This window comes from Bradyrhizobium sp., assembly GCF_035935975.1.
Taxonomy (GTDB): Bacteria; Pseudomonadota; Alphaproteobacteria; order Rhizobiales; family Xanthobacteraceae; genus Bradyrhizobium.
In genome coordinates this window covers 112575-169425 of the sequence record NZ_DASYWN010000015.1, presented here as the reverse complement: position 1 = coordinate 169425, position 56851 = coordinate 112575, and the positions used below count along the sequence as shown (strand labels likewise).

52 protein-coding genes and 1 tRNA gene (1 of these 53 running past the window's edge) are annotated in these 56851 nt (G+C 64.4%); 22 read left to right on the top strand and 31 right to left on the bottom strand.

The features are described from left to right. The 3 genes from pncB to VGR99_RS08555 form a co-directional block, all read left to right on the top strand. Positions 1-496, top strand: the 3' portion of a protein-coding gene (gene pncB / locus VGR99_RS08565) for a nicotinate phosphoribosyltransferase (RefSeq protein WP_326897907.1). 809 nt of this gene lie to the left of the window's left edge; only the last 496 of its 1305 coding nucleotides appear in the window; the start codon falls outside the window, past its left edge; its stop codon occupies positions 494-496. 235 nt (positions 497-731) lie between these two features. After that, positions 732-2048 carry a GGDEF domain-containing protein gene (locus tag VGR99_RS08560; protein ID WP_326897906.1) on the top strand — a complete coding sequence of 439 codons (1317 nt, stop codon included), beginning with the start codon at positions 732-734 and terminating at the stop codon, positions 2046-2048. A gap of 209 nt (positions 2049-2257) precedes the next feature. Then, positions 2258-4921: an autotransporter outer membrane beta-barrel domain-containing protein gene (locus tag VGR99_RS08555; RefSeq protein WP_326897905.1), complete on the top strand. Its 2664-nt coding sequence runs from the start codon at positions 2258-2260 to the stop codon at positions 4919-4921. A 10-nt stretch (positions 4922-4931) separates the two neighbouring features. On the opposite strand, the gene VGR99_RS08550 is transcribed toward VGR99_RS08555, so the two are convergent. Further along, positions 4932-5567, bottom strand: coding sequence for a TetR/AcrR family transcriptional regulator (locus VGR99_RS08550; protein ID WP_326897904.1), 636 nt, complete (start codon positions 5565-5567; stop codon positions 4932-4934). A 678-nt stretch (positions 5568-6245) separates the two neighbouring features. Between VGR99_RS08550 and VGR99_RS08540 the strand changes: the two genes are divergently transcribed. Continuing rightward, a complete protein-coding gene (locus VGR99_RS08540; protein WP_326897902.1) occupies positions 6246-9650 on the top strand; it encodes an acyl-[ACP]--phospholipid O-acyltransferase in 3405 nt (1134 codons plus the stop codon). Next, positions 9643-10332 (top strand): esterase/lipase family protein, encoded by a 690-nt coding sequence (locus VGR99_RS08535; protein ID WP_326897901.1) that lies wholly within the window; start codon positions 9643-9645, stop codon positions 10330-10332. The genes VGR99_RS08540 and VGR99_RS08535 overlap by 8 nt, the downstream gene beginning before the upstream one ends. Here VGR99_RS08535 and VGR99_RS08530 read toward each other — a convergent pair. From VGR99_RS08530 to tcuA, 4 genes are all read right to left on the bottom strand, one after another. Further along, positions 10325-10876 (bottom strand): disulfide bond formation protein B, encoded by a 552-nt coding sequence (locus tag VGR99_RS08530; RefSeq protein ID WP_326897900.1) that lies wholly within the window; start codon positions 10874-10876, stop codon positions 10325-10327. The two genes, VGR99_RS08535 and VGR99_RS08530, sit on opposite strands and share 8 nt — an antisense overlap. Before the next feature lie 25 nt (positions 10877-10901). Continuing rightward, complete coding sequence (locus VGR99_RS08525; RefSeq protein ID WP_326897899.1) at positions 10902-11060, bottom strand: DUF5993 family protein; 159 nt, start codon at positions 11058-11060, stop codon at positions 10902-10904. Between the two features lie 71 nt (positions 11061-11131). Next, positions 11132-12238: a tricarballylate utilization 4Fe-4S protein TcuB gene (gene tcuB, locus VGR99_RS08520; protein ID WP_326897898.1), complete on the bottom strand. Its 1107-nt coding sequence runs from the start codon at positions 12236-12238 to the stop codon at positions 11132-11134. Beyond that, positions 12225-13616, bottom strand: coding sequence for an FAD-dependent tricarballylate dehydrogenase TcuA (gene tcuA / locus VGR99_RS08515; protein ID WP_326897897.1), 1392 nt, complete (start codon positions 13614-13616; stop codon positions 12225-12227). The genes tcuB and tcuA overlap by 14 nt, the downstream gene beginning before the upstream one ends. A 156-nt stretch (positions 13617-13772) precedes the next feature. Here tcuA and VGR99_RS08510 point away from each other — a divergent pair, with 156 nt between their 5' ends. Continuing rightward, positions 13773-14456 (top strand): GntR family transcriptional regulator, encoded by a 684-nt coding sequence (locus tag VGR99_RS08510; protein ID WP_326897896.1) that lies wholly within the window; start codon positions 13773-13775, stop codon positions 14454-14456. 3 nt (positions 14457-14459) lie between these two features. On the opposite strand, the gene ybaK is transcribed toward VGR99_RS08510, so the two are convergent. The 8 genes from ybaK to mobB form a co-directional block, all read right to left on the bottom strand. Further along, the gene (gene ybaK / locus VGR99_RS08505; protein WP_326897895.1) at positions 14460-14933 is read right to left on the bottom strand and encodes a Cys-tRNA(Pro) deacylase; all 474 of its coding nucleotides are present in this window, start codon (positions 14931-14933) and stop codon (positions 14460-14462) included. 176 nt (positions 14934-15109) lie between these two features. Next, positions 15110-17878, bottom strand: a complete 2769-nt coding sequence (gene fdhF / locus VGR99_RS08500; protein ID WP_326897894.1) for a formate dehydrogenase subunit alpha — start codon at positions 17876-17878, stop codon at positions 15110-15112. Beyond that, on the bottom strand, positions 17875-19584 hold the full coding sequence (locus VGR99_RS08495; protein WP_326897892.1) for an NADH-ubiquinone oxidoreductase-F iron-sulfur binding region domain-containing protein: 1710 nt from the start codon (positions 19582-19584) through the stop codon (positions 17875-17877). Before VGR99_RS08495 ends, fdhF begins: the two co-directional genes overlap by 4 nt. Positions 19585-19832: 248 nt before the next feature. After that, positions 19833-20108 carry a hypothetical protein gene (locus VGR99_RS08490; RefSeq protein ID WP_326897891.1) on the bottom strand — a complete coding sequence of 92 codons (276 nt, stop codon included), beginning with the start codon at positions 20106-20108 and terminating at the stop codon, positions 19833-19835. A gap of 91 nt (positions 20109-20199) precedes the next feature. Next, entirely contained in the window at positions 20200-21855 is a 1656-nt protein-coding gene (locus tag VGR99_RS08485) for an OFA family MFS transporter (RefSeq protein ID WP_326897890.1), read from the bottom strand. A gap of 320 nt (positions 21856-22175) precedes the next feature. Next, entirely contained in the window at positions 22176-22451 is a 276-nt protein-coding gene (locus tag VGR99_RS08480) for a sulfurtransferase TusA family protein (RefSeq protein WP_326897889.1), read from the bottom strand. Positions 22452-22495: 44 nt separating this feature from the next. Next, complete coding sequence (gene glp, locus VGR99_RS08475; RefSeq protein ID WP_326897888.1) at positions 22496-23752, bottom strand: gephyrin-like molybdotransferase Glp; 1257 nt, start codon at positions 23750-23752, stop codon at positions 22496-22498. A gap of 9 nt (positions 23753-23761) precedes the next feature. Beyond that, the gene (gene mobB / locus VGR99_RS08470; RefSeq protein ID WP_326897887.1) at positions 23762-24289 is read right to left on the bottom strand and encodes a molybdopterin-guanine dinucleotide biosynthesis protein B; all 528 of its coding nucleotides are present in this window, start codon (positions 24287-24289) and stop codon (positions 23762-23764) included. Between the two features lie 208 nt (positions 24290-24497). Between mobB and fdhD the strand changes: the two genes are divergently transcribed. Further along, positions 24498-25388: a formate dehydrogenase accessory sulfurtransferase FdhD gene (gene fdhD / locus VGR99_RS08465; protein WP_326897886.1), complete on the top strand. Its 891-nt coding sequence runs from the start codon at positions 24498-24500 to the stop codon at positions 25386-25388. Continuing rightward, complete coding sequence (gene mobA / locus VGR99_RS08460) at positions 25369-26010, top strand: molybdenum cofactor guanylyltransferase MobA (protein ID WP_326897885.1); 642 nt, start codon at positions 25369-25371, stop codon at positions 26008-26010. Before fdhD ends, mobA begins: the two co-directional genes overlap by 20 nt. A gap of 6 nt (positions 26011-26016) precedes the next feature. Here mobA and VGR99_RS08455 read toward each other — a convergent pair whose 3' ends face one another. Beyond that, positions 26017-26316 carry a hypothetical protein gene (locus VGR99_RS08455; RefSeq protein ID WP_326897884.1) on the bottom strand — a complete coding sequence of 100 codons (300 nt, stop codon included), beginning with the start codon at positions 26314-26316 and terminating at the stop codon, positions 26017-26019. A gap of 108 nt (positions 26317-26424) precedes the next feature. On the opposite strand from VGR99_RS08455, the gene VGR99_RS08450 reads away from it, so the two are divergent. Further along, positions 26425-26643 (top strand): hypothetical protein, encoded by a 219-nt coding sequence (locus VGR99_RS08450; protein ID WP_326897883.1) that lies wholly within the window; start codon positions 26425-26427, stop codon positions 26641-26643. Here the strand turns inward: VGR99_RS08450 and VGR99_RS08445 are convergent. From VGR99_RS08445 to VGR99_RS08430, 4 genes are read right to left on the bottom strand one after another with little or no spacing between them, the layout of a single operon-like run. Further along, a complete protein-coding gene (locus tag VGR99_RS08445) occupies positions 26610-27740 on the bottom strand; it encodes an FAD-dependent monooxygenase (RefSeq protein ID WP_326897882.1) in 1131 nt (376 codons plus the stop codon). The two genes, VGR99_RS08450 and VGR99_RS08445, sit on opposite strands and share 34 nt — an antisense overlap. A 55-nt stretch (positions 27741-27795) precedes the next feature. Then, positions 27796-29745, bottom strand: coding sequence for a molybdopterin biosynthesis protein (locus tag VGR99_RS08440; protein WP_326897881.1), 1950 nt, complete (start codon positions 29743-29745; stop codon positions 27796-27798). 12 nt (positions 29746-29757) lie between these two features. Further along, positions 29758-30864, bottom strand: a complete 1107-nt coding sequence (locus tag VGR99_RS08435) for a molybdopterin-binding protein (RefSeq protein WP_326897880.1) — start codon at positions 30862-30864, stop codon at positions 29758-29760. Positions 30865-30918: 54 nt separating this feature from the next. Next, positions 30919-31752 (bottom strand): substrate-binding domain-containing protein, encoded by an 834-nt coding sequence (locus tag VGR99_RS08430; protein WP_326897879.1) that lies wholly within the window; start codon positions 31750-31752, stop codon positions 30919-30921. 381 nt (positions 31753-32133) lie between these two features. On the opposite strand from VGR99_RS08430, the gene VGR99_RS08425 reads away from it, so the two are divergent. Together VGR99_RS08425 and VGR99_RS08420 are read left to right on the top strand one after the other, a co-directional pair. Then, a complete protein-coding gene (locus VGR99_RS08425) occupies positions 32134-33027 on the top strand; it encodes a helix-turn-helix transcriptional regulator (RefSeq protein ID WP_326897878.1) in 894 nt (297 codons plus the stop codon). A 103-nt stretch (positions 33028-33130) separates the two neighbouring features. Then, positions 33131-34345 (top strand): ABC transporter substrate-binding protein, encoded by a 1215-nt coding sequence (locus VGR99_RS08420; RefSeq protein WP_326897877.1) that lies wholly within the window; start codon positions 33131-33133, stop codon positions 34343-34345. Positions 34346-34364: 19 nt separating this feature from the next. On the opposite strand, the gene VGR99_RS08415 is transcribed toward VGR99_RS08420, so the two are convergent. Continuing rightward, a complete protein-coding gene (locus tag VGR99_RS08415) occupies positions 34365-35342 on the bottom strand; it encodes a TAXI family TRAP transporter solute-binding subunit (RefSeq protein ID WP_326897876.1) in 978 nt (325 codons plus the stop codon). A gap of 107 nt (positions 35343-35449) precedes the next feature. On the opposite strand from VGR99_RS08415, the gene VGR99_RS08410 reads away from it, so the two are divergent. The 3 genes from VGR99_RS08410 to VGR99_RS08400 all read left to right on the top strand — a co-directional run bounded on the left by VGR99_RS08410 (position 35450) and on the right by VGR99_RS08400 (position 38779). Continuing rightward, positions 35450-36424 carry a tripartite tricarboxylate transporter substrate binding protein gene (locus VGR99_RS08410; RefSeq protein ID WP_326897875.1) on the top strand — a complete coding sequence of 325 codons (975 nt, stop codon included), beginning with the start codon at positions 35450-35452 and terminating at the stop codon, positions 36422-36424. A gap of 344 nt (positions 36425-36768) precedes the next feature. Then, positions 36769-36844: transfer RNA gene (locus tag VGR99_RS08405), tRNA-Ile, on the top strand. Between the two features lie 285 nt (positions 36845-37129). Next, on the top strand, positions 37130-38779 hold the full coding sequence (locus tag VGR99_RS08400; RefSeq protein WP_326897874.1) for an amidohydrolase: 1650 nt from the start codon (positions 37130-37132) through the stop codon (positions 38777-38779). Between the two features lie 126 nt (positions 38780-38905). On the opposite strand, the gene VGR99_RS08395 is transcribed toward VGR99_RS08400, so the two are convergent. Then, complete coding sequence (locus VGR99_RS08395; protein ID WP_326897873.1) at positions 38906-39376, bottom strand: metallophosphoesterase family protein; 471 nt, start codon at positions 39374-39376, stop codon at positions 38906-38908. 994 nt (positions 39377-40370) lie between these two features. Here VGR99_RS08395 and VGR99_RS08390 point away from each other — a divergent pair. Further along, positions 40371-40763 carry a hypothetical protein gene (locus VGR99_RS08390; RefSeq protein WP_326897872.1) on the top strand — a complete coding sequence of 131 codons (393 nt, stop codon included), beginning with the start codon at positions 40371-40373 and terminating at the stop codon, positions 40761-40763. 2112 nt (positions 40764-42875) lie between these two features. Here the strand turns inward: VGR99_RS08390 and VGR99_RS08385 are convergent. Further along, positions 42876-43073: a hypothetical protein gene (locus VGR99_RS08385; protein WP_326897871.1), complete on the bottom strand. Its 198-nt coding sequence runs from the start codon at positions 43071-43073 to the stop codon at positions 42876-42878. A 619-nt stretch (positions 43074-43692) separates the two neighbouring features. On the opposite strand from VGR99_RS08385, the gene VGR99_RS08380 reads away from it, so the two are divergent. Next, complete coding sequence (locus VGR99_RS08380) at positions 43693-43932, top strand: hypothetical protein (protein WP_326897870.1); 240 nt, start codon at positions 43693-43695, stop codon at positions 43930-43932. 112 nt (positions 43933-44044) lie between these two features. Here the strand turns inward: VGR99_RS08380 and VGR99_RS08375 are convergent, their stop codons facing one another. The 5 genes from VGR99_RS08375 to VGR99_RS08355 all read right to left on the bottom strand — a co-directional run bounded on the left by VGR99_RS08375 (position 44045) and on the right by VGR99_RS08355 (position 48064). Beyond that, entirely contained in the window at positions 44045-44563 is a 519-nt protein-coding gene (locus VGR99_RS08375) for an HXXEE domain-containing protein (RefSeq protein ID WP_326897869.1), read from the bottom strand. A gap of 32 nt (positions 44564-44595) precedes the next feature. Further along, positions 44596-46035 (bottom strand): DUF4403 family protein, encoded by a 1440-nt coding sequence (locus VGR99_RS08370; RefSeq protein ID WP_326897868.1) that lies wholly within the window; start codon positions 46033-46035, stop codon positions 44596-44598. A gap of 47 nt (positions 46036-46082) precedes the next feature. Continuing rightward, positions 46083-47297, bottom strand: a complete 1215-nt coding sequence (locus VGR99_RS08365) for an alpha/beta fold hydrolase (RefSeq protein WP_326897867.1) — start codon at positions 47295-47297, stop codon at positions 46083-46085. Positions 47298-47380: 83 nt separating this feature from the next. Further along, entirely contained in the window at positions 47381-47710 is a 330-nt protein-coding gene (locus tag VGR99_RS08360) for a hypothetical protein (RefSeq protein ID WP_326897866.1), read from the bottom strand. Positions 47711-47782: 72 nt separating this feature from the next. Then, the gene (locus tag VGR99_RS08355) at positions 47783-48064 is read right to left on the bottom strand and encodes a hypothetical protein (protein WP_326897865.1); all 282 of its coding nucleotides are present in this window, start codon (positions 48062-48064) and stop codon (positions 47783-47785) included. A 569-nt stretch (positions 48065-48633) separates the two neighbouring features. Here VGR99_RS08355 and VGR99_RS08350 point away from each other — a divergent pair. The 6 genes from VGR99_RS08350 to VGR99_RS08325 all read left to right on the top strand — a co-directional run bounded on the left by VGR99_RS08350 (position 48634) and on the right by VGR99_RS08325 (position 53755). After that, positions 48634-49557, top strand: a complete 924-nt coding sequence (locus VGR99_RS08350) for a LysR family transcriptional regulator (RefSeq protein ID WP_326897864.1) — start codon at positions 48634-48636, stop codon at positions 49555-49557. Then, a complete protein-coding gene (locus VGR99_RS08345; RefSeq protein ID WP_326897863.1) occupies positions 49554-50513 on the top strand; it encodes a LysR substrate-binding domain-containing protein in 960 nt (319 codons plus the stop codon). Before VGR99_RS08350 ends, VGR99_RS08345 begins: the two co-directional genes overlap by 4 nt. A gap of 182 nt (positions 50514-50695) precedes the next feature. After that, positions 50696-51061, top strand: coding sequence for a hypothetical protein (locus VGR99_RS08340; protein WP_326897862.1), 366 nt, complete (start codon positions 50696-50698; stop codon positions 51059-51061). 10 nt (positions 51062-51071) lie between these two features. After that, positions 51072-52421, top strand: a complete 1350-nt coding sequence (locus VGR99_RS08335; protein WP_326897861.1) for a S8 family peptidase — start codon at positions 51072-51074, stop codon at positions 52419-52421. Between the two features lie 24 nt (positions 52422-52445). After that, the gene (locus tag VGR99_RS08330) at positions 52446-52673 is read left to right on the top strand and encodes a hypothetical protein (protein WP_326897860.1); all 228 of its coding nucleotides are present in this window, start codon (positions 52446-52448) and stop codon (positions 52671-52673) included. A 188-nt stretch (positions 52674-52861) separates the two neighbouring features. Further along, positions 52862-53755 (top strand): SH3 domain-containing protein, encoded by an 894-nt coding sequence (locus tag VGR99_RS08325; RefSeq protein WP_326897859.1) that lies wholly within the window; start codon positions 52862-52864, stop codon positions 53753-53755. Between the two features lie 83 nt (positions 53756-53838). On the opposite strand, the gene VGR99_RS08320 is transcribed toward VGR99_RS08325, so the two are convergent. The 5 genes from VGR99_RS08320 to VGR99_RS08300 form a co-directional block, all read right to left on the bottom strand. Then, positions 53839-54477, bottom strand: a complete 639-nt coding sequence (locus tag VGR99_RS08320) for a hypothetical protein (protein ID WP_326897858.1) — start codon at positions 54475-54477, stop codon at positions 53839-53841. Between the two features lie 587 nt (positions 54478-55064). Then, on the bottom strand, positions 55065-55862 hold the full coding sequence (locus VGR99_RS08315; RefSeq protein ID WP_326897857.1) for an adenylate/guanylate cyclase domain-containing protein: 798 nt from the start codon (positions 55860-55862) through the stop codon (positions 55065-55067). Positions 55863-55963: 101 nt separating this feature from the next. Next, positions 55964-56176, bottom strand: a complete 213-nt coding sequence (locus VGR99_RS08310; protein WP_326897856.1) for a hypothetical protein — start codon at positions 56174-56176, stop codon at positions 55964-55966. Then, entirely contained in the window at positions 56173-56352 is a 180-nt protein-coding gene (locus VGR99_RS08305; RefSeq protein WP_326897855.1) for a hypothetical protein, read from the bottom strand. Before VGR99_RS08305 ends, VGR99_RS08310 begins: the two co-directional genes overlap by 4 nt. 79 nt (positions 56353-56431) lie before the next feature. Continuing rightward, positions 56432-56644 carry a hypothetical protein gene (locus VGR99_RS08300; protein WP_326897854.1) on the bottom strand — a complete coding sequence of 71 codons (213 nt, stop codon included), beginning with the start codon at positions 56642-56644 and terminating at the stop codon, positions 56432-56434. Between the last annotated feature and the right edge of the window lie 207 nt (positions 56645-56851).

Here is a 56851-nt window from a genome sequence, read left to right as displayed (position 1 = left end):
CCAGACTTATGGCGGCAACCTCCTGATCGCGCTGCCTGATGCCTTCGGCACGAAAGCCTTCCTGCGCGATGCGCCGGAATGGGTCGCCGATTGGACCGGCTTCCGCCCCGACAGCGCGCCGCCGATCCAGGCCGGCGAGGAGATCGTCGCCTGGTGGGAGAAGAAGGGCCGCAACCCTAAAGACAAGCTGCTCGTGTTCTCCGACGCGATGGACGTCGGCTCGATCGAGGAGACCTATCACCACTTCTCTGGCCGGGTGCGGCTCTCCTTCGGCTGGGGCACCAACCTCACCAACGATTTCGTCGGCTGCCCGCCCGACGGCTCGTTCAACCTCGATCCGATCTCGCTGGTCTGCAAGGTGTCGTCGGTGGACGGCCATCCTGCGGTCAAGCTCTCCGACAATCCGGAAAAGGCCACGGGCCTGCCCTCGGAGATCGAGCGTTATCTTCGCGTGTTCGGCGACGCCGGCCGCGTGCGCAAGCCGGTGCTGGTCTAGCGCCGGCGCCATGCCCCTTCATCGCTTGAACTGCGCGCGAAGAGCGCGCGGCGCGATCGCTTGCCATCTGGATCTGCGGTATTTTCATCAATCTGCGCGCGTCCGCTTCACGACGCCTTCACCCTGCGCCGCAGGGCACTGCATTTTTCAGGTCGAGTTAAGCAACCTTCTCCGCTACTTGACGTTGCAGCCGCAACGCTCCGCTGGGGTCGTTGATCGATTTGGGGAACGCAGGGTGTTTCGCAGAACAGCGTCTTCGACGAAGGAACGCAGCTTCCTTCATGTCATCAAGCTCGTCTCGCCGTTCGTCATGGTCGTCGTGCTTCAGGCCGCGATCGCGGGATTCAGCCTCGAGGTCATGTCGTCGGTCCGCGCCTATGTCGCGGGCGAGGCGCTATGGTCGCGCTCGCAGAAGAACGCCGTCTATTTCCTCAACCTCTATCTGCATTCGGGCGACAAGAGCCAGTTCGCGCAATACCAGGCCTCGCTCGCCGTTCCCATCGGCGACGAGTTCGCACGCTGGGCGCTCGAAGGGGATACGGTCGACGTCGAGGCCGCCCGCATCGGCTTCCTGCAAGGTGGCAATCATCCCGACGATGTTCCGGGATTGATCTGGCTGTTTCGCTATTTCAACCGCGTCAGCTTCCTGCAGGAAGCAATCCACGAATGGGCTGCCACCGATCCCATGCTGCTGGAGCTGAGCGTATTCGGCGAGGTGATCCGGTCCGAGCTGGAGAAGAGCCCGGTTCAGGACAGCGGCCGCCTCCGATTCCTGTCATCGCGGCTTTCGGAGCTCAATGCCCAGTTCACGGTGCATGCCAACCGCTTCTCCACGGTCCTCGGCGAGGGCTCCCGTGCCATCAAGGTCACGCTGACCTGCATCAACATCGCCACCGCAGCGACCCTGATCCTGCTGCTGATCTGGCACACGCGGCGACTGGTGCTGCAACGGCAGGCATTCGAAGATGCCTTGCATGACGAGAAGGAGCGTCTCGCCTGGCAGGCATCGCACGACTGGCTGACCGGCCTTGCCAACCGCCGCGCTTTCGAGGCACGACTGCAAAGCGAGCTGGACGACAATGCGACGGGTTCGCTGGGCCTGATCCTGCTCGACCTCGACCAGTTCAAGAACGTCAACGACAGCTGCGGCCATCTTGCCGGCGACCGCCTGCTCTGCCAGGTCTCCAGCCTGCTCCAACAGGACCGGCGACCGCATGATCTGGTGGCCCGGCTCGGCGGCGACGAGTTCGGCCTGATCCTGCCGCAGTGCTCGCCCGCGAACGCCGTCGAGATCGCCGAGCGGCTGCGGCGCTCGCTCGAGCTATTTAGCTTTGCCTGGGACGAACGCCTGTTCGCGGTGACCGCCAGCATCGGCGTCACCTGCATCGCCGACCGCAACACCACGCTCGAGGACGCGATGCGGCGCGCGGATGCCGCCTGCTATCGCGCCAAGGAAAAGGGCCGCAACCGGGTCCAGGTCGACACCGCAGGAGCGGACGTCGTCCTCGTCGCCGGCCGGCGGCGCGAAATCGCCGCGGCGCAAGGCTGGTAGCGATCCGCACGCGCGTGTCGCTCGGTGCGGCGGGATGACGCAGTTGTGACGGAGCAGCCACATTGCTCCGCAAAGGCTGCGTGTTTCGCAATCCGCCACATGGCTTTGCGCGTTGCTCCAAGAAGGCCAGCACCTCCCCCGCTAATCATGGCACCGGCCCAACGTCGCGGCCCGAATCCCTTCGGGCGGCTCGTCACAGGAGTCTACAGGTGCTTTGGAATGGTTTGCTGTCGCCGCCACATCTCCGCCGCGCACAGACGTATCGGCGACATGCGCTTCTCCTGAGCACCGCGATCGGCGCTTTTGGCACGGGTGGTGCGCTGCCGTGGCTCAGCACGTCGGCGGAAGCGGCTTGCGTGATCACCGGGAGCGGAGCGCAGCTCGGACTCCAGTCCGGAGACTCCATAACCTGCACCGGCGCGGCGAACACCACGGTTCAGACCAACCCCGCGGTCAGCAACGTCACGGTCAATATCGGCAGCGGCACCTCGACATCCCTGGATGGTGCCGCCCTTCCCGGCGTGCTGTTCGACACCGCGTCGAATAGCAAGGTCAATGTCCTCAACAACGCGGCGATCACCTCCGACAATTCGGGCATTCTCGTCTCCGGCGGCAGCAACAACAGCGTGACCGTCGCGGCCGGAGCGAGCATCGGTACAACGAGCCAGGGTTCGATTGCGATCGTTGTCGATGGTTCTAGCAACAACACCGTCGTCATCGGAGGCACTGCTGGAAATCTGACCTCCGGCACGACGGGTCTCGGTATCACCAACGCATCGGGCAACAACCAGGTCGGCATCCTGTCGGGCGGCGTGGTCCAGGCGAATAACACCAACGCCGTCAATCTCAACGGCGCGGGCGACGGAAACGTCATCACCAATGCCGGCACGATCTCGAGCGCTTCGAACTATGCGATCTCCGGCTCGGCGAGCCAGGACACCATCATCAATTCCGGCACGATCAGCGGCAATTACTTCGGCCGAGCCGTCGATCTCAAGGACGGCAACGATGTCTTCGAATTGCGGGCGGGATCGAGCATCACGGGCTGGGTTCAGGGCGGCAACGGTGCGGACACGCTGCGCCTGGGCGGAACCGTCAACGCGGCGTTCGATCTCAGCAAATTCGGTGCGTCCGCTCAGTTCCGGGAATTCGAGGCACTGGAAAAGACCGGCAGCTCCATCTGGACGATGAATGGCTCGACGACTGACATCGCGACCATGAACGTCCTGGCCGGCGGCCTCCAGGTCAACGGTTCGATGCCCAACATCGCAACGACGGTCAGCGGCGGCATCCTGAGCGGCAACGGCGCCGTCGGCAAATTGACGGTGTTGTCAGGCGCCACGGTCATGCCCGGCAATCTCGGCAAGCTGACGAGCTCCGGCAATGTCACGTTCAACGCCGGCTCGACCTACGCGATATCGGTCACCGCGTCAGGACAGGCCGAGAAGATCCTCGCGGTCAGCGCGACGCTGAACGGCGGCACCGTCGCCGTCAGCACGATCGCCGGCACCTACAATCCCTCGACGAAATACACCATCCTCAGCACGACGACGGGCGTCACCGGCAGCTTCTCGGGCGTGACCGTCAGCGGATACAATCCGCAGCTCTTCGCGTCCTCCCTCAGCTATGACGGGCTTAGCGTCTTTCTGACGCTCAACTACAACAACAGCGCCTTCGCCTCCATCGCCCAGACGCAGAACCAGAAGGAAGTGGCCGGCGCGCTGAGCGCGTTCGGTCCCAACCTGCCTTTCCTGTCGTCCTTCGCAGGACAGAGCGACGCGCAGCTTCGTTACAATCTCGACCAGCTCTCGGGCGAAGCAGCCACCGGCGCACAGCAGGGCGCGTTCCAGTTCACCAGCCAGTTTCTCGGCCTGATGCTCGATCCGTTCGTCAGTTGTCGCGGTGGTGTCAGCGGAGGCCCAGGCGACGCAGCGCTCGGCTTCAGCCCCGAGCGCACCGCGCTGCCGGAAGATATTGCTCTCGCCTACAACAAGGTGATGGGGGCGCCGGTGACGAAAGCGCCGGCCTTTGCACAGCGCTGGTCGGCCTGGGGTACGGCATTCGGCGGCACCAACCGCACCGGCGGTGATCCCGTCGTGATCGGCAGCCATGATTTGAGCGCGCGCACCGGCGGCGTCGCCGCCGGCGCCGACTATCATCTCAGCCGCGATGCACTGATCGGCTTCGCACTCTCGGGCGGCGGCACCAAATGGGATCTCGCGCAGGCGATCGGCGGCGGCAAGAGCGATGCGATGCAGTTCGGCGTCTACACCGCGGTGCGTACCGGTCCGGCCTATTTCGCCGCTTCGCTCGCCGTGGCCAATCACTGGATGTCGACTGATCGCCTCGCGCCGTTCGGCAACCAGCTCACTGCGAAGTTCGAGGCCCAGACCGTCGGTGGCCGTATCGAGGGCGGCTATCGCTTCGCAACGCCAGCCGGCGGCATCACGCCTTACGCGGCGGCACAGGCGCAGGCTTTCCGCACGCCCACTTACACCGAAGCTGATGTCACCGGCGGTGGCTTCGGCCTGACCTATCGGGGCCGCACCGCCAGCAGCACGCGGGGCGAACTCGGCGCGCGCTTCGACCGCGCGACGCTGGTCACGCCGACTTCGGTCCTCACGTTGCGAAGCCGCGCGGCCTGGGCGCATGATTGGGTGAGCGATCCAACGCTGGTTGCCGCATTCCAGGCGTTGCCTCTGACGAGCTTCATCGTCAACGGCGCGACGCCGGCAAAAGACGCCGCACTCGCATCGGCCGGCGCCGAGCTGAGATTCTCGAACGGCGTTGCCCTTTCAGCCAAGTTCGACGGCGAGTTCGCGCCGCGCAGCACCACCTATACCGGCACCGCGAGCCTGCGATATCAGTGGTAGCGCCGTCGCCTCATCGAGGGGGCTGCGCGCCGGCCGGCAAGATTCCGAGGCCGGCGAGATGCGCGTCGAGAAACTGCTCGACCTGCTGACGCAGCATCTGCGGCGGCACTGCGATCATCCGCTCCTCGAGGCCGAGCGAGATGATGCCATGGACCGCCGAGAACAGCGTGCGCGACAACAGCGCGATCTTCACGTCGTCCGCGTCCGGTAGCACCCGCACCAAAGGCGGATGCATCAGCGCGAAGGCATCCATCACCATCTGCAGGATGTCGTCGGGATAGGGACGGTCGTCCTCCATCCGGTGCTCGAACAGGGAGCGCAGCAGATTGGCGTGCTCGGCGAAGAAATCGAGATAGGTCTCGGCCAGCCCGTAGAGCTGGCGCACCGGATCCTCGGCCGGAACCCCGCGCAGCCGCGCCGTCAGCGCCTGCACCGTCTCCCGGTTGACCGTCAGGATCACCCCGTCGAAGTCGCCGAACTCGTTATAGACACTGCCGATGGAGCAGCCGGCGGCCTCCGCCAGGTCCCGAACCTTCAACGATCTCAATCCTTTAGTCGCAATAATGCTGCGGGCGATCTCCAGGATCTGGAGCCGCCGCCGATTTTTTTTCTGGTCTCGCAGTGATTCTTCTTGAACATTGTTCATTTTCAGGCTACTCACGTGAACATTGTTCAAATTAAACCGGAGACGACCAAAATGCAAACCCTCGCTGTTGATATCGCCACCACTTTCGTCGACGACGCCGCCGCTCTGGTGACCGGACTTGGCCGCGCCCTGCTGCGGTCCGCGATGGCCCCGATCGATCGTATCGCCAATGCCTGCGACATTGCCGGCGTGCTCGCCGAGCGCCGCGCGACGTTCCGGATGTGGCGGGCGAGCCGCGCCCGCGCGCGTCACGAAGGCCGCCGGTTCAGCCTGCTCCGCCGCCTCTCGCCCTTTCGTCACCTCGCCCATCTCACCTGAGGCGGACACAGCCGGCACGTTCCGGTCGGCTCGAATGCAATACCTGGTTGCAAGGAAGGACTTACCATGTCCCGACATTGGCAGCCGTTCCGGACATCCCTGGCGATGCGGTTCAGCCTTTCCTCATCGCCCCACGCGATACCCCGACAGGCGCGCCTCTTCCGCCCGAGCTGCCGTCGCGGCCAGATATTTGCGAACCAAACCAGACCCGTTGGAGACCAACAGGATCAGAGGGACCGAGGGGACTGAGCAGGCGGCGATTGTCGTCACCCTGCCATCGTTCATCCCACATCCTTCCGGTCGTGACGTTTCACTTACAGTGCAAACACCTCAGGCTGCCTTTCCAAAACAGGACTAGTCATGATCAGGGAATTGATGTCGTCACGCCGCTTTGCGCCGCTGTTCTGGGCGCAGTTCTTCTCGGCACTCAATGACAACGTGCTCAAGAACGCACTCGTCATCATCCTGCTTTACAGCGCCGCGACCGGCCACGGCGATGCGCTGGTGACGGTGGCGGGCGCCGTCTTCATCTTCCCCTATTTCATCCTGTCCGGCCTCGGCGGCCAGCTCGCCGACAAATACGTCAAATCCGTCGTCGCTCGGCGGCTCAAATTCGCCGAGATCTTCGCCGCCGCCTTTGCGGCTGCCGGCTTCTTCATGCACTCGGTGCCGCTGCTGTTCGCAGCGCTCGCATTGTTCGGCATCATCGCCGCCCTGTTCGGCCCGGTGAAATATTCCATGCTGCCGGACCAGCTCGAGCTCGGCGAGCTCGCGACCGGCAACGCGCTGGTCGAAGGCGCGACCTTCATGGCCATCCTGCTCGGCACCGTCGCCGGCGGCCAGTTCGTGGCCGGCTCGGCGCATATGGGCTGGGTTGCATCGGCGGTCGTCGTGCTGGCCCTGCTGTCGTGGGCCTTTGCCTCGCGCATTCCGCAAACGACGCCGTCCGCGCCTGATCTGCCCGTCGATGCCAATCCCTGGACCTCGACGGTCAGCCTGCTGAAGACGCTGCATGCCGATCACCGGCTGTGGGACGGCACCGTGATCGTTTCCTGGTTCTGGCTGGTCGGCGCGATCGTGCTGTCGCTGCTGCCGGCGCTGGTGAAGGATGTCGTCGGCGGCACCGAAGGCGTGGTGACGCTGTGCCTTGCGATCTTCGCGATCGGCATCGCCATCGGCTCGCTGTTCGCCGCCAGCCTCAGCCACGTTCGCCCGAACCTCGCGCTGGTTCCGATCGGCGCCATCATCATGGGCTGTGCCGGGCTCGATCTCGCCTGGGCCATCGCCGTGACCACCAAGGGGCAGGACATCACCGCGGCCGACTTTGCAACCTCCTTCGCGGGCTTGCGCATGCTGGCCGACTTCGTCGCCTTCGCATTCGGCGGCGGCCTCTTCGTCGTCCCCTCCTTCGCCGCGGTGCAGGCCTGGTCGGCGCCGAACGAGCGCGCCCGCATCATCGCTGCCGGCAACGTGCTGCAGGCTGCCTTCATGGTGGTCGGCTCGCTGTTCGTCGCGCTGCTGCAGGCGGGCGGGTTGCATGTCGGCTGGATCTTCTTCGGCCTCGGCGTCGCCAGCTTCGGCGCGGTCTGGTTCGTGCTGACCAAGTGGGGCAAGGAGGGCGTCCGCGATTTCGGCGGCCTGCTGTTCCGCGCGCTGTTCCGCACCGAGGTCCGCGGCCTCGAAAACCTGCCGCCTCCGGGCACGCGGATGCTGATTGCGCCGAACCATGTCAGCCTGATCGACGGCCCGCTGCTGCACGCCGTGCTGCCGATCGACGCAAGCTTCGCGGTCGATACCGGCATCTCCAAGGCCTGGTGGGCCAAGCCGTTCCTGCGCGTGGTCAAGCACTACACCATGGACCCGACCAAGCCGCTGGCCGCGCGCGACCTGATCAAGCTGGTTGCCGCCGGCGAACCGGTCGTGATCTTCCCGGAAGGACGCATCACCGTCTCCGGCTCGCTGATGAAGGTCTATGACGGCACTGCGATGATCGCGGACAAGGCCGACGCCGTGGTCGTGCCCGTCCGCATCGAAGGCGCGCAGCGCTCGCATCTCAGCTATCTCAACAGCAGCCAGATCAAGCGCTCCTGGTTCCCGCGGGTGACGGTCACGATCCTGCCGCCGGTCAAGCTCCCGGTCGATCCGGCGCTGAAGGGCAAGGCGCGCCGCAACGCCGCCGGTGCCGCGCTCCAGGACGTCATGATCGACGCCCTCGTCAAGAACGCCATGCTCGACCACACGCTGTTCGAGGCGCTCGGCCACGCCTATCGCGACCGCGACACCGGCAAGGTCATCATCGAGGACGCGCTCGGCACCAAGCTGACCTATCGCAAGCTGATCCTCGGCGCACAGGTTTTGAGCCGCAAGCTCGAGACCGGCACGATGGCCGGCGAAAATGTCGGCGTGCTGCTGCCGAACTCCGCGGGCGTCGCCGTCGTCTTCATGGCGCTGCAGAGCATCGGTCGCGTCCCGGCGATGCTCAACTTCTCCGCCGGCCCGGTCAACGTCCTCGCCGCCATGAAGGCCGCGCAGGTCAATACCGTGCTGACGTCGAAAGCCTTCATCGAGAAGGGCAAGCTCGACAAGCTGATGGCCGCGATCTCCGCCGAGGCGCGCGTCGTCTATCTCGAGGACGTCCGCGCCTCGATCGGCACCGCCGACAAGATCAAGGGCCTGCTCGCCGGCACCGCGCCGCGCGTCGCCCGCGAGGCCAACGATCCGGCCGTCGTGCTGTTCACCTCGGGCTCGGAAGGTACGCCCAAGGGCGTGGTGCTGTCCCACCGCAACATCCTCGCCAACGCGGCGCAGGCGCTGGCGCGTGTGGACGCCAACGCCAATGACAAAGTGTTCAACGTGCTGCCGGTATTCCATTCGTTCGGCCTGACCGGCGGAATGATGATGCCGATGCTCGCGGGCATTCCGATCTACATGTACCCCTCGCCGCTGCACTATCGCATCGTGCCCGAGCTGATCTACCAGACCGGCGCCACGATCCTGTTCGGCACCGACACCTTCCTCTCCGGCTATGCGCGCTCGGCGCATGCCTACGACTTCCGCACCCTGCGCCTGGTGATCGCCGGCGCCGAGGCGGTCAAGGACCGGACGCGCCAGGTGTTCATGGAGCGCTACGGCATCCGCATCCTCGAAGGCTATGGTGTCACCGAGACGGCGCCGGTGCTGGCGATGAACACGCCGATGGCCAACCGTCCCGGCACCGTCGGCCGCCTCTCGCCGCTGATGGAAAGCCGCCTCGATCCGGTCCCCGGCATCGAGGAAGGCGGACGCCTCTCGGTGCGCGGACCGAACGTGATGCTCGGTTACTTGCGGGCCGAAAACCCCGGCGTGCTCGAAGTGCTCCCCGAGGGCTGGCACGACACCGGCGACATCGTGGCGATCGACGCCGCCGGCTTCATCACCATCAAGGGCCGCGCCAAGCGCTTTGCCAAGATCGCGGGCGAGATGGTCTCGCTGTCGGCGGTCGAGAGCATCGCGACCACGCTGTGGCCGCAGGCCGCCTCGGTCGCCGTGTCGATCCCCGACCAGCGCAAGGGCGAGCGTATCGTGCTGCTGACGACGGAGAAGAACGCCGAGCGCAGCGCGATGCAAAGCCAAGCCAAGGCAATCGGCGCATCCGAGCTGACCGTGCCCGCGACGATCATGGTGGTCGACAAGGTGCCGCTGCTCGGCACCGGAAAGACCGACTATGTCACGGCAACGACGATGGCTCGCGAGCAGGCATCCTCGCCGGAGCGCGAGGTTGCGTGAGACCCAACCCATCGCCGTCGCACCGGATGTCCGGCGCGACGGCGTGGTCTTGCTTCACGGCATCGGGATCGGCTCCTGGACGCTGAAGCGGCTCGAACGGACGCTGCAGCGCGACGGCTTCGCGACGCTCAATCTCGACTACGCCAGCCGCAAGAAGCCGCTCGAACAGCTTGCTGAAGATATCCACGCCCCAATCGCCGCCTTTGCCGAGCGGTGCAGCGGCACGATCCACTTCGTCGGCCATTCCATGGGTGGCTTGCTCGCGCGGGTCTATATTGCCAGGCACCGGCCGGCACGGCTCGGCCGCGTGGTGATGCTGGGCACGCCCAACGGCGGCAGCGAGGTCGCCGATCTCCTGAAGGATCTCTCCGTCTACCGCGCGGTTTTCGGACCGGCTGGCCAGCAACTGACGACCATCCCGGCCGCCGTGCTTGCCGACCTGCCGTCGCCCGATTATCCGGTCGGCATCATCGCGGGGTGTCGCACCATCGCGCCGATCGCCTCGGCCTTCGTCCTGCCGCGGCCCAATGACGGCAGGGTTTCCGTCGCGAGCGCGAAGCTGGCCGACATGGCCGACCACATCGTCGTCAAGGCATCTCACACCGGACTGCCGCGCCACAGCGTTGCGATCGAGCAGACGATCGCGTTCCTTCGCGACGGCCGCTTTGCGCCGCTCACCTGAGCAGGAGATAGCGGACCGGATTGTCGTCGCACTGACCTGCCCCGCACTCCAGCACGGTGGACAGCAGGTTTGCGGCAACCAGCAGCGCGAAGATGGCGAACACCGCGCTTGATGTCGGCCCGCGCATCGGCACGGCGCTATCGCGATCGCCGGTCACATCCTTCAGAACGAATATCAGCGCGACATAGCAGACGATGCCGACGGCCGCGACCAGCGCCCAGGTGTAGAAATGCAGCCCCAGGAGGGCCGAGCCATATCCGCGATCGCCGGGCGCGAGATGCAGCGACACCTGCCGCATCGAGATGAAGCCGGTGACGAGGCTGGCGATGAGGATCATCGCATAGTGCGACGGGCGCTCCCCGAGGCGCATGTTGAACAGGAAACCCATGCCGATCGCGGTGAACCCGGCCCGCTGCAGCAGGCAGAGCGGACATGGCAATTCGCCGTGCGCAAGCTGGTAGAAAAAGGCGATCGCCAGCACGAGCGACATCCCGAGCAGCCCGAGCATGTTCAGGATCGCGCCGACCGATGGTTGCTCGCTCATGTCTGCCGTGCCCATCTCGCCCCCGTCAGAACGAGAATTTGAGCGGATCGGTCGCGTGGTGGAAGAACCATGCGACGGTGACGGCGATCGTTGCGCTCCAGAGCGCATAGCCCAGTCCCGCGCGCGAATGCCAGACGCAGCCGCAGACTGCGAGCGCCAGCAAAAAAGGCAGGAACATGTACATGAGCGCGGGCTCCCCAGGCGATTCGCGCAGCGCGCGAACGGCCCAAGAGATACGTCAGCCCCGCATGTCCCTCAAGAGCCGGCCTCGCTGCGCCGCTCCTGCGCGTAACGCACCAGCGCTACGAAACGATAGATGCCGTGCACGAACTTCCCGTAGGGCATGGTGATGAACAACGCGAACACCGCGCCGAGATGCAGCGCCAGCAGCGGCCCCATGGCGGCGGTCTCGCGCAGGATCAGAAGCAGCATCCCGGTGAGACCGGTCAGGAACAGCATGGCGATGAAGCCGACATCCATGCCGTAGCGGTTCTCGTCGAGCAGCGCCGGATCGCGGCGCGTTTTCGCGAGGAACAGGCCAATCGGACCAACGATGAGCCCGATGCCTCCGAGCGTGCCAAGCACCACGGGCAGATCCCACACCGGATACGGCGCCTCCCGGCCAAGCAGATAGTGGTACAGCGTCGCCACCGATGTCGCGGCGAAGCACAGCAGGAAGCCGTAGAACGTCAAATGATGGAAAAGCTTGCGCCGGTCGGTCGGCTTGTCGTCCTCGTTGTAGCAGCCAACGCCGCCGCCATGGAGATAGCGCAGCTCGCCAGCGTCGCGGATCGCCTGAAAGATCGAGCCCCCGTCGGCGCGTCCGCCGATCGGCGTACCGATGTCGCGCCAGAACGCGCGCACGCTCATGACCAGCGCGAGAATGGCATAGAGGAAGGCGGCGCTGAACAACGCGGCCATCGCATTATGCGGCATCAGTTTGTAGAACGCGCCGGGGCCGGTATGCACGCCGAACAGCACGCTGCGGTCGTTGAGGGCGGCAAAGCCGAAGATGAAGGCCGCCATGCTCAGCGCGGTGATGATGCTGATGACGAGCCCGTTGCGCGCGAACGCGCCCGACAGCGCCTGCGGCCAGGCATACGCCGCATAGGACTCGGCGCGCGCCACCGCGAGCGTCTTCGGAACGTTGACGTTGAACTCGTGCGGCGGCGAGAACTGGCAGTCGACGTAGCAGGCGCCGCAGGAATGACAGAGGTTGGCGAGATAGTTGAGATCGCCATCGGAGAAGGCGCGCCGCATCTCCATCGCGGGAAACACCGCGCAAAGACCCTCGCAGTAGCGGCAGGAATTGCAGACCGTCATCAGACGATCGGCTTCGTCCAAAATTCTAGTTCCGTGCATGTTTCGCCGCTTCCCGTCCCGCGATCCGCCCGAACACGCTGCCGATGGTCATGCCCATGCCGGCGGCATAGCCCTTGCCGAGCACGTTGCCGGCCATGATCTCGCCGGCCGCGAACATGTTGGCCGAGGGCTTGCCGTCAGCCATCAGCATCCGCGCCTCCTTGTTCACGCGCGTGCCGAGATAGGTGAAGGTGATGCCGGGCCGCACCGGATAGGCAAGATAGGGCGGCGTCTCGATCCGCCGCGCCCAGTGCGTCTTCGGCGGCGTGATGCCTTCGGTCACGCAGTCGTCAAGGACCGTATGATCGAACGTGCCGGGCCTCACCGCAGCGTTGAATTCGGTGATGGTCTTTTCCAGCGCAGCCGGATCGAGCTCGAGCTTGCCGGCGAGTTCGGCGATGGTCTGGCCTGCGATCGGCGGGAACAGCGTCGGCATGAAGCTGGTCACCACGGTCGAATCGAAAATGATGTAGGCGATCTGGTCCGGCTGCGCCGCGACCAGCCGGCCCCAGATCGCGTAGCGCTTCGGCCAGATGTCCTCGCCCTCGTCATAGAAGCGCTGGGCGTGCTTGTTGACGACGATGCCGAACACGACGGAGTCGTGGCGCGTGATGATGCCGCCATCGAATTTCGGCGCGCGGGCGTCGATCGCAACCGCGTGGCACTGGGTGGGATCGCCGACCTCCTGGACGCCCTTGTCGAGCAGCATCTTCAGGATCGAGCCGCGGTTATAGGGCGTGCCGCGGATCAGGAAATTGTCGGCGGCCTCGCCCCAATATTGCTTCAGCCATTCGATGTTGGCCTCGAACCCGCCCGCCGCGGCCACGAGAGAGGTCGCGCGGATCTCGGTCTTGCCCCTGATCGGCCGCTTCAGGCGCGCGGCGAGGAACATGCCGTCCTCGATCACGAGGTCGGTGACTTCGGCATCGTATTCGACGTCGACGCCGAGACGTTCGGCGGTCAGATACAGCGCGTTGAGCATTGCGCGGCCGCCGCCGAGGAAGAAGGAATTGGTCCGGCCGAGGCTCAGCGTGCCGCCGAGCGAGGGTTGCCAGCGCACGCCCTGCTCCACGATCCAGTTCAGGATGTCCTTGGACTCGCGGATCATGTGGCGCGCAAGCACCTCGTCGGTCTGCCCGCCGGTGACGCGCAGCAAATCCTCCCAGAACTCGTCCTCGGTATAGGGGCCGGTCAGGATTTCGGTGGCGGCATCATGGGCGCAGCGCATGTTGCGGGTGTGGCGGGTGTTGCCGCCGCGATAGAATTTTGGCGCGCCTTCGAGCACGAGAACGGAAGCGCCGCCGCGGCGCGCCGAGATCGCCGCGCACAGCGCCGCGTTGCCGCCGCCGATCACCAGCACGTCGTATTTGCTGCTCATGCCGTCTGCCCGATGCGACGAAGTTAGAGACATTCTGCCCGCCGGCGGCCTTGGTCAATCGCACCGCCATTGCGTACTTTTGTATACAAAGATATACAATACGGACGCAAGCGCCATCTCTGCATGGGCAGGGTGCGCCCTGCGCTGCGAGGGAACATGGCCAAGCGCCCGGCAAAGGCAGGCGGATCGATCGCGCGCGGCGCCGGCGTCGCGCTGGGCGAAGCCGTATTCCGTTCGCTGTGCGAGGCGCTCCAGGCCGGCAGTTACCGCGCCGGCGATCGCCTCCGCGAGGAGGAGGTGGCGCAGCGGCTGAAGGTCAGCCGCACGCCGGTGCGGGAAGCGCTGGGCCGGCTTGCCGCGCGCGGCTTCGTCGAGCCCGCTGGCGGGCGCGGGCTGATCGTGCGCAACCTCGACATTTCCGAGGTGCTCGAGCTCTACGCCATGCGCGAGATCATGGAAGGCGCCGCCGCGCGCCTTGCCGCCGAGCATGCTTCAGTGCCGGAGGTCGATGCCCTCAGGGATATCGAGCAGGCCTTTGTCGAGGCGTCGGTGACAGATGCCGCCGAGATGGCGAAGCTCAACCGCACCTTCCACGAGGCGATCTGCCGTGCCGCGCGCAACCGTTATCTCGACAATGCCTCGCGCGAATTGCAGGACTGGATCGCCCTGCTCGGCCCGACCACTTTCACCATCACCGGCCGTCCCTCGACCAGCCACGCCGAGCACCAGGCCATCATCGACGCCATCAGCGCGCGCGACGGCGACAAGGCCGAGCAACTCGCACGCGCGCATATCCGCGAGGCGCTGCGCTGCCGGCTGAAGCTGCTGCAGAAACAGTAGCGCTTACGCCAGCACGTCCGCAGCGATCGCCTTCGTGATATCCCGTACATCGCTGGGCTTGAGCCGCACCTGCAAGCCACGCTGGCCGCCGTTGAGATAGACGAGGTCATGCACGAGCGCGCTCTGCTCGATCACGGTGGCTACCTGCTTGCGCTGCCCGAACGGGCTGATCCCGCCGACCTTGTAGCCGGTGAGGCGCTCGGCCTCGGGCGGCTTCATCATCTGCGCCGACTTGCCGCCCGCGGTTGCGGCGAGCTTCTTCATCGAGACTTCCTGGTCGGAAGGAACGACGACGCAAACCGGCTTGCCGTCCACCAGCGCCATCAGCGTCTTGAGGACGCGCGCGGGATCCTCGCCGAGCGCGGCGGCCGCCTGCAGGCCGATGCTCTCGGCGTCAGGATCGTAGTCGTAGGTATGGACGGTGAACGCGACACCGGCGGCCGTGAGCGCGCGCGTGGCGGGAGTGACTTTGGACATGGATCATGTCTACCACCGTCATTGCGAGGAGCGAAGCGACGAAGCAATCCAGAATCCCGCCACGGAGACAGCCTGGATTGCTTCGCTTCGCTCGCAATGACGATGTGGGGACAGATGCTCGCCCAAACACTCAGCCCTCGCCCCGGCGTAGACCGGGACGACACCGAGGTCGCGGCCTACTCTGCCGCGTCCCGCATCTCGGCGCGCTCGGCCCTCACCGCGCAGAACTTGAATTCCGGAATCTTGCCGAACGGATCGAGCGCCGGGTTGGTCAAGAGGTTCGCCGCTGCTTCCGCGTAGCAGAACGGCATGAACACCATGTTCTCGGGCACGTCACGGTCCGAGCGGACCTTGACCTCGACGGCGCCGCGGCGGGTCTCTAGACGAATGAAATCGCCGGGCATGAGCTTCTTCCTGCGCATATCCTTCGGCGACATGAACGCGACCGCCTCGGGCTCGATCTGGTCGAGCACCTGCGCGCGGCGCGTCATCGAGCCGGTGTGCCAATGCTCCAGCACGCGGCCGGTCGAGAGCACCATCGGATATTCGTCGTCGGGCACTTCGTCCGGCGGAATGACATGGGCCGGCACGATCTTGCCGCGACCACTGGCGGTCGGGAAGCCTGTGGTGAAGATGATTTCATTGCCGGGCTTGTTCGGATCGTCGGCCGGATAGGTCACCGCGCCTTCGCGCACCAGCCGCTCCCAGCTGATGTTCTTCAGCGACGGCATCAGCTCCGCCATCTCGGTGTAGACATCGCCGGGGCCGGAATAATTCCAGGGCAGGCCCATGCGCTTGCCGATCTCCTGGATGATCCAGAGATCCTGGCGCGCGTCGCCCGGCGGCTTGATCACCTGGCGCGCGAGCTGCACGCGGCGATCGGTGTTGGTGAAGGAGCCCTCCTTCTCCGCGAAGGCCGAGGCCGGCAGGATCACGTCGGCGTGGAACGCGGTCTCGGTGACGAAGAGATCCTGCACCACGAGATGATCGAGCATCGCGAGCGCCTGGCGCGCGTGCTGCAGATCCGGGTCGGACATCGCGGGGTTTTCGCCCTCGATATACATGCCCTTGATCTCGCCGGCGTGGATGGCATTCATGATCTCGACCACGGTCAGGCCGCGGACGGGATCGAGATCCTGCTTCCACAGCTTCTCGAACGCGCCGCGCATGTCGTCGCGGCCGACCGGCTGATAGTCCGGCAGGAACATCGGGATCAGGCCGGCGTCGGAGGCGCCCTGCACGTTGTTCTGGCCGCGCAGCGGATGCAGGCCGGTACCGGGACGGCCGACCTGGCCGGTGATCAACGCCAGCGCAATCAGGCAGCGCGCATTGTCGGTGCCGTGGACGTGCTGGCTGATGCCCATGCCCCAGAAGATGATCGCGGATTTTGCGCGCGCATAGGTTCGCGCCACCTCGCGCAGCGTCTGCGCCGGGATGCCGCAGATCGCCTCCATCTTCTCCGGCGTGAACTCCTTGATCTTCTCCTTGAGGTCCTCGAAGCCTTCGGTGTAGCCGGCGATGTATTGATCGTCGGTCAGGCCTTCGGTGATGATCGTGTTGATCATCGCGTTCATCATGGCGACGTCGGAGCCCGGCTTGAACTGCAGATGCTGGGTCGCGTGGCGCGACAGGGACTGCCGGCGCGGGTCCATCACGAACAGCTTGGCGCCGTTCTGCTTGACCGCGTTCTTGATGAAAGTCGCGGCGACCGGATGGTTCACGGTCGGATTGGCGCCGATCACGATGATGACCTCGGCATCCATCGCAGCCGAGAACGGCGCCGACACCGCGCCTGAGCTCAGGCCCTCGAACAGCGCCGCCACCGACGAGGCGTGGCACAGACGGGTGCAGTGATCGACATTGTTCGAACCAAAGCCGGTGCGCACCAGCTTCTGGAACAGATAGGCCTCTTCGTTCGAGCCCTTGGCCGAGCCGAAGCCCGCCAGCGCCTTCACGCCCTTCTCGTCGCGGATCTTGACGAGGCCCTTGGCGGCGACGTCGAGCGCCTCTTCCCAGCTCGCTTCGCGGAAATGGGTAAAGGGATTGGCGGGATCGACCTGGTCGTTGGAATCCTTCTTCGCATTCGGCAGCCGCACCAGCGGCTTAGTCAAGCGATGCGGATGGTGGATGTAATCGAAACCGAAGCGGCCCTTCACACAGAGACGGTTGTGATTGGCGGGGCCGTCGCGGCCCTCGGCATAAATCACCTTCTCGTCCTTGACCTCGTAGGTCACCTGACAGCCGACGCCGCAGAACGGGCAGAGCGAATCCACCTTCCTGTCCGCGTAGGTGACGCGGGTCTGCTTGTCATCCAGCATCACGGCCGGCATCAGCGCGCCGGTCGGGCAGGCCTGCACGCATTCGCCGCAGGCCACGCACGTGGACTCGCCCATGGGATCGTCGAAGTCGAACACGATCTTGGCGCCGGCATTGCGGTAGGCCATGCCGATGACGTCGTTGACCTGGACCTCGCGGCAGGCGCGCACGCAGAGGCCGCACTGGATGCAGGCATCGAGATTGACGCGCATCGCCGGATGGCTGGCGTCGGTCTCCCAGCGCTCGGCGGCGGGGAAGCGGCTCTCGGTGACGCCCGTCGTCTCCGCCCAGTGCCAGAACTTCGAATCCGGATCGTGCGATGTCTCGCGTGCCGGCTGGTCGGCGACGAGCAGCTCCATCACCATCTTCTGCGCCGACACCGCACGCGCGCTCTCGGTCTTCACCTTCATGCCGACCGCCGGCGTGCGTTTGCAGGATGCGGCCAGCACGCGCTCGCCCTCGATCTCGACCATGCAGGCGCGGCAATTGCCGTCGGGGCGATAGTCGGGCGCGGGCGAATAGCACAGATGCGGGATCTCGCGGCCCTGGCGCTTGGCGACCTGCCAGATCGTCTCGCCGGGATTGGCCTCGACCCGCTTGCCGTCGAGCTCGAACGTAATCTTGGTCATTCGGCCGCTTCCTTGAACTCGTCAGGGAAATATTTGATCACGGAGGACAGCGGATTCGATGCCGCCTGTCCGAGCCCGCAGATCGAGGCATCGCGCATCGCCTGGCTCAATTCTTCCAGCAAGGCGCGGTTCCAGACCGGCCTCTGCATCAGCAGCGCCGCCTTCTGGGTTCCGACGCGGCACGGCGTGCACTGGCCGCAGCTCTCGTCCTCGAAGAACTTCATCAGGTTCAGCGCCGCCGCGCGCACGCTGTCCTGCTGCGACAGGACCACAACCGCGGCCGAGCCGATGAAGCAGCCGTATTTCTCCAGCGTGCCGAAATCGAGCGGAATGTCGTCCATCGATGCCGGCAGGATGCCGCCGGACGCGCCGCCCGGCAGATACGCGTAGAATTGATGGCCATCGGCCATGCCGCCGCAAAATTCGTCGATCAGCTCGCGGATGGTGACGCCCGCAGGCGCGAGCTTGACGCCCGGCTCCTTGACGCGGCCGGAGACCGAGTAGCTGCGCAGGCCGCTGCGGCCATTGCGCCCCTGCGATTTCCACCAGGATGCGCCCTTCTCGACGAGATCGCGCACCCAGAACAGCGTTTCGAGATTGTTGATCAGGGTCGGCAGGCCGAACAGACCGACCTGGAACGGATAGGGCGGCTTGTGCCGCGGCAGGCCGCGCTTGCCCTCGATGCTTTCGAGGAGGGCGGATTCCTCGCCGCAGATGTAGGCGCCAGCACCGCGCCGAATATGGATGTTGGGACCGCCCGGCGGCAGCTTGGCAATCTCGATCGGCGCCAGCTTGAGCGCCGCCGGATACTCGTCACGCAGGTAGATGTAGACGTCCGCGGCGTCGATGACATGCGCGGCGATCAGCGTGCCCTCGATCAGGCGATGCACGTCGCGAAGCATGTAGAAGCGGTCCTTGAACGTCCCGGGCTCGCCTTCGTCGGCATTGACGACCATCAGACGCGGGCCGGGTTCGCCGAGCACGGCGCGCCATTTGCGTCCCGTGGGGAAGCCGGCGCCGCCCAGCCCGCGAAGGCCGGAATCGTCGAGGACCTTGAGAATGTCCTCCTTGCTGACCTTGCCGGCGCGAAGATCGCCCAACAGCTTGTAGCCGCCGTCCTTCACATAGGCGTCGTAGTCGACATAGGACGGGATGATCGGATGGATTTCGCCGCGGCCGGCGGTTGCGAGCACTTCGGCCTTGGTCGCCTTCAGCACGTAGTGATGCCCGACTTCAGCCACCGGCGCACTGTCGCAGAAGCCGACGCACGGCGCGCGCACGACGCGAATGCCGGGGCCGGCGGAGTCCTGCAGCTCTTCCAGAAGCTTCTCGGCTCCCATCATCGCGCAAGTGATGGAGTCGCAGACACGGATCGTCAGCGGCGCGATGTCAGGCTCGCCTTCCTTTACGATATCAAAATGGGCGTAGAAGGTCGCGGTCTCGAACACTTCGGCGAAGGCGAGCTTCATCTCGTCGGCAAGCGCAGCAAGATGCGCGGCCGAGATCTGGTGATACTTGTCCTGGATCAGGTGGAGATATTCGATCAGGAGATCACGCCGCCGCGGGCGATCGCCGAGCAATTGCTCGATCTCGTGCGCGGCATTCGGATCGACCTGCCGGCCCTTGGGCGTGGCCTTGGCGCGCCGGCGCCCCTCGCCCGGATGCTCGAATTCCCTGACCTTGTGAACTTCGTCGTTGCTGCTCATGGAAACGTCGCGTTCTCCTCAAAAGCGCGATGACCTCGGGACGGGATTGCCATCGCGATCCGCCCTTATTTCCAGACCTGGCAATCGGGAACCGCGTAACTCGCGTCCCCTAAATCAGGTCTCATTCCACGTAACTCTAGCTTCTGGTATACCAGACGCCAAGCAAATTTAGAACGTCTCTACAATCATTCAGGGGCGGGCAGCCGCCCTGCCACGCCCCTCTACGCGAGTTGATCGCGGAACCCTCCTCAGGTCTTGTTCATGCAATCTTCGATGTAGAACCAGCGGTCGTCACCGGCGAGGCCCTTGGTCTTTACCTCACCGCGACACGCCTTCAGCTTCGGCCTGTTGGCCGACCACTTGGCCTTCATGTCCTTCAGCTTCTGCATGGTGAGCTTGATCTTGCCGGGCTTGGCCTCGGTCGTTGCGGCGGGCGCTGCCGGTGCCGTCGCGGTCTGTGCGGATGCGGCATGAAGACCGGCAACAAGCAAAACGGCCGCAAGGCAAATTCGGGTGCGATGCATTTTAATCCCCTAAGTCCCATTCTTGATGATGTCTGAAAGGCAAGCGCCGCGGGACGCGCTGACGGGCATCCCGCGGCTGTGTCGATGGCGATCAGAAGATCTTGACCGCGCTCTCCAGCGTCTTCCAGACACCCCAGAGCAGGGGAACGCCGACGAAGGCCCAGAACAACGCCGCCTTGGCGTCAAGGCCGCCAAACCCGATGCCGTAGGAGCCGTGCGGCCCCGCAGCGGCGGCGCTGGCGCTCGCCGCCTGCAACTTGGCGACGTCGGCCTCCTTCATGTGCCACTTCGAATCGACCGGCTTGATCAGGTAGTTGCAGATCAGGCCCGCGATCAGCATCGCACAGAGGATGTACATGGTGGTGTTGTAGAGCTGGTCGCGCGGCACGCCCGCCGCGAGCTGGAACTCGCGGATGTAGTTGACCACGACGGGGCCGATGATGCCCGCGGTGGACCAGGCCGTCAGCAGCCGGCCATGGATGGCGCCGACGAACTGGGTCCCGAACATGTCGGCGAGATAGGCCGGCACGGTCGCGAAGCCTCCGCCATACATCGACAGGATGATGCCGAAGCCGAGCACGAAGAGCAGCTTCGAGCCCATCGCCGCGAAGGTCGGCGCCAGAGCGTAGAGCACGATGCCGAGGATGAAGAACGTATAGTAGGTGTTCTTGCGTCCGATCTTGTCCGACAGCGACGCCCAGAAGAAACGGCCGCCGATGTTGAACAGCGACAGCAATCCGGCAAAGCCCGCGGCGATCGCCGCGATCTGCGCCTTCTGCCCCGCATCGAGCGCGTTGAAGCCGACGTCCGGCAGACCGATCAGCTTGCCGGCGAATATCTCCTGAAGCATGGGCGAGGCCATGCCGATCACGCCGATGCCGGCCGACACGTTCAAGCACAGCACCCACCAGATCAGCCAGAACTGCGGCGTCTTGTGCGCGTCGTTGAGATGAACGTTGTTCTTCGAGATCATCGCGTTGGCCTTGACCGGCGGAGTCCAGCCCTCGGGCTGCCAGCCGGGCGGCGGCAGGCGATAGCGGAAGGCGCCGATCATCATGAACACGAAGTAGATCACGCCCATCGCGACGAAGGTCTCCCAGACGCCGACCGAGGTCGGGCTCTTGAAGTAGTTCATCAGGAGGTTCGCCAGCGGCGCGCCGATCATGGCGCCACCGCCGAAGCCCATGATGGCCATGCCGGTCGCCATGCCGCGGCGGTCCGGAAACCACTTCACCAGCGTCGACACGGGCGAGATATAACCAAGGCCGAGGCCGACGCCGCCGATCACACCCGAACCCAGCCACAACAGCCAGAGCTGGTGGGTGTAGACGCCGATCGCACCGAGGAAGAGGCCGCCGCACCAGCACAGCGCCGAGACGAAGCCGGCCTTGCGCGGACCCACACGCTCCAGCCAGCCGCCCCAGACCGCAGCAGCGATACCGAGCAGCACGAAGAACAGCGTGTACATCCATCCCATGCTGGCGACCTTCCAGTCGCAGCTGGTCGTGAACAGCTCCTGCAACAGCGAGATGTCCCCGCAGGTCTTGGGCGCGGTCAATCCGATCGCGCGGGACAGCGGCAGCCAGAACACCGAGAAGCCGTAGGCCATGCCGATGCAGAGATGGATGCACAGCGCCGCGGGCGGCACCAGCCAGCGATTGAAGCCGGCGGTCGCGATCGTCCGCTCGCGATCAAGAAAGCCCGCGCCGGCGCCTGAAAGTGTTCCAGCGCTCTCGATTGTTGACATGTAGTCCTCCCCTGCAGCCACCCTTCTGAGCAGCCTGCCGCTACTATCCTGGTCCTCAGCCCGTTGCGGAGCAGCTGTTGTCCCTGCCGCTCCGCACAATCATCCGACACGCGCCAGGATCGTCACGCGCATCCGAAAAGTTAACCCCTGAAGCGGGGCTCTATGCCGATACACCGTGCAGGCTTCTGACGCGTGGCCCCTTCGTCCGCGTATCGCAGACAAGACTCAACCTCCGCGTCCGCACGGAGAAAGTCAATTGGGGCAGAAGCCATGCTTGATGTCGATAGACAAAAGGTAGGTATCAGCAGAGTGACCGCGCACTACGAGCGCAGCGCACCATTCGTTTTCTCTATCGAACCATCGAGTTTTTCTATCAAGAACACGATGCGCGCCTCGTTGCGCTCCGTGATCTCCACCGTGTCGCCCGTCTCGCGGATCAGGTTCGGAATGTCAATCACCGACAGCGGATCGGTGCAGAGCACTTCGAGCTGATCGCCCGGCTGCAACGGCTTCAGCGCCTTGCGCGTCTTCAGCGCGGGCAGCGGGCACTTCAGCCCGGTGAGATCGAGTGTCGTTCTTGTCTTCATTCTAGTCATGGGCGCAACATGACGAGGCGAGGCGATGGCGTCAACGCGAGCGCTCAGAGCAAGTCTGCATAGGACAAAAAACCTACGCCCTGTCCTGGCTCGACGCGAACGATGTCCTCGCCGAGTTCGATCAGGCCGTCGGTCTCGACCAGGGACGACAACAGTCCCGCCCCTTCGCGCGGGAATTTGACTGCTTCCAGCGCGCCGTCTTCTCCGCGCCGCAACGAGGCGCGAACATATTCGCGGCGGCCGATCTTCTTCTTGTAGGCGAATGCCGCGCGCACCGGGATCGGCAACAGCGGCTCGGGCCGGCCACCGGCCAGCGCCAGCACCGTCGGTCGCACCACGTGGACGAAGGTGACAAAGCTTGCGACGGGATTGCCGGGCAATCCGATCAGCGGCGTGCCGTCGATGATACCCATCGCCACGGGACGGCCGGGCTTGATCGCCATCCGCCACAGCACCAGCGAGCCGATGCTCTCGACCGCCGCCTTGACGTGGTCCTCCTCACCGGTCGAGACGCCGCCGGTGGTGAGGACCAGGTCATGCGCGCCCGCAACCTGCTTCAATCCATTTGCGAGCGAAGTGCGCTCGTCGCGCAAGATGCCGAGATCAGAGACCTCGCAGCCGAGCCGGCGCAGCATCGCCATCAACATGAAGCGGTTGGAATCGAACAGCTGCGATGCGGCGCGCGGTTCGCCGGGCGAGGCCAGCTCATCGCCAGTCGAAAACACCGCGACGCGAATGCGCCTGACGACATCGAGCTTGGTCAGGCCGAACGCCGCAGCAAGCGCGACATGTTGCGGCCGCAGCCGCTGGCCGGCATGCAGCGCGATGCGCCCCTTGGGAATGTCCTCGCCTGCAGGACGGACATTCGCGCCGGGTTTCAACCCCGGCGGCAGCACGATCTTGCCAGACTCATCGATACGCACGTCTTCCTGCATGAAGACGGTCCCGGCCTCCGGCGGCATCGGCGCGCCGGTAAAGATGCGCGCGGTATGGCCGGGCTTGATCGGCGCATGCGCGGCGCCGCCGGCCTGGATCCGGCCGTCGAGCGGCAACGCCTGCTCGGCGCTATCAGGAAGATCGGCGTTGCGCACGGCATAGCCATCAACGGCAGAGTTGGTGAAGGGCGGCAGCGGCAGCGGCGCCGCCACGTCGCGCGCGAGCACGCGCCCGTCCGCATCGACCAGCGCCACCGTCTCGAGATCGGCGATCGCGTTGACACGCGTAGTGATCAGGCCAACGGCCTCGTCGACCGACATCATCGGTCCGCCGAAGGCAAAACAATCGTCCGACAGTTGCGCCATGGTGCCTCGTCAGCGCATCGCGGTGCTTTTGGCCACCGCTTCCTCGACCGGCATCGCCGCGCGCAGCAGCAATTTCGCGGCAGCCTCGATATCGTCGAGATGGACAGTCGGCAGCCGCGTGTCAATCGCCACATCGGTCGCGATCCCGGCAATCCCGGGATCGTCCGGAAACAGCAGCGGCTTCCCGTTGGCGGCGCGGTGCACCTCGATCTTGCGATGCGGCTCGCGCTTGAAGCCCTCGACCACGACCAGATCGACAGCCGACAGCTTGCTCAATAGTTCCGGCAGCCGCGGCTCCGCCGCGCCGCGGAGCTCATGCATCAGGGCCCAGCGGCTCGACGAGGCCACCAGCACCTCGGCCGCACCCGCCTCGCGATGCCGCCAGGAATCCTTGCCGGGCACGTCGACGTCGAACTGGTGATGTGCATGCTTGATGACGGAGACGCGCAGCCCCTGCGCGTTGAAATGCGGGATCAACCGCGTCAACAGCGTGGTCTTGCCCGCACCGCTCCAGCCTGCAAGGCCGATGACTTTCATAACCGTTCGATCTCCGCCAACGGCTCACCAGCCGATGGAACCTCCGGCCTCTCCCCGTCATTGCGAGCGTAGCGAAGCAATCCAGACTGTCTCCGCGGAAAGATTCTGGATTGCTTCGCTTCGCTCGCAATGACGAACCGAGGCATTTCACCCATTTCCCGCCATGCTTATATCGGCTTGCCCCGAATGTCATGCTAACGTCACGGCCATGATGAAGATCGACAAAGCCCCGGTGCCCCTGATCGTCCCCAACCCGGACGACCCGCGCCTGACCCAGAGCGTGACCGGGACCGACCAGACCGGCGCCAAGGTCGAGATCAAGGTGCCGATGGAGCGCCCGCTGACGCTCTATCTGAATGCGCAGGAGATCGTCACCATGATGACGATCGGCGACTATCCGGAATATCTGGCCCTCGGCTACCTGCTGAACCAGAACATGCTGAAATATAATGACGCGGTCACCGAGGTCGAATACGACGACGACCTCCAGGTCGTCGTCGTGCGCACCGAGCACCACACCAATTTCGAGGCCAAGCTGAAGAAGCGCACCCAGACCTCGGGCTGCGCGCAGGGCACCGCCTTCGGCGATCTCCTGGAGGCCGTCGAGAGCGTCGCGCTGCCCAAGGCCGAACTGCGCACCTCCTGGCTCTACCAGATGACGCAGACCATCAACACCATGCCGTCGCTGTATCTCGAGGCCGGTGCGATCCATGGCTGCGTGCTGTGCAGGGAGGGCGAGCCGCTCTGCTACACCGAGGACGTCGGCCGCCACAACGCGGTCGACAAGATCGCGGGCTGGATGTATCGCCATGGCGTCGATGCGTCCGACAAGATCCTCTACACCACCGGACGGCTCACCTCGGAGATGGTGATCAAGACGGTGCGCATGGGCATTCCGATCCTGGTGTCGCGCTCCGGCTTCACCGCATGGGGCGTCGATCTCGCAAGGCAGGTCGGGCTGACGCTGGTCGGCCGCACCCGCGGCAAACGCTTCATCGCGCTCGCCGGCGAAGAGCGCATCGTCTACGACCAGAACCTCGCTTACGTCGAGGAGGAATCGGCGAAGCACAAGCGCAAGGGTGAAGGTGGTGACGACTGAGGTTCCGGCCACACAGGGTGTGCTGCTCGCCGGCGGCCTGGCGCGCCGCATGGGCGGCGGCGACAAGCCGATGCGCACCATCGGCGGCCGCACCATTCTGGAGCGCGTGATCGCGCGCCTGTCGCCCCAATGCAGCGGGCTGATCCTCAATGCCAATGGCGATCCCGCGCGCTTCGCCGCGTTCGGCTTGCAGGTCATTGCCGACGACGTGCCCGGCTTCCCCGGCCCGCTCGCGGGCATCTTGGCCGCGCTCGACTGGACCGCTGCGAACCGGCCGGAGATCGAATGGGTGCTCAGCGCCGCCGGCGACTGCCCGTTCCTGCCGCGCGATCTCGTCGCGCGCCTGCACGAGGCGCGCGCGCGGGAGAACGCACAGCTCGCAGTCGCGGCATCCGGCGATCAGTCGCATCCGGTGATCGGCCTGTGGCGCGTCGCCTTGCGCAACGAGCTGCGTCACGCGCTGGTGGTCGAGGACCTCCGGAAGATCGACCGCTGGACCGCACGCTATCCGCTGGCGACTGTGACATGGCCGGCCGAGCCGCTCGATCCGTTCTTCAATGCCAACACGGTCGAGGACATCGCCGAGGCTGAACGGCTCGCGGCGCTGGATGATGCGGCTTGAGCCGCCTTACGATTTTGGAAACTCGTTGAGCAGTTGCGCCCAGATGATCGCGAAGGCGATCAGGCCGGCAACACCGACCAGGGTGGTGAACCGCGGCAGCCGGTTGATCGCGACCAGCAGCCAGGCCGGCAGGAAGAACAGCCCAAAGATCATGCCGAGCGGAAACACCGCGAGCCATTGAAAGCCGCTGCCGTCACCGGGCGGCACATGCGCGATGAAATAGAAGGTGTAGAGCCAGAACAGCGTCCCGGCCGCCGCGACGAGGGCGGCGATCTTGCGGAAATTGACGGGTGCTGGCGCGGTCATGGCTTGGCTCATGGTCCTTGGTCGCAGCGGCCGCCATCCGAGTTCATGGACATCGAACCGGGCGGATGCCGGTGGCGACTACTAATCGGGACATTGCCCGGATCAGCCATGGCCGACTCGCTCCTGGATGCCATCTTCACGGTCGTCGATTTCGTGTTCGATCTCTCGGAAACGATCGATCGCACGAAGCGGCTGAGCAAGCCTGACATCGTCGAGGTCCCGCCGGACCCGAAGCCGCTGCCGCCCGCGGCACAGCGTGCGCTCGCGGAGGCCGAGGAGCGCGAGCGCGCCGTTCAGGCCGCCAGCGGCACCGACCACGCGTCGTAGCCGTAGACCCAGCTCGTATCGGTTCGCTCTTTCAGCCAGATATTGGCGCGCGAGGTCTCCTGCACCCGCGTCGTGCGCGGCTTGCGCGTCGCCTCGAAACGGCGGAATGCATCCGCGACACCGTCACGATCGACGCCGTCGAGGCAGCGCGACAGCACGGCGGCGTCCTCGATCGCCATCGCCGCGCCCTGCGCCATATAGGGCGTCATGGGGTGGCAGGCATCGCCGAGCAGCGTCACCTTGCCGTCGGCCCAGCACTCCAGCGCATCGCGATCCATGATCGCCCATTTGTGCACGTCGGGGCATGCCGACAGCACCTGACCCACTTGCGGATGAAAGCCTTCGAACGAGGCGCGCAGATCGCGCACGTCACCCTTCGCCGACCAGGACTCGATGCGGAAGTTGGGCTCGGGCTGGCTGGTGACGAGATAGACCTCGCTGCGATCGGGCTTGACGTAATAGATCACGATGTGACGGTCCTCGCCCCACCATTTCGTGCAGTCGTCGATCCTCTCACCACCGAGCAGCGCGGCGGGATAGGTGGTGCGATAGGCGATGCGGCCGGTGAACTTCACGGGCGCTGTGTCGAACAGGATATCACGCACCGCGGAATGGACGCCATCGGCGCCGACCACCGCATCGGCAACTGTGCTGGTGCCATCGGCAAAGCTGAGCCGGACGCCCTCGCCCGTCTCGTCGAGACCGACCAGCTTGTGGTTCAGCCTCACGACCCCATCCGGCACGGCACTCGCCAGCGCCGCATGGAGATCGCCGCGATGGGCCAGCAGATAAGGCGCGCCGAATTTCTCCTCCGCGCTCTCGCCAAAGATCATGTCGAACTTGATGTCGCCGCTCCTCCAGTCGCGGTTGTTCCAGGAGCGCGGATAGAACGCGTGCGCGCGCATCCGCTGCTCGAGACCAAGTTCGCGCAGCACCTTCATGGCATTGCAGCCGATCTGGATGCCGGCGCCGATGCGGGCGAATTGGGAGGCCTGCTCGTAGACCATCACGTCGATGCCGACGCGCCTGAGCGCCGCGGCCGTCGCGAGCCCACCCATCCCGGCACCGACGATCGCAACCGAAAGCGGCCTTGCCATCGTGTCCCCCACCCTGTTTTCCGCGCGGCTTGAATGCCGCGTCGTCGTCCATCGTCTACGCGGGCCGGAAACCCGCATGCTCCAGCGCCGTGCGCGCCTCGTCCGAGCCAAGTGCATCGAGAAACGCCTGCACGGCCGGACGCTGCTTGCGCGCCGTTACCAACGCGAAGTCATAATGCTCTTCCGCGAACGGAATGAAACCGAGGCCGACCGCATGGGCGACCGGCGCAATGGTCATGCCCCAGTCGGCGCGGTGCTGCGCGACGGCCGCGGCCACGGCGTTGTGCGAGCGCGGCTGGTTCCAGTACCCTTCCGGGCGCGCGCCACCGAGCAGCCGGTCGATCAGGATGCGCGTGCCGGCGCCCTGGTTGCGATTGACCATGATGCAGGTGGCATCAGCGAGCGCGGCAGCCACCGCCTCCTTCGCGCCGAGCCTCTCGAAACGCTTGTCCTCCTTGCGGAAGACGATGCCCTGCATCCGCCGCCAGCCCGGCACGAGCTCGAGCCCATCCACGAGATACGGCGTGTTGTAGGTCTCGCTTCTGTCGTCGAACAGATGGATCGGCGCGAGATCGCACTCGCCGCGCTTGGCCGCCGCAAGCCCGCCAAGGCTCCCGACGGCGATCGAGCGCACGGTGAGGCCCGCATGTGCGAGCTGGGCGGTGACGAGGTCGAGGCCGGTGCAATGGCTGCCGACGATGACGAGATCGGGCACCCGCACATGCGGCGTGAACAGCGTCACCTCGGTCTCGGTCCCGGCCTGCATCTGGTCGGCGAGCGCGTCGATGCGCAGAAAACCGTCGGCCTGGGCGAAGGACGTGATCGCACCGGAGCCCTTGCCCGAGGGATAGGCGATCAGGCCGTCCTTGCCCTCGACCAGCGAGACCATCACGAACTCGGTGCGGCCGAGCTCGGAGGCAATGCGCACCGGCACGGTCGCATTCACCTTGGCATCGGAGCGTGGCGGCAGTCCGGCCATCCTGCGCAGCACCGGCACGATCATGTCGTGGAAGGTGAACATCGCCGAGGTCGGAAAGCCCGGCAGGATCACCACCGGCTTGCCGTCGCAGACCGCAAGGCACAGCGGCTTGCCGGGTTTTAACGCCACGCCATGCGCGATGATGCCGGGCTGACCAAGCCGGCCGATGATGCGATGGGACAGATCTCCTGCGCCTTTCGACGTACCGCCTGACAGCACCAGCATGTCGGCGTCCGCAAGCGCGCTCCGCATCGCGGCTTCGAGCTTTGCTTCATCGTCGGGAACGGCGCCGAGGAAATCCGCGTCGCCCCCGTTCTCGTCGATCGCGGCTGCGACGATCGCGCCGTTGGTGTCGTAGATCGCAGCCGGCGCGAGCGCCTCGCCGGGTTGCACCAGCTCGTCGCCGGTGGAGATCACGGCCACACACGGCTTGCGCGCGACCTTCACCTCGGCAATGCCGCAGGCCGCGAGCATGCCGATTTCACGCGAGCCGACGATCGTGCCCGCACGCAGCAGCGCCTCGCCGCGCGCGATGTCGGACCCGGCGTAGGAGACGAACTGTCCTGGCGAGACGGCGCGACGAACCTCGATCGCATCCGCACCTGCCGGCTGGGTGTGCTCAACCATCACGACGGCATCAGCCCCGCGCGGCAGCGGACCGCCGGTGGCGATCGGCGTTGCCGTTCCTACTGCGACCTGCAGCGTCGGCGCGGTGCCGCAGTGAATCGTCTCCCCATTCAGCGCCAGCCGAACGGGTGCGCCTTCGCCAGTAGTAGTGAGATCCGACGAACGCACGGCAAAGCCGTCGACATTGGACCGGTCGAACGGCGGCACATCGATCGGCGCGGTGATATCCTCAGCAAGCGCGGCGCCGAGCGCATCGGCGAGCTTGCGCGTCTCGCTGGGGATCGCGCGCGGGAACAGCGCAGCCTCGAAGCGCGCCAACGCCTCCTCGCGCGAGAGGATTTTGAGAAACTGCTCCTGCTCGAGCGCGCTGCGGTCTTGCGATTGCGGGATCATCGTCATGCCAAATCCATATCACGCCCGCATCAGATAGGCATCGACCGGTGTTCCCGCCGCAAATCCCTCGTGGCTGGCGGGAATGAGCAGCCATGCATCCGCTCGGGCAATGGCGTGCAGCGGCCATTCGCCCACGGCAAGCGGCATCCAGGCATGATGCTCCTCGGCCAGCAGCGCGACCTCCGCGATGCCGACGCTGGATGCGATCTTGCGCGCGAGCGGCAACCTCACTTGCCGTCGTGGCCGGCGCGCCGACAGGTGGTCGACCACCGGAAGCACCAGTGTCAGCCAGACCGCGAGCGCATGATCCGGCGAGCCCGGCAGGACAATGACGGGAACCTGTCCAAGCCGCCCGACCGCGGCGGTGCGGCCCGGCGCAAGCGCAATGCCATGGGCGATCACCGCGCCGCGCCGAGCCAGCGCAGTGACGGCAGCATCCCGGCGACCGACGCCGCTGCCGCCGACGATCAGGAGCAGGTCGCAAGCCGCTGCATCGAGCGCATCTGCGATCGATGCTTCATCGCGCGTGGCAGCCTGATGCGTGTTCACATCAAGGCCGGCCCCGCATGCGATGCCGGCGATCAACTGCGTCGTCGCCGTCGCCCCCGGCACGTTGACGATACGCAGCCGCGGCCGCCGCACGCTGAGCCTGTCCATCGCCGCGACGCTTGCGAGCAGCAGGTCGGCGGGACCGACTGGACGCCCCTCTGCGGCGGCCGTCGCGCCGGCGGCGATGTCGCTTCCGGCGCGGCGGACGCCCTGTCCCGGTACGCCCTCGGCCAGCACCTGGGCAAGCGGCCCAGATACCTCGACGGCATCGGCATCGAGCACACAGTCGCAACCCGCCGGCATCGCATCGCCGGCATCGACCCAGGTCGGCGCCGTCGTCAGGGGTAGCGGCGAATATGCGGACGCGCCGACGAGATCATTGGCGCGCAGCGCCCAACCGTCCGTGGCAGCGAGATCGTGCGGCGGCCAGGCCGCAAGCAGCGGAGCCTCCGCCGCAATGCAATCGGCCGCTTCGGTCAACGGCAACTCGACGGGTGCGAGCGGCGTGAGCGCGTTCAGCAGTGCTGCGAGCGCAACGTCGAGCGGTGTGAGCGATGGCGGCAGGCGCTGGGTCATGCGCCATGATGGACCATGCATCGCCCGGTTTGGCAACCGCCGGCGATGCGGAGATCAGCCGCCCGACTGGCTTGCATTCGGAAAGAACAGCTGCTGCCCATCGACCTTGTAGCCGGCAATCGCCGCCTGTCCGTCCGGCGAGATCAGCCAGTCGACGAAGCTTTGCCCGAGCTCCTTCTTCACGTTCGGAAATTTCTCGGGGTTCATCAGCATAACGCCGTACTGGTTGAGCAGACGCTTGTCGCCTTCGACGATGATGTCGAGGTTGCCACGCTCCTTGAAGGCGATCCAGCTGCCGCGGTCCGACAGCACATAGGCATTCGCCGTGCGCGCGGCCTCGAGCGCCGCGGCCATGCCCTGCTTGGCCTCGCGATACCAGGCACCCTTGGCGGCAGCGATGTCGATGCCGGCGACGATCCAGAGCGCGAGCTCCGCGGCGTGGGTTCCCGAACCATCGCCGCGCGTGACGAACGGCGCGCCCTTGGCCTCGATCGCCTTCAGCGCGGTCGCGATATCCTTGCCCTTCACGCCGGCCGGATCGTTCTTCGGCCCGACCAGGACATAGTCGTTGTACATCACGTCGAAGCGCTTCACGGCAAAACCGTCGGCGACGAATTTCTCCTCCTGCGGCCGCGCATGAATCAGCACGACATCGGCTTCACCCTTGCGCGCGCCGTCGAGCACCTCATCGGCGCGCCGCGCGATCACCCTGACGTCGACGCCGGTCTTGTCACGGAAGATCGGCAGCAGATGATCGAGCAGGCCGGACTCCTGCGTGGCTGTCGTCGTGGCCAGCACGATCGTACGGTCCTGCGCGAATGACGCCGCAACGCCCGCGGCGAGACCGCAAAGAAGCGCAGATAGAGCAAAAAGGCGCCGGACGGCCATGAGCGGGTTCCCATCGATATGACGCAATCATGATGACCGATTGCGCCGCACTGATGACGCGCGACGCCGATCGGCGGCCGGCGGGAACAACAAAGGATTGAGTGGCAGCGACGCCACTACCAGCGGCAGATCTCGCCGAGCGCCCGCGCGTTGCGCAAATGTCCAGGCACTCGGGAAAGTTCGGCAACGCTTCGACGCGCATCGCAAGGCTCGCACCATTCGAGCGCTGCAGATTGTAAACCCAATGCGAAATCGCTGGTCAGCATGTGTTGCAAAGCAGCGAGATGATCGGGCATGGTTCGCGCGGACCGAAATTGAACTGCAGAATTCCACCTGCGATGAACGTTCAAAAAGAAGCAAGAATTTGCATAGGAATGCAGGATGGAATTCCTGACGACCAGTGAAGCTGCTGACTACCTCCGACTTGGCGAACGCAAACTCTACGAACTCGTCACCAACGGCGCGATCCCCTGCACCAAGGTGACCGGCAAATGGCTTTTCCCGCGCCACGAGCTCGATCTCTGGGTGCTGTCGGGCATGGCGCGTCCGGCCGGCATGCTGACGGCGGAGCCGCCGCCAGTCGTTGGCGGCAGCCAGGACGAGCTGCTCGATTGGAGCCTGCGCGAATCCGGCTCCGGCCTTGGCTCTATGAGCGAAGGCAGCGCGCGCGGGCTCGAGCGCCTGCAGCGCGACGAGGTGATGGCCGCGGCGGTGCACTTCCACAGCCTGGATGCCGAGGGCAATCTTGCCGCCGACGCCAGCGCGACGGCGCTGCGCGACGCTCCGGACCTGCATGATGCGGTGCTGGTCGCGTTCACGCGCCGCGAGCAGGGCCTGGTGCTGCCGCCGGGCAATCCGAAACGGCTGCGCGGCCTGTCCGACGTGCTCGCGCTCGGCGTCAGGATGGCGATGCGGCAGCAGGGCACGGGCGCGCAGATGCTGCTCGACGTGCTGTTGACGCGCGCCGGCGCGTCGACGCGCGATTTGCGGCGGATCGAGACGCCCGCGCTCACCGGACCGGATCTCGCCGAAATGGTGCGCGCCGGACAAGCCGATTGCGGCGTCGCCACGCGCGCGGCGGCGCGCTCGGCTGGGCTCGATTTCGTGCCGCTGGTCTGGGAGAATTTTGACCTTGCGATGCGGCAGCGCACCTACTTCCGCCCGCCGATGCAGGCGCTGATCCGGTTCCTCAATGAAAGGCGGCTGCGCCAGCGCGCCGAGGAACTGACCGGATACGATCCCTCCCCCGCCGGGCAGATCCGCTTCGCAGCCTGACATTGACGCCCGCCCCCTAATAGTTGCAAAAGAAACCAATTCAGCCGGGCCGTACCCGGGACAGGCAACACCGGCCAACGAGCCGGATCAGGGGAGGACAAGCGTGAATCCAGCGAGATTTGGACTGCCGGTCGCGGCCGCCTTGATGGCGGCGCTGCTGCCGGATGCGGCGTCGGCACAGGTGTCCGACAACATCGTCAAGATCGGCGTGCTCACCGACATGAACGGCCCGGCCTCCGCGCCGACCGGCCAGGGCTCCGTGACGGCGGCGCAGATGGCGATCGACGATTTCGGCGGCACCGTGCTCGGCAAGCCGATCAGCATCGTGATCGGCGACCACCAATTGAAGGCAGATGTCGGCGGCGCGATCGCGCGGCGCTGGTACGACGTGGACCAGGTGGACCTGATCGTCGACGTGCCGGTCTCCGCCGTTGGCCTCGCGGTGCAGAACATCGCCAACGAAAAGAAGCGGCTGTTCATCACCCATTCCACCGGCACGGCGGATTTCCACGGCAAGTTCTGCTCGCCTTACGCGATGCAGTGGGTGTTCGACACCCGCGCGCTCGCGGTCGGCACCGCGGATGCCGTGGTCAAGCGCGGCGGCGACAGCTGGTTCTTCATCACCGACGATTACGCCTTCGGCCATTCGCTGGAGCGCGATGCGTCCAGCGTCATCACCGCCAACGGCGGCAAGGTGCTGGGCTCGGTGAAGCCGCCCTTAGCAACGCCGGACCTCTCCTCCTTCGTGCTGCAGGCGCAGGCCTCCAAGGCCAAGATCATCGGCATTGCGGCTGGTCCCCCCAACAACATGAACGAGATCAAGACCGGCTCGGAGTTCGGCGTGTTCAAGGGCGGCCAGCAGATGGCGGCGCTGCTCGCGCTGATCACCGACATCCACGGCCTCGGCCTGCAGGCCGCGCAAGGCCTGTTGCTGACGACGTCGTTCTACTGGGACATGGACGACAAGACGCGCGAATGGTCGAAGCGCTATTTCGCCAAGATGAACAAGATGCCGTCGATGTGGCAGGCCGGCGTCTACTCCAGCGTGATCCACTATCTCAACGCCATCAAGGACGCCGGCACCGACGATCCGCTCAAGGTGGCCGCGAAGATGCGCGAGAAGCCGGTCGAGGATTTCTTCGCGCGCAACGGCAAACTGCGCGAGGACAATCTGATGGTGCACGACCTCTGGCTGGTGCAGGTGAAGACGCCGGAGGAGAGCAAGTACCCGTGGGACTATTACAAGATCCTCACGACCATCTCGGGCGAGAAGGCGTTTGGGCCGCCGGACCCGGCGTGCGCGATGGTGAAGAAGTGACGATCGCCTAAAGCGACCGTCACTTCACCACCCCGATCTCGCGAAGGTACTTCATCACGCCCGGATGAATGAGCTCCGGCTTCGGCGCGGCCGCCACCGTGTTCGACGCCGTGGTCTCGCAGGCCTGCGCGAGCTGCTTGCAGAAGGTCGCTTCGACGCCGTGCAGCGTCCTGGCGAGGCGATAGGCGACATCGTCGGGCAGATCCTCGCGCGTCAGGACAAAGCTCCAGGAGCCGAGCGAGGCGATCGGCTCGGCCTGCTTCGGGTAGCTGCCGGCCGGCACGAGCAGCGGCTTGAGGAACGCATGCTTGGCGCGGATGCGCGTGATCTCCTCGGCGGTGGGCGCAATGAAGCGCGCGCCTGAGGCGCTGGAGGCCACCGCGGCAAAGCCCGGCCAGCCGATGCCGGCGCCCCACAGCGCGGCGGCGCGGCCGTCCGCGACCATCGCGGGACCATCGCCGGCGCGGTCGAGATAGATCGCCTTGAAGTCTTCGTCCTGCTTCAGGCCGAGGCCATCGAGCACGTAGCGCGCCAGGATCGGCAGGCCCGATCCCTTTGCGCCGAACGCGACCGGCTGTCCCACGAGATCGCGGATGGTCTTGTAGGGACTGTCCGCCCGCACCACGAACATGCCGGGGTTGGAGTAGATCGCCGTGAGGATCTTCAGCCGCACCGGCGCGCGGCCGATGCCGGCAAAGGCCTCATAGGCTGGCTCGCCCGCGACCAAAGCGAGATCGAGCTCGCCCTTCTCCAGCAGCGGAATGTTCTCATTGCTGCCCTTGGTGTTGCGCGGAACGATGGTGGCTTGCGGATCGGCCGCGTTCATCACCTCGGCAAAGGCGTTGCCATAGAGCGGGAAGCCGCCGCCGGGCGTCGCAGTCCCTAAGCTGAGTGTCGTAGTCGGAATGGCCTTGCCTCCGGTTTGAGCAGCGGCGGGGCTTGCGAGTGGATTTGCGAGCAGCGCCGCACTGAAGAAAAGAGTGATTGCGAATCTCATGAATGGTCCCGGCAGGCCTGCGTCAACACCGACTTGCGACGATGTAGGCAGCGGCCCGTTTTTGTGAAAGCATGCAGCCCAACGACAATAGAACAATGGGAGGCTTCATGTTGCGAATTTTGCGTAACGGTGTTTTCGGGCTGGTTTTGCTTTTGGGTCTTTTCAGTGCCTCCCCTCCCGCCTCCGCCGGCTATCCCGACCGTCCCGTGCACTGGATGATCGGCTTCGCCGCCGGCGGCCCGGTCGACATCGTGGCGCGGATCATGGCGCAGGCGCTGTCGGATCGCCTCGGACAGCAATTCATCGTCGAGAACCGCGCCGGCTCCGGCGGCAACATCGCGGCTGCGGCTGCGATCAACGCGGCCCCGGACGGCTATACGCTCTTGTTCGTGGCGCCCAACAACGCGATCTCGACCTCGCTGTACAAGAAGCTGCCGTTCGACTTCTTGCGCGACACCGTACCGGTCGCCAGCATCATGCAGCTCACCAACATGCTGGTCGTCTCCAATGCGTTTCCCGCGAAGACGGTTCAGGAGTTCATCGACTATTGCAAGGCGAACCCCGGCAAGATCTCCTTTGCCTCGTCCGGCAACGGCACCTCGGTGCACATGTCGGCGGAGCTGTTCAAGGCGATGACCAAGTGCGACATGATCCACGTGCCCTATCGGGGATCGGCGATCGCCTTCCCCGACATCATCTCCAACAAGGTGCAGCTGATCTTCGACAACCTCCCCTCCGCGCTCGAGCAGTCGCGCGGCGGCACTGTCCGCGCGCTGGGCGTGACCTCGCCGCAGCGCTGGCCGAGCGTGCCCGACGTGCCCGCCATCGCCGAGACGGTGCCGGGCTTCGAATCGGTCGGCTTCTACGGCATCTCCGCGCCGAAGGGCACGCCGCCCGAGATCGTCGAGACCCTCAACAAGGCCGTCGGCGACGCGCTGAAGGACCCGAAGGTGATCGCGCGGCTGACCGAGAACGGCGGCATCCCGAAGCCGATGACACCCGCCGAGTTCGGCAAGCTCGTCACTGATGAGACCGAGAAGTGGAAGAAGGTCGTCGAATTCGCCGGGGTCTCGGTGGACTAGGCGGCGGCTGACAACGAGCTTGCAGCTCGTCGACAAGGCGTTGGAGGGAGCCCGGCGGTCCCCTCCAACCAAAAAGCCGAAAAACAACCCCATGCACAGTAGACCAGGCCAGCAATTACAAGGGGTTACAGAGGTCACATAGCGAGTCCCGGGCAGGCTGATTTGACTCGTCGGGCAAAACAGGACTATAAGGCCATCATCGCAAATTTCGGGTATTCAAAAATCAACCGCGATGCTGCGCCGGCGCTCCGTCCCGCCCGAGTCAGCATTGCACCTCCGCCGCCATCCCTGTAAACGAACCGCGCACCGTTGCCGGCCGCACTCAAAGCGGCCGTCTCGCGGCGGGGCCTGTAGCTCAATGGTTAGAGCCGGCCGCTCATAACGGTCTGGTTGCAGGTTCGAGTCCTGCCGGGCCCACCAGCCTTCGCTCGCTTCGCGAGCTTCGGCTTGGCAAGCCAGCGCCACACGTCAAAAGCGAAGCGAGCGAAGGCTGCCGCGCCGAAGCCCAACGGGCATAGGCGGGCTGTAAAATCAATGACCAGGGCCATGACCTGATTTTGCGGTGGACTGGCTGATCTTATTGGAGACATGATCAAGACCACGACACTCCCCTTGCGACACGCGACGTCCGCGAGTGCATCCAGCGGCGGATGCGTGGCGCCGCTCCTGCCTCTCTCACTCCTGCCTCTCATTTCGGGACTGAACATGCGCAAGCTTCCGGTGATTTTGGCGATCTCGTGCTGGGCCACTTTGGCTTACGCACAAAAGGCCGACCTCATTGTCACCAACGCAAAAATCGTGACGCTGGATCCCGCATCGACGATCGCGCAGGCTCTCGCAGTCCGCGAAGGCAGGATCGTTGCAGTTGGCGGCAACGATGCCATGGAAGACCTGATCGGGCCTGCGACGCGCCGCGTCGACGCAAGCGGACGTACGATCATTCCGGGATTGATCGATTCCCATATTCACGCCGTGCGCGCCGGACTCACCTACGCAACCGAGGTCAACTGGATCGGCGCAAAGACCATCGGCGAGGCAATGGAACGTTTGCGCCAGGCGGCAAAAGCGCGGCCGGGGTCCTGGATTATCGTGGCCGGTGGCTGGAGCGAGTTGCAATTTACGGAGAAGCGGCGGCCAACCCTGGCCGAGGTGATGTCGGCAGTTCCTGACAATCCGGCTTACATCCAGCTCTTCTATTCGGCGGTGCTGATGACGCCGAAAGCGCAGCAAGCGCTCGGGATTTCCGCGGATCAGTTGCCGGCCGGTATCACGGCCGAACGCGCCGCATCGGGCGATACCACGGGCTGGTTCAATGGCTCTATTGTCAGCATCTCCGCGCTGTTCGATCGCCTGCCGAGGCCGAATTTCGAAGACAATGTCGCCGGGACCCGGCAGTTCTTCACGGAGCTCAATCGTCTCGGAATTACCGGGATCGTGGATCCCGGCGGATTCAGCATTTATCCCAGCCACTACGCCGCCTTGCAAAAGCTCTGGCGTGAAAAATCACTGTCGGTGCGGGTCGCCTACAGCCTGTTCGCCCAGAATGTCGGCACGGAATTTGAGGAGTACAAGAACCTCACGCCATTCCTGCCGATGGGATTCGGCGACGACATGCTGCGATTCAACGGAATCGGCGAGCGGATCACCGGCGCCATGTACAACAACAATGCGCCCGACGCGGCCGCCAAGGACAAGTTCCTCGAGATCGTTCGCTGGGCGGCCAAACAAGGGTTGACAGTCACCATCCACTGGCAGGAAGACAAATCCGTCCACCACCTCCTGGACCTTTATGAAGAGGTCAACAGGGAGACGCCAATCGCGCCGCTGCGCTGGTCCATCGCCCATCTCGACAACGCCTCACCCGAGACGCTGGCGCGGATGAAGGCCCTTGGTGTCGGCTGGACCATGCAGGACGCCATGTACCTCGGAGGCGACCGTATCGTGGCGCAGACGGGCGAAGCCGCGCGCAGCATGCCGCCCATCGTCACGGCGTTGCGCACGGGCGTCCATGTCGGGGCCGGCACGGATGCGCATCGGGTCGCATCCTACAATCCGTTCGTTGCGCTGCAATGGATGGTCGACGGCAAGACCGTCGGCGGACTATCGACGCGCGGGCCGGACGAAACGCCCAGCCGCGAAGATGCCTTGCGACTGTATACCGTGGGAAGCGCCTGGTTCTGCTTCGACGAGACGCGGCGCGGCACGCTTGAAAACGGCAAGCTCGCCGACTTCGCGATTCTCGATCGGGATTTCATGTCCGTCCCCGTCGAGCAAATTGGCGCCACGGCGTCTCTGTTGACGGTCGTGGGCGGCAAGGTCGTTTACGCAGCAGATGTCTTCGCAAACGCAAAATAGGAGCTGGAGGCCCGCCGTGCCGCTCACAACGATCTGGTCAGGTTCGAGTCCTGCCGAGCCCACCAATCAAGGGCCTTTCCATTCGCGTTGGTGACGCTTGCACCGCAGGCGGCCTGCGTGCGGCTGTCACACGTTGCCGAGATCATGAATGACAGGTTGGAGCGCGCCAATCCGATCCACATCGAGCGTTGCCAGCGTGATCGGCAGCTTGAAGCGCCTGCGCCCCGCACTTCCCGGGTTCAGGTAGAGCACGCCATCGATGGTCTCGATCGCGACGCGATGAGAGTGGCCCGATATCACGACATCGATCCCAAGCTCCTTCGGGTTGATCGTGAGTTGCTTGAGATCGTGCAAGACGTAGAAGCGGCGGCCGCCGAGGCACAAGGTTGCGGTGTCGGGGAAGCGCCTCGCCCAGTCGCCCGTGTCGACGTTCCCTCCGACGGCGGTCACAGGCGCGATCCGGTCAAGACGGTCGACGATCTCCGGAGTGCCGATATCACCGGCGTGGATGATGTGGGACACGCCGGCGAGGCAGTGCTCCGCCTCCGGCCTCAACAGCCCATGCGTGTCCGAAATCACCCCGATCTTGAGCGTCATCCTGGATCGCGTTTCGGTGCAGGATATCCGGCGGGACCGGTCGCTCTCTTCCTCATCCTGGTTGGTGACGAGGATCGAAGAGCGACGACCTTCGAATATGACGGTGGCAGTGCATTCAACGGCTCGGCCATCTTCAGGGATCCAAAGACCCACGAATTGAGTGCGTTTGCAACCGCAATACGCACCGCGCCGTCCGCCGTCAGCATATCATCGGGTCATCCCCGTGGTCGCAAACTCCGCCCGGCTGCTCCGAGGGCGCCGGCGCAAATGCGTGATGGGCCGGCGCCGCGATCGACCGATCGTCCTCGATGCTGGGGATGCCGGACCGCACGCTCTGCTCGGCATGTCGATCGCTCGCGCTGTGCTCGCGCGCCTGGAGCGGCGTGCTGAAGATTGCGGTGACGACGAGTCCGGCCAACAAGGTTTTGGACAGGGCTGACCGGATGGGATTTCTGAATGGTGTCATCGTGGCATTCCTTTCGATTGGGTGTTCTCCCGCGAGGCAGGAGATCCGATCCACCACCCTTAGACGTGCGTTGTCCCGCGCATATTCCCAAGTCACCAATCTTCGCATCGAACGTGAATAAGAATTCAGTCGGAACCGAGCCGGATGTGTCCACGTCGTGCGGGGCAACAGAGAAGGGCTGACGGGAGGCAGGCGCTGTGCGCCCTTCTATCGCCGAGGCGTAAGACAGATCCCGATCTGGTCAAAAGATGATCCGGGCCGGCCCTGCAACGAGCCGACATCGCCACCTGATTGCCTTTTCAGGATCTTTGCCACTTCCGATAACATCGTAGCACTGGGCACCACACCCGAGAGCCCGACACATCGACACCTTTCCGTTGCCACCCTTGCGCACGGTTGCGTGCACAAATCCTCGAGTCACAAGCTTGGAGTCACGAGCTAGGTCAAGCTCCTTGATCCTTGTCAACATCGGCATCAGCCGACGAGCGTCCTCATGCAAAGGGGGGACGACATCATAGGAGCAAAACGATGAAGCAAATGACCTTCAGGAATTTTGCAATTGCAACGTCGATTGTCGCTTTTGCAGCACTGTTCACGATTGACTGGTCTGAAAAGCGCGGGATTTCGCTCTCAGTTGAGAGCGCCCAAGCGAGGCGGCTCTATGTCAGCCCGTATCCCTACAATCACTACATACCCGATCAGACTGGTCTCCCCTGGTACGCAGTGCGGGCTTACTACGCTGGCGGCCCCTGGTGTGGGGTCGGCGGCAGAACCGGATACGGGTACGGCACTGGAGTCTTCGGGGCCGCTTCCTATACCTGCTACGACGGTTGGGCTAGCTACGCGAAGCTCAACGGCATTGGTTGCACGCCCGGCACACTGATCAAGGGCGGTGACGGAATCATGTACGTCTGCCAGTAAGCACGCGGACCGCGACGAGAGGCGGCGTGGTCGCCGCCTCTTTTAACTTGAAAGCACCTGTCCGTTCTCGCTTCACGGGTTCGGCTGGTTCGACCCGCACCACCGAAGAAAGCTCGTGGGTTGCGTCAAGGTCTCTGCCTCATCCGAACTCGCAAGCCACCTCGTCTAACTTTGATCTAGCGCAATGCCCACCCGGCGGTGAGGCACATCCTTTCGACATGGGGCAAGCCAGTAGTGGAGCAAGTTCATGAGACAGATGCATCTGACAAAACTTGCAATCGCGGGCTCAACTGTCGCATGCGCGGCACTGTTCTCGCTTAACTGGTCTGAACAACGCGGCGTCTCCTTGTCAGTGGAGAGTGCCCAAGCGCGGGTCGGTCGACCACTGACCCCAATGAGCGTTGCAGGTGTTGCCCGCCGGCAAGAGCGGCGCGGTGCGTACGGGTATGGAGCCGGGGTCGTCGGCGCTGCCGCCGTGGGCACGGCTGCTGCCGTGGCGGCCACATCCCCCAACTGGGGATGGGGAAGCGGCCCGTACTACTCAGGCGCCGGCAACTATGGAGTTACGGGCGTGAGTCCCTACAGAGGTGGGCCTTCCAACTATGGCGGAGCCTTGGGGGCTAATGCCTACTATCCTGAGTCCACGGCCAGCGACAGCAGTGGCTGGTACATAACTCCCGCCGGCATGGCCTGCACATCGGGGACTTTGGTCACAGGTGCCAACGGCTTGCCGTTCCGCTGCCCGTAAAACACAGGCGAAGGCCGGTGACGCGAGCATCGACTTCGGCGGATCGGCACTACTGCAGCGACGTTATGGTCGCCTGATCTGTCGCGCAAAGCAGCGGCATGATTGCACGCCCGGCACACCGATCACGCGTAGCGGCGGGATCATGTACGTCGGCCAGCAAGGACACTCGCAGCGACGAGGAGGCGGTCCGAACGGCCGCCTCCAGATCAAATTCTTTTCTTGTTCTGCATGCGGACTGATTGTTGCCCCCGAAGGGCACCAACTTTGCGTTGCGTGATTTCAAAAGGAGAGTGACGATGATCAGGCTATTTGTTGTTGCCGGCTTTACGCTAGCCATCGCGACATCGACGCAGGCCATGCCACGCGCGCCGATTCAGCCGGACGACCTCATCACGCAAGTCGCTGCCGGCTGCGGGCCGGGTAGGACAATGGTTAATGGTGTGTGCGTAGCCAGAACCACAATCCGCCAAACCCGCCGGGACGTCCGCAGGTGCGTGCGCTGGAATGCAGGCGTCTGCGCGCAGTACCAGTGAAGCACCATCACGCGGGCATCTGATCGGCCTTACGCAGTCCAAGCGCCAGAAGACGTAGTTCGCTGCGTCTGCGTCGCGTCGGGAGAGCTAACTCTCGCGAAGCTACGCAGGCGTCACCTGCTGCCGCAGCTTCCCCTTCGGACAATAGCGCGAAGAGCAATTCAAGCTCCAATCTTATCATCGATCTCTCGAGGAAGTGCCCATCCGCAGGTAGATTCGGCGCGCTCCAAAGCAGGACAGGCCAATCATGCTTATCAGGGGATGGCGACAATTGTGTTCCCTGCGGGGCGAGCGTTCGCGCATCAGTGTGCGCGCGTGGCTCACAGCGAGCCGGCCTCGTACGAGGAATCAGTGTTCTCTTGATCCGCTTACGGCCCCGATCGTCAAGGGTTGGATAAAGAGCAATTTGCATCCGCCCAAGGACGATCGGCGTGCGGGCGACGTTGTTTCCATTCATCAAAGCAGCGAACAGACCTGACGGATGATGGCAATCTGGTACGTGACCTTTGAAGTTCGCAGACATGGCGTGCGCCCGAAACCGCGAAGTCCTCATGAAACGAGAACGTTCGCGACAGAGGCAGACGCCAAGGCGTTCGCTCGCGCAAAGCTTGAAGATGGCGTGGTGCTCTTGGCTGGCACGCTCAATCCGTATTCACCCAAGCAACTCATCCCTGCGTCCTGCATTCAGTCCTGGCTGGCTGACGATCAGGAACGAGACCCCGCCAAAGCAGCTTGTGCCGACCAGACGCGCAAACGGCGTGCCCAATCTTTCCACGGGAAAAGCCACTGAGGCAGTGTATCAAACCTGCAGAGCCTGTGGCTGTGCGAGCGTCAGGCCATGAGATGCTTGCCCACGAAGTTCATGAGCAACATTACGATTATCAGTACACCCATCACCACCACCGCGACGTTTGCGACTCGTCGCATCGGCCCGCCAAGGGGGTTCAACTCGATCAAGAAGCGCAATAGCCAGATCACGAGACCGACCACAACGATGTTGATGATTAGATAGATCAGACCTTCGAGCATGGCAGGCCTTCTCGGATCTCGGGCGGCATGCGCCGTTTGTTCGTCTTCTGTCGAGAACGCACTTGCCCCGGAGGGCGCTTCGCTACGACGGCAATGCTCCGCAGCGCAGCATGGCTCCGAGAGCACGAAGGCTCGAGATTGTTTCGTGCGCTATGCCGCTTTTGCCAAACTTCCGAATGGCAACCTCGTCCTGAGATAGCTTCTCCCAGTTGATGTAGATCAAGCGACACATTCACCATCGGAAGCGGCGAGCCGAGACAGCCCCCGTGCAGTACACGCCGGATGAGCGGGCCGCCACGCTTCGGCGAGTTTATCCAAAAGCGTCGGCGTGATGCAGCTACGGCAGGTTGAACGACAAATCGGTCCTGCACTTGCGGTGTGCTGAGCCCAAAAGCCCCCTCACCCCTCCACCCAGTACAGCGCCACGCTCAGACACGCCCTTGAGCTGATGGCTGTCATGGCCCCTGAAGCGGATCCTGGACCGCGTTTTCATCGAATCCTTGACCGCGCTCGGCGCCAGGACTTCGCCCGTAAGTGCCTTGCGGCGACGCAGGTGCCGAACCAAATCGTCTGCCCGGCGTTATCCCCCGCTACGGAGCCGTTTCGCGGAGGTCTAACGATGGAAGACCAGAACCGGACAACCCTGGTTTTGAGTGCTATCGCGCTCGCCATCGCCATTGTGGTCGCATCCACGGTCACGATCGAGCGCGTCAACACGCGCACGGCCAGCAACGAGACGCCTCCCGGCACGACGGGGCTTGCCAGGCCCCACCCGCCGCTGGACCGTGCGGCCGGTGAACCGATCCAGCCGACAGGGACGCCGTCCAGCCCGGGTGTTCGGCAGCGTCCTTACAACTGAACCGGCCGGGTTCATCAACGCGCCTGCTGCCTTGCAGCCTACCTTGCCGGCGCATTCCAGAGGCATGTAACCACCATCCCGATCTTGAGGCGGTGCCGGCGCGCGCCGGCATTCACCGGGCGGCGATGCTTACGCCGGGCAGTGCTTCCGCCGAATGACCGTCAGTCTGCCGGAAATACGGCAGGCCTCGCAGGTTCAGCATGATGATGGGATAGGCCATCAGCAAGGCACCGGCGGCGACGGCCGATGAGGCTATGGTCCAGGTCAAAGCCGCGTCCTGTCCGGCACGCCACCACACGGCCAATCCTGCCGGGAAAAACAGGAGCACGGCGGAGACGAGCCCCGGCGAGAACCGTCCCCGCGTCCGCAAAACCGGGAGGATATGGAAGAACACGGCGTTGATCAGCATGAGAGACGCGAACGCCAACGGCGCGAAGGGCAAAGCCGGAGCCAGTTCCGCCTGGGCGATCCCTAAGGCGATGACGATGGCGTTGGTCACGTAGAAATCGCTCCACTCGACCGGCAGTTTGATGATCGCGCGCGCCCAGTTTCGCCAGTCGAAGGTGTATTCCTCCATGATATGGAGCGCGTAGGCGGCCATCGAAAGCCAGGCCAGGGTTTGCAAACTCATGGTCGTCTCCGCTGTTCGCGCATCTGCTCACGTCACATGCCGTACAGGATCTTCAGCTCGCCGCTGGCACGGACCGCGATCACCACGCCGTCGGCAGGCAGCGATACACCCTCTAGTCTGGCGGATGCGAGGTTACCCTCCATGCGGAAGCCGTCCTTGAGCGGCCTGTTGAGCTTGGCGTTGGCTGCGCTGAGCAGATTGTCGTAGGCGACGCCGTAATCGACATTGAACTTCGATGCGAGCTGGGCCGCGATGGGATTGACCTGCGCCGACAGGCCTTCGTCGTTGGTGATGACATCGAGGCTGGACAGCCGGATCATGCGGCCGCCGGCATCGGCCTCGACCGCGCCGGAGAGGTAGACCCATTTGCCGGCATCGGGGCCGGTCTCGGCGCTGCCGGCAAGGCGCAAGCCGACGACGAGCTTGCCCGATGACGGATAGATTTCGACATCGCGAACCGCGACGCCTGCCACGGGCGGCATCGCCTGGACCGCCTGCATCAGGGCGTCCTTGAGCACGCCGTAGCCGATCCGCACCGGCAGGATGACGTCGAAATTGCCGGGAGCGCTGACGCTCTCACCGAGCGGCGGCAAGTCCGTCGCGGTGACCGCAGGCGGGTTTTGACCGATGACGGTTTGCGCCGTTCCGGACAGTTCGATCGATCCGCGCAGCGTCCGGGAATTGGCCTGCATCCCCGCAAAGGAAACGCCTTGCGGCACCATTTGCAGCCAGATCGCCGGACTGTCCGACAGCTCGATCGGCTCGAACGCATGCCGCCAGGCCGTCGCCGCCTTGTCGCGCAGATCGAGGCGGCGCGCCGCCGCCAGCGCGCGCGACCTGACCGTCCCCAGTTCAGACCTGATCCTCGGCTCGGCATATTTCGCCAGCGGAATTTCGCGGCCCATCACCTGCAGGACCGGCGGCTCGCTCCAGCGGAAGCCGTCGCTGAAATCCAGATCCAGCGACCAGTCCCGATCAAGCCGCGGACGTACTGAGGCCTCGATGGTGGCGCTGGCGTCGGTCTCCCCATGAATGCGCGCGGTGAAACGGTTGGCCCCCTGACCCTCCAGCGCGCCGTCGATCCGCACCGAGCCATAGACGCGGTCGCCGCGGCCATACAGCGACACCGGACCGGATCGCTCGACATAGCCCCACACATCGCAATTGGCATTGACCTTCCAGAACAGCACGCGGCGATGCACGCAACTGATGCGCTCGTCGATGCTGGCAAGCCGCCGCGGGATGTCCCGCTCGATATCGGCGGCAAGCGCCGGCAGCGCAAATTCGAGCGAGGCCGAAAGCTTCGAGTTCGTGCTGAAGGGCACTGCGGCGTCGGGCGCCAGCGGCGGCTTGTCCGCTGCGTTTGCCGCGGAGCAGAGGCCGAAAAGTCCGAGCACGGCAAGCGTGGTGAAACTTGAGCGTCGATATGCGCGTTGGCTGCGCTGAAAGCTTACGATCGAAACGGAATTCATGTGAATCTCCATATTCTCGTCTGCAATGTCTGACTGGATTGGAAGAATTATTGTGCGGTTCCGACCGCTGCGGCGTCGGCAACCGACCTGCCGCAATCGCTCGGCACGGGCCGTCCCGCAAAGCGGTCCATCATCCAGGCCACCGCGGCATCCGCGCTGTCGCGCGCGACAAATCCGTGACCCACGCCTGATACCCACATCATCGCGACCTTGCCGCCCGCCTTGCATTGGCGCTGCATGTAGCCGCGCGTGACCTCGGGACGGACGATGCTGTCCGTGGTGCCCTGGGCGAGAAACAGCGGAATCTGCGGCGGCAGCGCGCCCGGGGTGTTGCGCATCGCCAGCGAGCGCCAGGGCTGCACGGCAGCGATGTTCGGCACCGACAGGAACTGCTGCTCGAGCGGCTTCTCGGTCTGCCGGCGCTCGAGGATGTCGAAGATCGATTCGATGCACTCGTTGGAGAGACGGTCCACCGTCGGCATCGCTTCAGGCAGCACGACGTTATTGATGGGTGCGCCGTACACCCGCGACCACGACCACAGCGTCATCGCAGTCAGGTTCTTGCCGCCGGTGCTCTTGAAGTCGTCTCCCATCAGCGTCACGAGCGACGTCGCGGGCGCGGCGGCCGCAACGCCGACCAGCCGAAGCTCCGGCGCGTAGGTCTTCGCGATCAGGCCCGTATAGAGCGAGGCCTGCCCGCCCTGCGAATGCCCCCATACGGCAAAGCTGTTGCCGTCGCCGACGTCGGGCAGGCTGCGCGCGGCCCGCACCGAGTCGATCACGGCCCGCGCTTCGCTGTCGCCGACGAGATAGGGATGCGGACCTGCCGTGCCCAATCCCGGATAATCGGTGGCGGTAACGACGGCGCCCTGCTCGATCAGCTGGCGCAAGCCCGCCATCTGCTGAAATACGAAGATCGCGAGCGACGGCGCGCAATGCGGCACCACACCGGTGGTCGGATGCGCCCAGGCCACGATCGGCCGGCCGCCTGCAGGTGCGGGTCCGGGCGGGACCACGATGACGCCGGACACGGCGATCGGCTCGCCCTGCATGCCGACCGAACGATAGAGCACCCGGTAGGCCTGCGCACCCGCGGGCGCAAACATCATCGGCTCGGAACGGATCAGCGAGCCGGGCGGCCCGACGAGCTCTTGCGGCGTCGCATGATAGAATGGCGTTTGCGCGCCGGCATCGCTTGCCCGAAACGATGACGTCGCCAGGCACAGGACGGCCGCAAGGCAGCGCATTGAATTCCGCAACATGGCCTTCTCCAATGAATGATCGCGCCGGTCTTGCCGCACGCACAACACGATCGATGTGCACGCGTCGGCGTGCAGATACCGAACTAGATGACTTCGTAAGCGAACAGGGTTGCGACGAGCGTGATGCCGATCAAGCCGCAAAGGAAGATGACGTCGGCCAGCCGTTCGATGCGGATGCTCAGTTGCGCGCGATCCGACCAGCGGATCGACAGGTATGACGTCATCGCGCTCGCCAGGAACGTGACGGCGACCAGCGCCGCGTATTGATCGACACGCGAGGTGCCGGCCTTGAGCGCGGCGAGCTTGGCCAGGCCGATCAGGGTGGTGCAGACCCCGATCATCGTTCCCGACACCGGCAGGATGTGAGACGACAGGCTGTCGCTACGCGTTCTGAGAGTTATTCGATTGGACATGATGCCGACCCGGACGAATTGAGAGGAAGCAACGCCGCGCGAGCGGAGACCGATCGCGCGGCCGTGCGGCTGCTATTGCCAGCCGCCGCCGGGGAGCCGGCCGTGATAAGGCGTATCGCGGCAATGGCCCCACGGCCCCCGCCAGTAGCCGGGAGGGCAGCCGTTCCAGGCCATGCGCGGGCCATAGAACCCGTTCGGATAGGGACCGCGGCCGAACCAGTGGCAAGCGCCGCCCGGGCCGCGATAGCGATTGGCCCCGCAGCCGTCTCGCGCTTCCGCAGGCTGTGCGCCGGCAATCGCGGTCGCGAGGACAACCGCGATGATGGCTGCGGCGCCGAGGCAAGTCTTACGCATAAGAGTTTTCCTTTTTTTGCTCATGTAAGGGGGCCGGTGAAATGACCGGACCTGCGAATTGCCGCTTCGTCGCGGCAAATCGTGTGGGAACGCTGAAGCTTTGAGAGAGACCGACTCTCCCGCGGCTCTGAAACGAGGATGCTTTTGCAAGCGCCGCGGGACGGATCGGCACAACGGAGCAATCCGAAAATGGATCGTCGCCAGCGCGGGCGGATCAATGGTCCAGGCCGCGATCGAAAACAAATACGGCCTCGATATAGAGGTATCGGCGGCCAATATGGCCGATCAGGCCGTCAAACGACCGTGATTGTCTTGGCTTGAACCTTTTGCAGCTTCAAGCGACCAGCCTCGCCGTGCCTGTCGCGCGTAAGGCGCTGGACCGGCACTCGGTCGCGGCGGGACGAAAACAGATCTTCTTCCTGCGAATTCAATGCGTTGTCGCGACAACTTTGCAGGTGCCCCCTCGCCCTCTGCGTGCAATATTGCACACCGGCGGGGCCGCAGTCGGACCGAGACGGGACGGACGGCGTTCAGGCCAACCGAGAAAGCGGTCGGGGCGGCACGCGGTCATGCAGTTTCGTCATCTGCGCTATTTCGTGAAGGTGGTCGAAGCGGGCAGTTTTTCGCGCGCCGCCGCCGAGATTCATGTGGCGCAGCCAGCGCTCAGTCAGCAGATCGGGGAGCTCGAGGAACGGCTCGGCATCGTCCTGCTGGAGCGAAGCTCGCGCGGCGTGCGTCCCACCGCCGCGGGCGAGATCGTGTTTTCCGAGGCCACCGAAATCCTGCGCCTGCTCGAGCAGCTTCCCGGAATCGTGCGGTCGAGCTCCGGCGATGTCGAGGGGATCGTCAATTTCGGCATGACGGTCGCGATCGCGGGCGCCCTTGCGGGTCCCGCCGTCGCAGCCTGCAAGAAAGCTCTCCCGAACGTCACGTTGAAATTCTCGGACGCCGACAGCGACGTGCTTCAGGCCAGGATCGAGGCGCAAACACTCGACCTGGCCGTCGTCTTCGAAGATCACTTCATGCCGAACTTCTCGCGCCATCCGCTGTACCGGCAACGTCTCTATTTGGTGACGCCTGAGCGACTGGAAGGGTACCGCGGCACGATCTCCCTCGCGCAGGCCGCAAAACTGCCGCTCGTGCTGCCGCCGCTCCCCAAGCACCGGCGCATCGTCATCGATCGCGCCTTTGCCGAGGCGGGGCTGACGCCGAACATCGTCGCCGAGACGGATGCCGCGCTGAGCGAATTGTCCGCGGTCCGTTCCGGGGTCGGAAGCTCGATCTTCAACGCCGGGACGTTCGAGAACGTCTATCCCGGCGCGTTTGCCGAGCCGCTGCTGATCGAGCCACCGATATTTCTGACATGCTCGCTGGTTTCGTCCGGCGATGTGCCGCTGACGCATGCCGGCGAAGCCGTGAAGAACGTCCTGATCCGCTTCATGAAAGACCAGATCGCGGCGAACACGCGGCCCGGCGCGGAGCTGATCGCATGATGCAGTACCGCCAGCTGCATTACTTCGTCAGCGTGGTCGATGCGGGCAGCTTCTCGCGCGCGGCATCCACGATCCACGTCGCGCAGCCGGCGCTCAGCCAGCAGATCGCGCAACTCGAAGAGCAGCTTGGCGTGAGCCTGCTCTTGCGCAGCGCACGCGGCGTTCGCCCGACCGCCGCCGGCGAGGTGCTCTATCGCGAGGCATCCGCCATCCTGAGACGGTTGCAGCAGCTTCCCGGCATCGTGCGGTCCGGCACCGAAACGACAAAAGGCATCGTGCGGCTCGGGATGTCGTCGACCTTCCTGGCGACCGCGCCCATGGCATTCATGGAGCAATGCAAGCTGTCTCTTCCCGATGTCGTACTCAGGATGGCGGTCTCCGACAGTCCGACGATCAAGCGGCGCGTGAGCGAGCATGAGCTCGACCTTGGGCTGGTGCTGGAGGACGAATTTACGCCAACGGTCGCACGCACACCGCTGTTCAGGCAGCGGCTGTTCCTGATCCGCCATCGCGCAGCGTCGAAAGGCAAGCCGGTGCAGATCGCCGATCTCGCAGCGCTGCCGCTCGTCCTGCCGCCTTCCCCGAACATGACTCGCACCGCGCTCGATCGCGCGTTTGCGGCAGCAAGGCTCTCGCCGAACGTCGTGATGGAGGCCGATGTCGTCGCCAACATCATCGCCACGGTGCGCGCGGGCGTCGGCGGCTCAGTCCTGCCCAAGGGCAATCTATCCGACATGTCGGGCGACGATCTCGGCGAGCCCGAACCGATCGAGCCGCCCGTCTATCTCACCTGCTCCATGATCTCGTCCGGCAATTTTCCTTTGACCAATGCAGCCGAGGCCGTGCGGGACCTGTTTACCGGCTTTGTCGCGACCATCCTGCAGCAAACGAAGGCACCCGGAGTCGAATGGATCGATGCTGCGCCAACCCCACCATCGACTGCCGCAGGACAGTAGACGGGCTGCGACCAACCGCAGCAGGCGATCATTCGATGTTGCAGATCGTGCCCGCGTGTATTACCTTGCCGCACCTTATTAAGATTGCATATTGCGGAAGCTCTCAAGCTTCGATTGATACTTGATTGCATCTCGAGCTTCGGGCTCGTGAAATAGCTTTCTGCGGCCAGAGAGGAACGGCCATGAAGCGCATCCGAGTTATCGGATTGGTCCTCACGCCCCCCTGCGGCACAACCACGGGTCAGCAGAGCACCGCAATTATCCTCCCAAACGACGACGGAAGCGTCTTGCGTGGCTTCTGCCGCGACGCACCGAAAGTCGTGCAAGCATTTCCGCTCGACCAATTTCTAAAATCCAATCCCGACGAACCAGCAGCCGACATTGAAGGCACAACGCGCATCGACGGCCAAATTTACGGGATTGCCTCACACGGGCGAAACAAGAACGGCAAGAGTCGCCCAAACCAGCACCGGCCGTCTGCAACCGCGGCTACCGTCCCGGGCGGCAACGTCACACCGGCAAGGACCAGAGCAAGTCTGCTCACATGAGGAGGGATTCATGGCTAGGCGATCGACGCGGCGAACTGCCAACGAGTCTGCTGAAGGTACACCACGCGTTGGTATGGTTGTGCGGTTTACGCCGCAGGCGACCCGCACCGGCATCAAGCAACTCGAAGGGAGTGGCTTTCGTGTCGCCTCAACGAGGGATTTCCGCTCAGCTCCTGCGGTGCCGAATGATTTCGACGGAGCTGATGTGCAGTACTTCGAGCGCTTCGGAATCGCCATCGTCAGGCGGGACGGCGAACGATTACGGCCTATGGTGGAAAAAGCCATGCAGCAGAAGGTCGTCAGCGCCGTTCGGCCCGAACGGACGTATCGCGCTCTTGGCGCTGGCGGGATGCAGCGAGCCGAGGCCCCGCAAGCGTCATTCGCCGGCATCGCGGCACCGGATCTGGACTATTTGAAGGGTTACCGCGACGGCATCAACGAACTGATCGACCGCTTGCTCGGCAGCGAAGCGGCACTGGGCGAGCGAGCGACTGCGGCGCGGATTGACGAGGCAACGGCCACTTGGGGGCTGCAAGCGACAAATGTCATCGGCAGCGGCCTGTCCGGCGCCGGCATCAAGGTCGCGGTGCTCGACACAGGCTTCGATGATGCCCATCAGGATTTCGTCGGTCGTTCCGTCACGAAGAAGCTATTTGCGAGCCGCAGCAGCGAGAATGATGTGCACGGACACGGCACTCACTGCATCGGCACCTCTTGCGGCCCGATGCGTCCGACCACCGGCCCGCGCTATGGCATCGCCTACGAGGCGGAGATTTACGCCGGCAAAGTCCTGGGGGATGATGGCTTCGGCACCGATCGTTCGATCATCGCCGGCATGGACTGGGCGCTGGATCAGGGCTGCCAGCTCATTTCGATGTCGCTCGGCGCAGCGGCGCGAATTGGGGATCAGCCGAGCGACGACTACGAGCAGATCGGACAGGTCTGTCTGGATGCAGGGACACTGGTCATCGCTGCCGCCGGCAACGAAAGCACGCGTCCGCAGCGGATCTCCCCGGTCGGCTCGCCAGCGAATGCGTCAACGATCATGGCGGTGGCGGCCGTGGATAGCGCCTTCCGCATCGCTTCGTTCTCATGCGGTGGCATGAATCCCAATCAAGAGGTCGACATTGCCGCGCCTGGCGTCGGCATACTTTCCAGCTTACCTGGCAATGCTTATGATCGCTGGGATGGAACCAGCATGGCGACCCCCCATGTCACAGGGATTGCAGCTTTAATCGCGCAGTCCAATACTGCGTTTCGTGGCTGGGCGCTGTGGGCGCGCCTGCTTCAGACTTCAAAACGGCTGAATCTTCCGGCGCGTGACATTGGCAAGGGGTTCGTCCAGGCGCCACCTTCGTAAGCCGCAGATCTGGGTGATGGATGCATGGTGGAAAAAGTTGACGTCACGATCCGAATAGAGAAGTCGGATGAGACCCGGATGGGCGAGATCGTTGACGCCCTCAAGGCTCGAGGACTCAACGATGTTGAAAGTCACGAGCGGTTCATGATCGTCAACGGCAGCGTCGACGCAGATGCCCTCGATGAACTGCGCAAGGTGAAAGGCGTTGCGTCAGTTCGTCGAGACAGCACCTACAAGACGCAGAAGCGATGAGAAACGAGGCCGCGTTGCGTCCCCCGACGTTCGGCTTGTCCGACGAGGTTTCAGGGCTGCGCGGCCGTGGCGTCGCATTCGGTGCTTCTCGATGACGGACAAGAGGGCAGCCACGCGGCTTGAAGGCAAGCAGCCGTCAGGCCGACGCCTGACGAAAATGATCCATATGCCTATGCAGGGAGCCTGGGATGGTGAAGCTCAAAGTCTTGGGAGAATCGGTCAACCTACGATCCGAACCGTCATCGGCAGGCGGGCAATCCACCGTGATCGAAGCGGTGGCCGGAGGCCAGCTGGTCGATCAGGAAGGTCCCGCAGAGCGCCATCCCGACTGGGTCAGGGTGAGAAATGCCGCCGGGACCGAAGGCTTCATGAAGCGGATGTTGCTCTGCCAGGATGAGCCCGGCCAGCCGAGCGAGGTGCCTGCGAACCTGCTCAAGGCCTACAACGATGCAATCGTGAAAGCGACCGACGATTTCGACAATGTGCGGTACAAGCTCGGCGCGAAGGACCCGGAAACCGGCCGTGTCGATTGCTCGGGCTGGATCTGCTTCGTGAACAGGCTCGCCTTCAATGCGGTCAACCACGCCGCGGGACGCACGGTTTTCAGCTCCGCCATTCTGGAGATGCTGAACACCCATTCCGACCATCAGGTCGCTCTTCCCGGATACCGGGTCGGGCAGATCATATCGGTCACCGACATCGATCATCTCGATTTCCGGCCCGGGCTCCTGATCGGGTTGAACTTTGGCGACTACGATTGGGAGAGGGGCCAGGGGCGAGTCTTCGAGATCGACCACATCGTGCAGACCATGCAGACCGACGATGGCACCCTCTACGTCACCCAAAGCTCGAGCGGCGGCGACGGCGTGAACAGTGTGCGGCTCGGCCAGCGGGGCAGCGTGGGCGTCCCCGCTGTCGGCTGGCTCAAATCCACGTCACAGCTGCTCGAGGCCAACCGGATGCATGTCATCGATATATTCCGCCTGGCCAATCTGACTGGGCCGTCGATGGCACCGCAAGCCGACCGGCCTTCAGTGCCGGAACTCGGCAAGCCCGATCTCTCGCGGGCAGCGCCAGGCTGATCACTCGCCGGCCTTTGCGAAGCCTGCTGCCGATGCAATGCACGCTCCCGCGTAATCGCTTTCGGCACCCGCCATATGCGGCACTAGCGCGAGGGCAGCGGGACAACCATTGAACTCATCGGGGGCGCGGAAGTCGGTACCACATCCCTCGCCACGAACGACCGCGCCGCCGCCGGAGCAAAGTTGGCATTTCGCACCGCGGGCGGGGCGGCCACCTGCGACGGTATTGCCACCTGAGAGTCCAGCAGAGACTGCATGTTCGAGAGCGTGCACTTGGTCGCAAGCCTTTGAACGTTGGCGTAGGCGATACAAGTGTTCGGCGGCGCCGCGGTTCCGCCTACGAGATTATCCATATCGTTCTGAACAAGCTGCCTCACCTTGTACAGATGTGTTCCGAATGTGTAGACCGTCACGTAGTCGTTCATGATCGACTTGCCGAACACGACACCGGCGGTGGTGATCGTGATGGCCTTGAGTGCACTTGCCGTCGACATCGTCGCATTGGCAATAGAGGTCGCTCCCACCAGACCGGCATCGAGCGTCTGATTGGTCGCCAATGCATTTTGCTGGAATTTGGTCGCATTGACGAAAAAGGCTTCGCACACAGCGTATACATTGGCGAAACCCATCTGCATGTAGTTATTCGCGGCGACCGGCCCATCGCCCGGGCCATTGCACGCATTGACTTTCGCGACGATCAACTGGTCGTCGACAGTCGGCACGCCTCCAAGCCATGGAGAGCAGGACGCCAAGCCGACAGCAAGAGGTACAACCGCAACGCTTACAACTGAACGCATCACCCGCCCCCGCAACCACACGTTCACGCGCAAAGGCTGATCCGATCATCGATGCCCGTCAAGATTGATTCAGAATTAATCAGGCCATGTTGCCCAAATGCAACCCATGCTGATCATCTATCTTAATCTGTTGCTTATGGTCGCAAGCGTTTTATGATTTCAATCCAGCTCATTTCGAGGATGCGCGAGCGACTTCCTTGTCTCGCTCGAACCACAACCGCAGATTTGATGCTCACTCTACAGTGCATTCGAACCTATGTAGCCTCTGGCCGACCACTGCGATGACAGTTGCTCCAGGATGCCGGCGTTCCCAGATTTGAAGCCCTGTGAATTCGGTCACCAAATCTGCAGGCCGAGAGCAGAGCGTCCCTCACCAAGCGAAGCAACTGGGCCAGCGTCGTGGAGAGCGTTCGCCGCGAGCTGGGAGCGCCAAGTGCCGGCATCGTACGACCACGGCAGGACGAAGGACGAGCCGCTCTCTGCACTCGCAGAGACCTACCCGTAAAACCCCCTCAGGCCTCCACCCGGTATAGCCGCCACCGCTCCGGCACGCCCTTGAGCTGATGGCTGCCATGATTCCTGAAGTGGATCGTGGACTGCGTCTTCATCAGATCCTTGACCGCGCTCGACACCAGGACTTCGCCGGCGCGGGCCTTGGCGGTGACGCGGGTGACGATGTGGAAGGCGAGGCCGACCATTTCGCCGCCGCTGATGGTGTACTCGCCGGCATGCAGGCCCACCCTGATCTCGAGACCGAGCGTGCGCACGGCCTTCTGGATCGCAGTCGCGCAATTGATGCCGGCGGCGGGCGCCTTGAACGTCGCCAGCACGCCGTCGCCGGTCGTCACCACTTCCTTGCCGCGCGCACTCTTCAGCTCCTTGCGGACCGCGGCGTAATAGTGACCCATCACCTTGGTCCAGCGCGCATCGCCGAGCTTGGCGGCCTTGGCGGTGGAGCCGACGATGTCGACGATCAGGATGGTGGCGAGTGCCTGCTTGAGCTCGGCGCTGGGCGCGGCCGCTGGACGCCGGTTCGCGATCGATCCGGTCAGCGGCTCGTAGCGGTGGTTACGCCGCCGCACGATCGCGGATTTCGCATAGTCCTGGGCGCGCTGCGCGGAGCCGCAACGGATCGTCTTTTCCTGTGGCGTGCGCGTCCAGTAGACTTTGCGCCCGCTACCTGTGCCCTGGACCTCCACGGCGCCCCATTTCAGGAAAATCGTCGGGCCCACGCGCCTGACGCACCACGCCTTCGACGTGTATCCCGAAACGTTCGACTGATGCAGACCGATGCGCAGGAATTTTGGCATGAACGTGCGGCCAATCGCAGAACGTGAACGACTATCTCAGGTAAAGCGTAGTCGCACATTCCCGCGTTGGCAACAGGACTCCCGGACTTCAATCACTCGCCCTACGCGCCCCTGCGAGCTTCCTGCTTGCCGATCATGCAGCGCCACGCCGCAAGACGTTCGGCTGGATGCTGCGCCATCCATTCGGCAAGCTGCGGCACTCCCATCAGACAGGACTGCATCGTCACGTCTGCGAAGTCCGAGGTCGTGACGATCTGCTCGCGGCAGTCTGCCGGAGACGAAAGACTGCAGAGCACCGCAATGATCTTGATCATGTCACGAGAACTCCTTCGACGTGTTCGGGTTGCGCATCGCCGCCCGGGTTGTCGGCCGGCGGCTCGCCGTCGCGATCGGCCGGTGGAAAAATCGAGTCATAATTGGCCCGCGCTTGGCGGATCAGACGCGCTCGCTCGCGCTCGGCCCTTGTCACCAGTCGAACAACTTCGCCCATATCGGCTCCACGGGGTGGCAGGAGAGGAAACCGGCAAGACGGCCTGGTTGAGCGACCAACCCGGCCGCGCAACCCGTCATCATAAATGTCCTTCGTATCCGGCGCCGGTCGAACGCGACGATGACCTCGCCGCATCGACGGTTGATGCCTTTTCGGCGCGCCGCTGATAGTCGTTGGCAAGCATCTCGAGCCGGGCCGCGACCGCGGCGTCCGTCATGGTCCGGGCCGCGCGCAGCAGGCTCTGCGCCGTCTCCAGATATTCCTGTCCTCGTCGTGACATCTGCATGGTCATAGCGGCCTCGCGTGGTTCTCTGGAATCATGCCGAAAGTTAAGGGAGATCGGCCGACCCAGTCGCGGTCACCCTGCCGGCGCGCCGTGAAACGCTCGACGCATCTCTTCGAGCAAAGCGGCTTTCGCCAGGAGTAGTAGCGGACCAGGCCAAATTTGCCGTCGCACACGGCACAGCGCCCGGTTCGACTGCGAATATCTTCGGAACAG

Excerpts from the sequence above, each read along its gene's own strand:
- VGR99_RS08445 (WP_326897882.1), bottom strand. The coding sequence starts at position 27,740 with ATGGCAAGGCCGCTTTCGGTTGCGATCGTCGGTGCCGGGATGGGTGGG.
- VGR99_RS08510 (WP_326897896.1), top strand. The coding sequence starts at position 13,773 with ATGGCCAAGCGCCCGGCAAAGGCAGGCGGATCGATCGCGCGCGGCGCC.
- mobB (WP_326897887.1), bottom strand. The coding sequence starts at position 24,289 with ATGAAAGTCATCGGCCTTGCAGGCTGGAGCGGTGCGGGCAAGACCACG.
- VGR99_RS08390 (WP_326897872.1), top strand. The coding sequence starts at position 40,371 with ATGAAGCAAATGACCTTCAGGAATTTTGCAATTGCAACGTCGATTGTC.
- VGR99_RS08360 (WP_326897866.1), bottom strand. The coding sequence starts at position 47,710 with ATGTCCAATCGAATAACTCTCAGAACGCGTAGCGACAGCCTGTCGTCT.
- VGR99_RS08365 (WP_326897867.1), bottom strand. The coding sequence starts at position 47,297 with ATGTTGCGGAATTCAATGCGCTGCCTTGCGGCCGTCCTGTGCCTGGCG.
- VGR99_RS08375 (WP_326897869.1), bottom strand. The coding sequence starts at position 44,563 with ATGAGTTTGCAAACCCTGGCCTGGCTTTCGATGGCCGCCTACGCGCTC.
- VGR99_RS08440 (WP_326897881.1), bottom strand. The coding sequence starts at position 29,745 with ATGACGATGATCCCGCAATCGCAAGACCGCAGCGCGCTCGAGCAGGAG.
- VGR99_RS08385 (WP_326897871.1), bottom strand. The coding sequence starts at position 43,073 with ATGCTCGAAGGTCTGATCTATCTAATCATCAACATCGTTGTGGTCGGT.
- VGR99_RS08305 (WP_326897855.1), bottom strand. The coding sequence starts at position 56,352 with ATGGGCGAAGTTGTTCGACTGGTGACAAGGGCCGAGCGCGAGCGAGCG.
- VGR99_RS08550 (WP_326897904.1), bottom strand. The coding sequence starts at position 5,567 with ATGAACAATGTTCAAGAAGAATCACTGCGAGACCAGAAAAAAAATCGG.
- VGR99_RS08315 (WP_326897857.1), bottom strand. The coding sequence starts at position 55,862 with ATGCCAAAATTCCTGCGCATCGGTCTGCATCAGTCGAACGTTTCGGGA.
- VGR99_RS08425 (WP_326897878.1), top strand. The coding sequence starts at position 32,134 with ATGGAATTCCTGACGACCAGTGAAGCTGCTGACTACCTCCGACTTGGC.
- tcuB (WP_326897898.1), bottom strand. The coding sequence starts at position 12,238 with ATGCACGGAACTAGAATTTTGGACGAAGCCGATCGTCTGATGACGGTC.
- VGR99_RS08340 (WP_326897862.1), top strand. The coding sequence starts at position 50,696 with ATGAAGCGCATCCGAGTTATCGGATTGGTCCTCACGCCCCCCTGCGGC.
- VGR99_RS08410 (WP_326897875.1), top strand. The coding sequence starts at position 35,450 with ATGTTGCGAATTTTGCGTAACGGTGTTTTCGGGCTGGTTTTGCTTTTG.
- VGR99_RS08300 (WP_326897854.1), bottom strand. The coding sequence starts at position 56,644 with ATGACCATGCAGATGTCACGACGAGGACAGGAATATCTGGAGACGGCG.
- VGR99_RS08540 (WP_326897902.1), top strand. The coding sequence starts at position 6,246 with ATGATCAGGGAATTGATGTCGTCACGCCGCTTTGCGCCGCTGTTCTGG.
- VGR99_RS08430 (WP_326897879.1), bottom strand. The coding sequence starts at position 31,752 with ATGGCCGTCCGGCGCCTTTTTGCTCTATCTGCGCTTCTTTGCGGTCTC.
- VGR99_RS08395 (WP_326897873.1), bottom strand. The coding sequence starts at position 39,376 with ATGACGCTCAAGATCGGGGTGATTTCGGACACGCATGGGCTGTTGAGG.
- VGR99_RS08355 (WP_326897865.1), bottom strand. The coding sequence starts at position 48,064 with ATGCGTAAGACTTGCCTCGGCGCCGCAGCCATCATCGCGGTTGTCCTC.
- VGR99_RS08490 (WP_326897891.1), bottom strand. The coding sequence starts at position 20,108 with ATGCATCGCACCCGAATTTGCCTTGCGGCCGTTTTGCTTGTTGCCGGT.
- VGR99_RS08525 (WP_326897899.1), bottom strand. The coding sequence starts at position 11,060 with ATGTACATGTTCCTGCCTTTTTTGCTGGCGCTCGCAGTCTGCGGCTGC.
- fdhF (WP_326897894.1), bottom strand. The coding sequence starts at position 17,878 with ATGACCAAGATTACGTTCGAGCTCGACGGCAAGCGGGTCGAGGCCAAT.
- VGR99_RS08370 (WP_326897868.1), bottom strand. The coding sequence starts at position 46,035 with ATGAATTCCGTTTCGATCGTAAGCTTTCAGCGCAGCCAACGCGCATAT.
- VGR99_RS08415 (WP_326897876.1), bottom strand. The coding sequence starts at position 35,342 with ATGAGATTCGCAATCACTCTTTTCTTCAGTGCGGCGCTGCTCGCAAAT.
- VGR99_RS08435 (WP_326897880.1), bottom strand. The coding sequence starts at position 30,864 with ATGACCCAGCGCCTGCCGCCATCGCTCACACCGCTCGACGTTGCGCTC.
- VGR99_RS08485 (WP_326897890.1), bottom strand. The coding sequence starts at position 21,855 with ATGTCAACAATCGAGAGCGCTGGAACACTTTCAGGCGCCGGCGCGGGC.
- VGR99_RS08380 (WP_326897870.1), top strand. The coding sequence starts at position 43,693 with ATGGAAGACCAGAACCGGACAACCCTGGTTTTGAGTGCTATCGCGCTC.
- VGR99_RS08400 (WP_326897874.1), top strand. The coding sequence starts at position 37,130 with ATGCGCAAGCTTCCGGTGATTTTGGCGATCTCGTGCTGGGCCACTTTG.
- VGR99_RS08530 (WP_326897900.1), bottom strand. The coding sequence starts at position 10,876 with ATGAGCGAGCAACCATCGGTCGGCGCGATCCTGAACATGCTCGGGCTG.
- VGR99_RS08325 (WP_326897859.1), top strand. The coding sequence starts at position 52,862 with ATGGTGAAGCTCAAAGTCTTGGGAGAATCGGTCAACCTACGATCCGAA.
- ybaK (WP_326897895.1), bottom strand. The coding sequence starts at position 14,933 with ATGTCCAAAGTCACTCCCGCCACGCGCGCGCTCACGGCCGCCGGTGTC.
- VGR99_RS08450 (WP_326897883.1), top strand. The coding sequence starts at position 26,425 with ATGGCCGACTCGCTCCTGGATGCCATCTTCACGGTCGTCGATTTCGTG.
- VGR99_RS08335 (WP_326897861.1), top strand. The coding sequence starts at position 51,072 with ATGGCTAGGCGATCGACGCGGCGAACTGCCAACGAGTCTGCTGAAGGT.
- tcuA (WP_326897897.1), bottom strand. The coding sequence starts at position 13,616 with ATGAGCAGCAAATACGACGTGCTGGTGATCGGCGGCGGCAACGCGGCG.
- VGR99_RS08330 (WP_326897860.1), top strand. The coding sequence starts at position 52,446 with ATGGTGGAAAAAGTTGACGTCACGATCCGAATAGAGAAGTCGGATGAG.
- glp (WP_326897888.1), bottom strand. The coding sequence starts at position 23,752 with ATGGCGCAACTGTCGGACGATTGTTTTGCCTTCGGCGGACCGATGATG.
- VGR99_RS08455 (WP_326897884.1), bottom strand. The coding sequence starts at position 26,316 with ATGACCGCGCCAGCACCCGTCAATTTCCGCAAGATCGCCGCCCTCGTC.
- VGR99_RS08350 (WP_326897864.1), top strand. The coding sequence starts at position 48,634 with ATGCAGTTTCGTCATCTGCGCTATTTCGTGAAGGTGGTCGAAGCGGGC.
- fdhD (WP_326897886.1), top strand. The coding sequence starts at position 24,498 with ATGATGAAGATCGACAAAGCCCCGGTGCCCCTGATCGTCCCCAACCCG.
- VGR99_RS08495 (WP_326897892.1), bottom strand. The coding sequence starts at position 19,584 with ATGAGCAGCAACGACGAAGTTCACAAGGTCAGGGAATTCGAGCATCCG.
- VGR99_RS08310 (WP_326897856.1), bottom strand. The coding sequence starts at position 56,176 with ATGATCAAGATCATTGCGGTGCTCTGCAGTCTTTCGTCTCCGGCAGAC.
- VGR99_RS08345 (WP_326897863.1), top strand. The coding sequence starts at position 49,554 with ATGATGCAGTACCGCCAGCTGCATTACTTCGTCAGCGTGGTCGATGCG.
- VGR99_RS08480 (WP_326897889.1), bottom strand. The coding sequence starts at position 22,451 with ATGACTAGAATGAAGACAAGAACGACACTCGATCTCACCGGGCTGAAG.